We start from the raw sequence: 55,669 nt of genomic DNA on the forward strand, positions 1-55,669 counted from the left end.
ACCTTGATCGTCACGGCCGGCTGGTTGTCTTCAGCGGTCGAGAAGGTCTGCGCGAACTTGGTCGGGATGGTCGTGTTCTTGGCGATCATCTTGGTCATCACGCCGCCCAGGGTTTCGATGCCCAGCGACAGAGGCGTCACGTCCAGCAGCAGCACGTCCTTGCGGTCACCCGAGAGCACCTGGCCCTGAATGGCGGCGCCCACGGCCACGGCTTCATCGGGGTTCACGTCCTTGCGGGGTTCCTTGCCGAAGAATTCCTTGACCTTGTCCTGCACCTTGGGCATGCGCGACATGCCGCCGACGAGAATCACGTCGTTGATGTCGGACACGCTGATGCCGGCATCCTTGATCGCGGTGCGGCAAGGAGCGATGGTGCGCTCGATCAGGTCGTCGACCAGGCTTTCCAGCTTGGCGCGGGTCAGCTTGATGTTCAGGTGCTTCGGACCCGATGCGTCGGCCGTGATGTAGGGCAGGTTGATGTCGGTCTGTGCGGAGTTCGACAGCTCGATCTTCGCCTTTTCGGCAGCTTCCTTCAGGCGTTGCAGCGCGAGCACGTCCTTGGACAGGTCCACGCCCTGATCCTTCTTGAACTCGTCGATGATGTAGCCGATGATGCGCTGGTCGAAGTCTTCGCCGCCGAGGAAGGTGTCGCCGTTGGTCGACAGCACTTCGAACTGCTTTTCGCCGTCCACGTCCGCGATTTCGATGATCGACACGTCGAACGTACCGCCACCCAGGTCATACACGGCGATCTTGCGGTCGGCCTTGTCGTGCTTGTCGAGGCCGAAGGCCAGAGCGGCTGCGGTAGGCTCGTTGATGATGCGCTTGACTTCGAGGCCCGCGATGCGGCCCGCATCCTTGGTGGCCTGACGCTGTGCGTCGTTGAAGTAGGCGGGCACCGTGATCACGGCTTCGGTGACGGGCTCGCCGAGGAAGTCTTCGGCGGTCTTCTTCATCTTGCGCAGCACTTCGGCGCTGATCTGAGGAGGAGCCAGCTTCTGGTCGCGCACCTGCACCCAGGCGTCGCCGTTGTCGGCCTTGACGATCTTGAAGGGCATCAGGTCGATGTCCTTCTGCACTTCCTTCTCGTCGAACTTGCGGCCGATCAGGCGCTTGGCGGCGAAGATGGTGTTCTTGGGGTTGGTCACGGCCTGACGCTTGGCCGATGCGCCGACGAGGATCTCGCCGTCTTCCTGGTAGGCAACGATGGAAGGCGTCGTGCGTGCGCCTTCGCTGTTCTCGATCACGCGAGTGCTGTTGCCGTCCATGATGGCAACGCAGCTGTTCGTGGTGCCGAGGTCAATGCCGATGATTCTTCCCATGTTGATTTCTCCGTATTCTGAAAGGTTGGTGTGTTTGGTTTGGATGTCCAGTTACTTGTGGATAAGTTGAAAACCTTCAAGTCACTGGATGCAAATATTTTCGTGTCGCTCTTGATTTGATAGCGATCGCTTACTTGGGTGCGGCAACCGTCACGAGAGCGGGGCGCAGCACGCGGTCGGCGATCAGATAACCCTTCTGCAGCACGCTCACGACGGTGTTGGCTTCCTGATCGGCTGGCACCATGCTGATGGCCTGATGGTGGTGCGGGTCGAACTTGGTGCCCGCGGCCGGGTTGATCGCGATCACCTTGTTGCGCTCCAGCGCGGTGGTGAGCTGGCGCAGCGTGGCGTCGGAGCCTTCGCGCAGCTGCTCGGCGGTGGCGTTGTGGATCGCGAGAGCCGCATCCAGGCTGTCCGCCACGGGCAACAGGCTTTCTGCGAAGTTCTCGATGCCGAACTTGCGGGCCTTGGCCACGTCTTCCTCGGTGCGGCGGCGCATGTTTTCCACGTCGGCCTTGGCGCGCAGGTACTGGTCGGCCAGATCGGCGCTTTTGGCCTTGAGTTCAGCCAGCTCCGCCTTGAGCGTGCTCAACTCGTCTTCGGACTGAGCCGCCTGCGCCGCTTCGATCTCTTCGGGAGACATGGTCGGGTCGATGGATTCGGCGGAGGGGTTGTACTTTTGTTCGGACATGTCGTTGTATTGTGAAATGAATGACAGTCCCCGGCAGTTGGGGGTGAACCCCGTATTTTCAATAGGGTTGAAGACCTGATTGGCGCAGACGCTCCAAAGGCCTGATTTTCTGACCGAGGCTGGACACGGATCAATTTTGACATTAGAATGCTGAGTTCCCTTGCCACACCGCTTTGACTAGACGCGGCGGGTGGTTGCAACAAAGCAATCCATAAGGAGTTTGCATGCGTCACTACGAAATCATCCTGTTGATCCACCCGGATCAAAGCGAGCAGGTTCCAGCAATGCTCGAGCGCTACAAGAGCATGATCACCCAAGGCGGTGGTCAGGTTCACCGCGTGGAAGATTGGGGCCGCCGTCAACTGGCGTACCTGATCAACAAGCTGGCCAAGGCTCACTACCTGTGCCTGAACATCGAAGCCGACCAGGCTGTGATGGCTGAACTGGAACACGCGTTCAAGTTCAACGACGCCGTTCTGCGTCACCTGACTGTTCAGAAGAAGAAGGCCGACACGGGCCCATCTTCGATGATGAAGACTGTGGAACGCGAAGAAGCGCGCAAGGCCAGCCAGGCTGAAGCTGCTGCTGCGAACGAGCGTTAATCAACCACAACGTTCATCCGACAGCCAGGAGGAGTGAAAAACCAGATTGCCTTGACGGCCTGCATCGCAGAGGTACAAGCCCTGCGCTACACGCCGGCCGGACTGCCCGCCCTTGATCTGCGACTCGAGCACGAATCGCAGCAGAAGGAAGCCGGAGTCCAGCGCGAAGTCAAGGCAGCCATCAAGGCGGTGGCGTTCGGAGCGCTCGCGGAGCGGCTCGCACGTCAGGCGCTGGGAAGCAGTTGGGAATTCAGCGGCTTTCTCGCCTCACCGCGCAATGGCAAAGGTGTGGTTTTTCACATCCAGGATATTCAACAGGATTAATTTTCAAGAGGCTCACAAATGGCCACGTTCAAGAAATTCAACAAGGACAAGCGTCCTAAGCGCAACACCCAGTCGCTGCTGTTCAAGCGCAAGCGCTTCTGCCGCTTCACCGTTGCCCACGTCGAAGAAATCGACTACAAGGATGTCGACACCCTGCGTGACTTCATCGCTGAAAACGGCAAGATCATCCCTGCACGTCTGACCGGCACCCGCGCCATCTATCAGCGTCAGCTCAACACCGCCATCAAGCGCGCCCGCTTCCTGGCCATGTTGCCTTACACCGACCAGCACAAGATCTAAGGAGCACGACAATGCAAATCATTCTGCTCGAAAAGGTTGTGAACCTGGGTAACCTCGGCGAAATCGTCAAGGTCAAGGACGGCTACGCTCGCAACTTCCTGATCCCCACCGGTCAGGCACGTCGCGCCACTGCTGCAAACAAGGCCGAGTTCGAAGCCAAGCGCGCCGAACTGGAAAAGGCTGCCGCTGAAAAGCTGGCCGCCGCTCAAGCCTCCGGCGAAAAGCTGGCTGGTCAGAACGTGAAGCTGACACAGAAGTCCGGCGTTGACGGTCGTCTGTTCGGTTCCGTGACCAACCAGGACATCGCTGAAGAACTGGGCCGCATGGGCTTTGCAGTTTCCAAGGCGCAAGTGCGCATGCCCAACGGTCCTATCAAGACCGTGAGCGACAGCACCGTGAACGTTGCACTGCACACAGACGTGGTCGTGGAAGTCAACGTGTCCGTCTACGGCGAACACGCTTAATTCGATTCTTTGAATTGAGTTGGAAGGCCGCCCCTTGGGGCGGCTTTTGTTTTTCTGGGTTTGCTTTTTGTGTGAAGCCTTTGGCTTCAATGGCTGGTCGTTTTGTGGTGCCAATACAGCCCCTCATGCGTTGTTGTGAGGCCTTGCCGTACCAGAGTACTGTCTGCGGCCACACGCCTAGCCTGAGGGGCTGTCTTGGCATTGTGGTTGTGGTTCTGGGACTCGCGACGCTTCTTGGGCTCACTCCGGCTGCGGGTGAGGGTATTTCTATCTCGGGTGCCTTTTCCAGTGCTCGGGTTATCCTCATCCTGTTGGCGATGACAAGCGTCGACTGAACCACTAGCATCGCCTGTTCGATTTCTGAAAGTGTCTGATCCGATGTCTGCCGACGTGCCTGATTTCCCCATCAACGACCCTGCGCTGTCCGTGGACCGCGAGGTGGCCAAGTTGCGGATTCCGCCGCATTCGGTGGAGGCGGAGTCGAGCGTGCTGGGCGGTCTGCTGCTGGACAACAACGCCTGGGATCGCGTGGGCGATCTGCTGGTGGACGGGGATTTTTACCGCAACGAGCATCGTCTGATCTTTTCGGCGATCGCCACGCTGGTCAATGGCAGCAAGCCGGCGGACGTGATCACGGTGTATGAGCAGTTGCAGAGCCTTGGCAAGTCCGAGGAAATCGGCGGGCTGCTGTATCTGAACACGCTCGCGCAGTATGTGCCGAGCGCGAGCAACATCCGGCGCTATGCGGAGATCGTGCGTGAGCGGTCGATTCTGCGCAAGCTGGTGACGGCGAGCGACGAGATTTCGACCAACGCGTTCAACCCGCTGGGCAAGCCGGTCAAGAACATTCTGGAAGAGGCCGAGCAGAAGATCTTCGCGATTGGCGAAGAGGGCTCGAAGATGAAGCAGGGCTTCCAGGCGCTGGGCACGCTGGTGGTCGATCTGCTCGACGACATCCAGGAAAAAGCCGACAACCCGATGGATGTGACCGGCATTCCCACCGGGTTTGCCGATCTCGATCGCATGACCAGCGGACTGCAGGCGGGCGACATGATCGTGCTCGCGGCGCGTCCTTCCATGGGCAAGACCTCGTTCGCGGTGAACATCGCCGAGCATGTGGCGCTCAACGAAGGTCTGCCGGTCGCCATCTTCTCGATGGAAATGGGCGCGGCCCAACTGGCGGTGCGTATCGTCGGCTCCATCGGTCGCGTGAACCAGGGCAATCTGCGTACCGGCAAGCTGACCGACGAGGAGTGGCCACGCCTGACCGAGGCCATCGAGAAGCTGCGCACGGTGTCGCTGCACATCGATGAAACGCCGGGTCTGACGCCCATCGAGCTGCGGGCGAACGCGCGGCGTCTGGCGCGCCAGTGCGGCAAGCTGGGCCTGATCGTGGTCGACTACCTGCAGTTGATGAGCGGCTCGGGTTCGGCGAGCGCCGACAACCGCGCCACCGAACTCGGCGAAATTTCCCGGGGCCTGAAGATGCTGGCCAAGGAGCTGCAGTGCCCGGTGATCGCGCTCTCGCAGCTCAACCGCTCGGTGGAACAGCGCACCGACAAGCGCCCCATGATGTCCGACCTGCGCGAATCGGGCGCCATCGAGCAGGATGCCGACATCATCATGTTCATCTACCGCGATGACTACTACAACAAGGACTCCAAGGAGCCCAACGTCGCCGAGGTCATCATCGGCAAGCAGCGTAACGGCCCGACCGGCACGGTGAAGCTGTTCTTCCAGAAGAACCAGACGCGCTTCGAGAATCTCGCGATGGGGTCGGGCGACGAGTATTGAGTCGAGCCCGAAGGGGTGGCGACATTGCTGAGGAACGTACGGGCATGAGTTCGAGCATCGACATCGAAAGCGGCGGCGCAGACGAAGACGGGATTCCGCTGGCGCTGCGGATGCTGTCGGCGCTGCTTGAGGCGCATGGTGTGACGGGGCCATTCGTGCGCGACTGGATTCTGCCGTTCGAGCGGCAGCCGTGCATCACGGCCGACTGGCTGCGCCGCGATCCTCTGATGGGCACGCTGGCCATCGTGGTCCATCTGGAGGACGGGCGCGAAGTCGTTGAAGTCTTTCCGGGTATCGGCGCTGAAGATCGCGAAGCGATTGGATATGCGCTCGAGTCGTTTGCAAGCGGCGCGCTGCATGAAATGCTGGCGGCGATCTGGAACGTCCGTGAGGAGTACGAGGACGAAGATGCGGAAACTGAGGTCGACGACGCTGAACGCTGGCGCATCAATGGGCATGACTACGAGTTGTTCGAAGGCCCTTGGCAGGTGCGAGGCGAGCGGCTGAGAAGCGCTGAACTGTGGGATCGCCTGAAAGCCGCAGTGGAGGCGCTGCCGCTTGATGCCGACCTGCACTGGTTTCGTGTGTTCGTTGGTGGAAAGGCGGGTGATTTCTCGTTCGAGGCGCTCAAGGACAGCGAGCCTTGGCCCGAAGGTGAGGCGCTCTTGCGCTCACTCGACTGGGAACATGGCGATGCATACGGCAGCATCCGCCATTTTCTGATGCTCCGAAAGTGCGGTGCGGGTGATGCGTCGCACCAAGAAAAAAGCACTCTCCCGCATTGAGTGCGGGGAGTGCTTTGATGGCGGAGCGATTCAGCGCTGTGGCGGATTTCAGCCCCTGGAGGCGCTGATCGCCAGGTAGATCACCACACCCAAAGACACCGTGCCGAGCGCGGCGCATGCCCAGACGAGGCGCTGCGCGCCGACGCGTAGCGCGCTGACCGTGGCCACCAGCTGTGCGTTCTGTTCGGCCAGCTTTTCGATGATGTCGAGCGATTGATGCTGTGATTGCTCGAGCAGTTCGATGCGGCCCTGCAGGTGCTGGACCTGCTGCAGCGCGAGTTCACCCGAAGAGGTCGGCGGCGAGAGTCGCTCGGCGGAAGCTGCGGCCGCAGCCGCTTGCTTCCCGCGCTGTTCGTCGGCGTCCTTCTTTCGGACCAGTCCCTTGGCGGCTCTGATGACCTGAGGCGCGGCTTCGATGACCTCGCCCCAGGGCACCAGCTTGAGTGCCGCGATCCATGGAATCGCCATGCCTTACAGCACTTCGCTCGCAAAATCCGCCAGCCGCGAACGCTCGCCGCGCGCCAGCGTGATGTGGCCGCTGTGTGGCCAGCCCTTGAACTTGTCGACGGCGTAGGTCAGGCCCGAAGAGCCCTCGGTCAGGTATGGGGTGTCAATCTGTGCAAGGTTGCCCATGCAGATGATCTTGGTGCCGGGGCCCGCGCGGGTGATCAGCGTCTTCATCTGCTTGGGCGTCAGATTCTGCGCCTCGTCGATGATCACGTACTTGTTGAGGAAGGTGCGGCCACGCATGAAGTTCATGCTCTTGATCTTGATGCGGCTGCGGATCAGCTCGTTGGTGGCCTGACGGCCCCATTCTCCGGGATTGCCGCCGTCACCCTTGGCGAGGAACTCGAGGTTGTCGTCGAGCGCACCCATCCACGGGCCCATCTTTTCCTCTTCGGTGCCGGGCAGGAAGCCGATGTCCTCGCCCACGCTTACGGTGGCGCGCGTCATGATGATCTCGGTGTAGCGGCGCTCGTCGAGCACCTGCGTGAGACCGGCGGCCAGCGCCATCAGCGTCTTGCCGGTGCCGGCGGTGCCGGTGAGCGTGACGAAGTCGACTTCCGGGTCCATGAGCAGGTTCATCGCGAAGTTCTGCTCGCGGTTGCGGGTGTTCACGCCCCAGACAGCGTTCTTCTGCGAGCCGTAGTCCTTGAGCGTTTCCAGCACGGCGGTCTTGTCGCGGATTTCCGTGACGCGCGCGTACATGCTGGGCTCGCCAGGCGCTTCGAAGTACACGAACTGGTTGATCATCATCTGCGCGACCTGCGCGCTCGTTACGCGGTAGAGGGTGTGCGCGCCGCTCTGCCAGCTCTCGACGTTCTTGCCGGCCTTGGACCAGAAGTCCGCGGACAGGGCGAGCACGCCGGAGTACAGCAGGTCACCGTCTTCCAGCGTCTTGTCGTTCTGATAGTCCTCGGCATCGAGGCCCAGCGCGCGCGCCTTCACGCGCATGTTGATGTCCTTGGACACCAGCACCACCTCGCGCGGCGCGTATTGCTGGCGCAGAGCCTCGACGACGCCGAGGATCTGGTTGTCCGCCTTGCCCTGAGGCAGGCTGGACGGCAGCGAGTAGTCGAGCGGCGAGGTCTGGAAGTAAAGCTTGCCGTTGGCGGCCTTCTGGCCGGTCGCGTTGAGCTGCAGGCCGAGCGCGATGTCTTCGCCATCGGCGGCGGCAAGGGCGTCCAGCGTGCGGCTGACCTGACGCCCGTTGCGCGCGACTTCGGTCATGCCCTTCTTGTGCGCGTCGAGTTCTTCCAGCACGATCATCGGCAGGAAGATGTCGTGTTCCTCGAAGCGGAACAGCGAGGTCGGATCGTGCAGCAGCACATTGGTGTCGAGCACGAACATCTTCTTCGGGCCGACACTGCGCGCCGCGCGCGACTTGCCCTTGCTGGTGGTCGCGATGCTGGCGGAGGAGGCGGGCTTGGCGGCGACGCGCTCAGGAGCGGGTGCGGGCTGCCGCGCGGTGATGGGCTCACTCTTGGCGGGCGCCGACTTGGCGGTTGACTTCGCGGTGGTCTTGGTCGGCGTGCGCTTGGGGGGGGCGCCGGCACTGGCGCTGGCGCGCGATGAACCGGATGCGGTCTTGCGGGCCTTGGCGCTCACTGGTGCAGGTGCGGGAGCGTCAAAGGTGTCAACCATTGTCTCCGCAGTGGTTTCTGTCTCGTTTGCGCTCGCGGATGTGGCGCTTTGGCGAAAGGCTTCGGGGGAGAGCAGCGCCGCGCGCTTGGTCGGTGCAGGTGGCAGGGGCATGGTGCTTAAAGCCTCGCTAACAAAGGAACTCAGGGAACTTCAGGAAAGCAAAAAGCCGCCAGGAAACCCGGGCGGCTTTCGAATCTGGAGTGCGCGTTGCTGAAAATCAATGGCATTGATCCATTATGCACACTCGCTGTGATGCTTTGACACAAGCGTTGGATTTCACGCCGCTTTCTTGTCCTGCACCTTGATGGCCTTGACGGCCTTCAGCACTTCGTCCACGTGACCGGGCACCTTCAGACCGCGCCACTCCTGGAGCAGCAGGCCGTCGGGGCCGACGAGGAAGGTCGAGCGCTCGATGCCCTTGACCTTCTTGCCGTACATGATCTTGTTCTTGACCACGCCGAACATGTGGCACATCTTCTCTTCGGTGTCCGCGATCAGCTCGAACGGCAGTTCCAGCTTTTCCTTGAAGTCGTCGTGCGACTTCATGTTGTCGCGCGACACGCCGAACACCGCGGCACCCGCCTTGACAAAATCTTTGTACTTGTCGCGGAATTGCATGGCTTCCGTGGTACAACCGGGCGTATTGTCCTTGGGGTAGAAATACAGGATCAGAATCTGGCCCAAGTGCGAAGCGTTGGATACCTTGATTCCGCCAGTCGCGTTGGCCTCAAATTCGGGAAGGGGTTTGTTGACAACGATCGCCATGGCACTTCAATCTCTCTATGTAGTCGTTGAAAAGTCGGGAGCATTGGGTTTCTTATTGCTCTTGTGGAAAGTCCCCCGACGACAACCCATGATTTTACCCTGATTCGCTCATTTTTGCCAGCTATCAAGAATGCCGTGCGATTGGGTTGATCTATTGTTGTTTTTCCAGTATCAGAGCCGCGATCACGTGGCGGCCTTCCCCGGCCAGAATGTTGTACGTACGACAGGCGGCCTGGGTGTTCATGGACTCCACGCCGAGTCGTTTTTCCATGAGCGGCGCCAGCCATGCCGGGGGCGGAAACCGGTTCTTCTGACCGCTGCCGAAGATCACCACTTCAGGGCCAAGGTCTGCCAGCTGAGCGAAGTGTTCGGGGGTCAGGTCCTCAAAACGGTCGCAGTTCCATTCAATGCGCTCGCCGCGTGATCCCACGATCACGCTTCGGGTGAACTCCTCCTTGTCGATCGATACCCAGCCGGGGCCGTAGCCGCTGATGGTCTGGACGTCAAAGCGGTCGGCATGCAGTTTCATTGGGGACTCTCACGATCGGATATGCGCGCACGATGGGCAAATAAAGGTTTTGCGAGTCACGGCGCTGGGGGAACTGTGCTTAAATTATAGGTTTCGCCGGGGTGCGGGCGCATCCGGGTGCCATTTCAGCCTTTATTTTTTGCCATGAAACCCGTCCTCAAATCTGCCAAGTTAGCCAACGTCTGCTATGACATCCGCGGGCCGATCATGGACGCGGCGAAGAAAATGGAGGAAGACGGCCAGAAGATCATCAAGCTCAACATCGGCAATCTGGCCGTGTTCGGGTTTGATGCGCCTGAGGAAATCCAGCAGGACATGATCCGCAACCTGCCCACCTCGGCAGGCTACTCCGACAGCAAGGGCATCTTCGCCGCACGCAAGGCGGTGATGCATGAGACTCAGAAGCAAGGCATCACGGGCGTGACGCTGGATGACATTTATCTGGGCAATGGCGCGTCCGAGCTGATCAGTCTCGCAACCAATGCGCTGCTGGACGACGGCGACGAACTGCTGCTGCCCGCGCCGGACTATCCGCTGTGGACGGCGGTGACCAGCCTCTCCGGCGGCACGCCCGTGCACTACATGTGCGACGAGAGCAATGGCTGGATGCCCGACATTGAGGACATCCGCCGCAAGGTCACTCCGCGCACCAAGGGCATCGTGGTGATCAACCCGAACAACCCGACCGGCGCGCTCTACAGCACGCAGCTGCTGCAGCAGATCGTCGAGATCGCGCGCGAGAACGGCCTCGTGATCTTCGCCGACGAGGTCTATGACAAGGTGCTCTACGACGACGCCAAGCACACCCCGCTCGGCAGCCTGTCGCACGACGTGCTGACGCTGACCTTCAATTCGCTCTCGAAGGCCTACCGCAGCTGCGGCTACCGCGCGGGCTGGATGGTGGTCTCGGGCGACAAGAAGGCCGCCAAGGACTACATCGAGGGCCTGAACATGCTCTCCAACATGCGCCTGTGCGCCAACGTGCCCGGCCAGTGGGCGGTGCAGACGGCGCTCGGCGGTCACCAGAGCATCAATGAACTGATCTGCGAAGGCGGCCGCCTGCGCATCCAGCGCGATCTGGCGTGGGAGCTGATCAACGCGATTCCCGGCGTGTCGTGCGTGAAGCCTCAGGGCGCGCTCTACATGTTCCCGCGCCTCGACCCCGAGGTCTATCCGATCAAGGACGATCAGGAATTCTTCCTCGAGGTGCTGCAGGAAACCAAGGTCATGCTGGTGCAGGGCACGGGCTTCAACTGGCCGCATCCCGACCATTTCCGCATCGTCTTCCTGCCGCACGAGGCCGATCTGCGCGCGGCCATCGGCCGACTGGCGACTTTCCTCGCGAAGTACCGCCAGCGCCACGGCACCGACAAGCCGCGCAGCGTGGCTGCGGCAGCCGCCCCGGCCAAGGCCGCCAAGGGCGCCAAGGAACAGGCCGCCTGATTTTCTTTTTCCCTTACTGCGCGCGCACCCGGTTCGCGTGGCGCGCGCAGCCCTTTTGACTGACTGAAAACTCGTATATGAAACCGATCCAGGTAGGCCTGTTGGGCATTGGCACTGTGGGCAGTGGCACATTCACCGTGCTGCAGCGCAATCAAGATGAGATCCGCCGCCGCGCGGGTCGTGGCATTGAGATTTCCATGGTGGCCGATCTGGACACGGCACGCGCCAAGGCAGTCGTGGGCGACGCGGCCAAGGTGGTGGGTGATGCGCGCGAGATCATCGCCAACCCCGACATCGACGTGGTCGTCGAGCTGATCGGCGGCTACGGCATCGCCAAGGCGCTGGTGCTCGAGGCGATCGCCGCAGGCAAGCATGTGGTCACCGCCAACAAGGCGCTGCTGGCCGTGCACGGCACCGAGATCTTCAAGGCGGCTGCCGAGAAGGGCGTGATCGTGGCCTACGAAGCGGCCGTGGCCGGTGGCATTCCGATCATCAAGGCGCTGCGCGAAGGCCTGACCGCCAACCAGATCCAGTGGGTGGCCGGCATCATCAACGGCACGACCAACTTCATCCTCTCCGAGATGCGCGACAAGGGCCTCGACTTCGACGTGGTGCTCAAGGAAGCGCAGCGTCTTGGCTATGCCGAGGCCGACCCGACCTTCGACATCGAAGGCGTGGACGCCGCGCACAAGGCCACGCTGATGAGCGCGATCGCGTTCGGCATTCCGGTGCAGTTCGACAAGGCCTACGTGGAAGGCATCACCAAGCTGTCGACGGCCGACATCAAGTACGCCGAGCAACTGGGCTATCGCATCAAGCTGCTGGGCATCACCAAGCGCACGGACAAGGGCATCGAGCTGCGCGTGCACCCGTCGCTGGTTCCGGCCAAGCGCCTGATCGCCAATGTCGAAGGCGCGATGAACGCCGTCGTCGTCAACGGTGACGCCGTGGGCACGACGCTGTACTACGGCAAGGGCGCTGGCTCCGAGCCGACCGCGTCCGCCGTGGTGGCCGATCTGGTCGACATCGCGCGTCTGCACGACGCCGATCCCGCACACCGCGTGCCGCCGCTCGCGTTCCAGTCGAGCTCGCTGGCCGCCGCCGGTGGCGAACTGCCGGTGCTGCCGATGGCCGACGTGGTCACGAGCTACTACCTGCGCATCCGCGTGTCCGACGAGGCGGGCGTTCTCGCCAAGATCACCGGCATTCTGGCGAACGCGGGCATCAGCATCGACGCGGTGCTGCAGCGCGAGGCCGATGAAGTCGGCGGTGAAGGTTCGACCCAGACCGACCTGATCATCCTCACGCACGACACGCGCGAAGGCGACATGGACCGCGCGCTGGCCGAGATCCAGGGCCTGCCGACCGTGCTGGCTCCGATCAATCGCATCCGCAAGGAAGAACTGAACTGAGGCAGGAAAGACATGCTGTATCTCTCCACCCGCGGTCACTCGGAACAGAAGCGCTTCTGTGACATTCTGCTGGCAGGCCTTGCGCCTGACGGCGGCCTGTATCTGCCGGTCACGTATCCGCAGATCGACGACGCGAAGCTGAGCGAGCTGCGCAACGTGTACGCGCAGCAGGGCTACGCCGCGCTGGCGTACGAAATCCTCTCGCTCTACATCGACGACATTCCCGCCGCCGATCTGAAGGCACTGTGCGCCAAGACTTACACCAAGGACGTCTTCGGCACGGACGCCATCGTTCCGGTGCGCACGCTCGACGGCGATCTGCGCATTGAAGCCCTGTCCAACGGCCCGACGCTGGCCTTCAAGGACATGGCGATGCAGCTGCTCGGCAATCTGTTCGAGTACGAACTCGCGCGCCGTGGCGAAGAGCTGAACATTCTCGGCGCGACCAGCGGCGACACCGGCAGCGCGGCTGAATACGCGATGCGCGGCAAGAAGGGCGTGCGCGTCTTCATGACCAGCCCGCATGGCCGCATGAGTCCGTTCCAGCAGGCGCAGATGTTCAGTCTGCAGGACGAGAACATCCACAACATCGCCATCGAAGGCGTGTTTGACGACTGCCAGGACATCGTCAAGGCCGTGTCCAACGACCACGCGTTCAAGGCGCAGTACAAGATCGGCACCGTCAACTCGATCAACTGGGCGCGTCTGCTCGCGCAGGTCGTGTACTACTTCGCGGGCTATCTGCAGGCCACCCAGAGCAACGACCAGAAGGTCAGCTTCACGGTGCCCAGCGGCAACTTCGGCAACATCTGCGCGGGCCATGTGGCGCGCCAGATGGGCCTGCCGATCGACAAGCTGGTGGTGGCCACCAACGAGAACGACGTGCTTGACGAGTTCTTCCGCACGGGCGTCTATCAGGTGCGCGGCGCGGCCAACACGTATGAAACCTCGAGCCCGTCGATGGACATTTCCAAGGCCAGCAACTTCGAGCGTTTCGTGTTCGATCTGGTGGGGCGCGACGGCGCGCGTCTGAAGTCGCTGTTCGTCGACGGCGTCGGCAAGGCGGGTCAGTTCGGTCTGAGCGGTGATCCGCTGTTCAAGGACGCTGCCGGCAAGTACGGCTTTGAAAGCGGCAAGAGCACGCACGCTGACCGCCTCGCGACGATCAAGGACACCTTTGAGCGCTTCGGCGACATGATCGACACCCACACCGCCGATGGCGTGAAGGTGGCGCGTGAGCATCTGCAGGCCGGCACGCCGATGATCGTGCTGGAGACCGCACTGCCGATCAAGTTCGCCGCGACCATCGAAGAGGCGCTGGGCCGCGAGCCCGACCGTCCCGCCAAGTTCAACGGCATCGAAGCCCTGCCCAAGCGCGTGGTGGTGATGTCCTCGGACGCGCAGAAGGTCAAGGACTACATCGCTGAACACTGCAAGTAATCTGCGGTGACAATGGAACCGGCGCTGCTCTGAGATCGCAAACACGCTCTCAGCATGCGCCGGTTTGCTTTTTATGGAGCGGGTGAACGTGGAATGCGAAGAATGAAGGCCATTGGTTTTGCAGGCTATTCGGGCGCGGGAAAGACGACGGTGCTGGAGCAGATCATCCGCGTTTTGCGAGAGCGCGGGCTGCGTGTTTCGGTGGTCAAGCATGCGCATCACGACTTCGATGTCGACGTGCCGGGCAAGGACAGCTGGCGGCACCGCAAGGCGGGCGCTTTCGAGGTGCTCGTGGTGTCGGACCGACGTCTGGCGCTGATGCGCGAATTCGAGACGTCGCGTGATGATCTGTCGGCGCACGGGATGCTGGCCGAACTGGATCATTCGGTGGACTGGGCCATCGTCGAAGGCTTCAAGCGCAGCGATCTGCCCAAGATCGAAATCTGGCGCGAGCCCGCCGCCAGCGAAAAGCCACGCGTGCTGCGCTATCCGGACGACCCCGACATTCATGCCGTCGCAACCGATGACGCGAGCTGCCTGCCGGCAGATTGCGCGCTGCCCGTGCTCGATCTGAACGATCCCGTGAAGATCGTGGAATGGATGCTCGCGAACGGCGCGCGTTTCGAGTACGAGCCGCCCGCCACCAACCATCAGGAGAACCCGCTTTGAACAAGCCTCATCTCATGTCCATGGACGACGCGCTGGCCGCCGTGCTTGCGCAGGCAGCACGCGTGGACCAGGCCGACTCCGTCAACACCTTCGACGCCGATGGCCGCGTGCTCTGGGCCGATGCGGTCTCCGAACTGCAGGTGCCGCCGATGGACAACTCGGCGATGGATGGCTATGCGGTGCGCTGCGTCGACATCACCGGAGCGGGCGTGCCATTGCCCGTGAGCCAGCGCATCGCCGCCGGGCAGGTGGGCGCGCCGCTCGCTGCAGGCACGGCCGCGCGCATCTTCACCGGGGCGCCGGTGCCGGAGGGCGCCGACGCGATCGTGATGCAGGAGGACACCGAGGCGGTTGACGGTGGGGTGCGCATCAACGCCATCCCGAAGTCGGAGCAATGGATTCGCCGCGCGGGCGAGGACATCGCGCGCGGCAGCACGATTCTGCGAGCCGGCACGCGCCTCAATCCCGCAGCGCTGGGGCTGCTCGCGAGCATCGGTCTTGCCGAGGTGCAGGTGGCGCGCAGGCCGCGCGTGGCGCTGTTCTCGACGGGTGACGAGCTTGTCATGCCGGGTGCCATCGCGCCCGCCGACATGCCGCCCGGATCGATCTACAACAGCAACCGTTTCTTCCTGCGCGCGCTGCTCACCCGATTGGGCTGCGAGGTCCATGATTGCGGCATCGTGCCCGACAACCGCGAGGCCACCATCCGCGTGATGCAGGAGGCCGCTGCGGACAACGATCTGATTCTCTCGACGGCAGGCGTTTCTGTCGGCGAGGAAGACCATGTGAAGCCCGCCGTCGAGCAGCTTGGCGAACTGGATCTCTGGAAGATTTCGATGAAGCCCGGCAAGCCGTTCGCATTCGGAAGCGTGCGCCGCGCGGCGGGTGGCAGCGCGCATTTCATGGGGCTTCCGGGCAACCCGGTGTCGAGCTTCGTGACGTTTCTGATGCTGGTGCGTCCGTTTCTGCTGCGTCTTCAGGGCGTGCAGAACGTGGCTCCGCGTGCGCTGCATGTCAAAGCTGCCTTCGATCTGCCCAAGGCGGATGCGCGCCGCGAGTTTCTTCGCGTGCGGCTGAACGAAGAGGGCGCGCTCGAGCTGTTCGGCAACCAGAGTTCGGGCGTGCTCACCTCGGCCGTCTGGGGCGATGGTCTGGTCGACAACCCCGCGATGACGACGGTGAAGCAGGGCGACGTGGTGCGCTTTATCCCCATGTCGGAGTTGCTGCAATGAGCGAGGAGACGGTCATGACACGCAAGATCAACCTGCTGTATTTCGCCTCGATCCGCGAAGCCTTCGGCACCGGGTCTGAAAGCCTGCAGACCGACGCGGCCACGGTGGGAGCGCTGCGCGATGAACTCATCCGCACGAGGGGCGAGGCTGCGGCTGCGGCGCTCGCGCCGAATCGTGCCGTGCGCATGGCGCTCAACCAGGTGATGTGCAAGGCCGATGCCGCGATTCAGGATGGTGACGAGGTGGCCTTTTTCCCGCCCGTGACCGGAGGCTGACGTGAGCGATTCCGTCGATCCGACCATCAGCGCCCGTACCCGCAAGGCGCTGGCGGAAGCCAAGTCGCGCGGCGTGAAGCTGGGTGCGGCCGGCGCCGACAACATCCGCGCCACGGTTGCCAAGCGCAAGGCGGACGCCGATGCGTTCGCCGAGCAGCATCGGCAACTCTTCGCCGAACTGATCGCCGAGAAGCTCACCCACCGGCGCATGGCCGAGGTGCTCAACGAGCGCGGCGTTCCGGCGGCGCGCGGCGGTGCATGGACACATGGGCAGGTGCAGCGCATGCTGCTTCGGCTGCAGGACGAATCCCCGGAATAGCCCCTGGGGGCGTTCAGCGCAGCGTCGAGGCGCAGTCCTCAAGCTGGGTGATGGCGGCGTTCCAGCCATCAAAGAATCCCATCTGCTCGTGTTTGTCGCGCGTCGCCTCGTCGGGGTGCATCACGCGCGCCGTGTAGCGACAGTCTGCTCCCTCGTCCTCCATCGTGATCACCGCCGTGAACGGCATCCACGGCTTGTTCGGACGCCAGTCCGCGAGCAGCATCGACGTGAACACGAGACGCGTCTGCGGCACGACCTCGAGAAAGCTGCCCGGATTGTCGCTGCTGCCGCCGTCCGGCCCCTGCATGAAGGTGTGGAACGCACCGCCCGCCCGCAGCTCGAAGGCGCGCACCTCGGTGCTCCAAGGTCTGGGACACCACCACTGCTTGAGCAGCTCCGGTTCGGACCATGCGCGCCACACGGCCGCGCGCGGCGCATGCAAAGTGCGGGTGATGACGAGATCGTTCTCTTCAGCCCGCGCATCCACGCTGGGCGTGTCGTTTGCTTTCCGGGTCATGGCGTGCCTCCTTGTCTGTGACGTGGAGCTGCGAAATCGACCTGATGGCCGGATCTGGCCCTCCACGCATGCAGTTTCCGTCAAGTGGATCGGCAACTGGGTTTGGCAGGCAAGCTGCGTGTAATTTGGTGTAACATTCGCTAGATCAGAACTATTGAAATCCAAATCTGATTGTTTATGTGAGCGGTCACATTCCACTGTGGCTTCGTGTCGCATGATCTTCAGAACAAGGGCCCCACGTTGGATCAGTCGCGCTTTCATTCCTCCTTTCGCAAGTCGGTGGCGGTGGCCCTCGTGCTGGGTGGCTGGGGCGCACACGCCGGTGCGGACGAGCGCGCCCTGCCAGAAGTGCAGGTGCAGACGCCGGCCGAGCAGGTCGGTGATCTTCCTGGCCCCTATCCAGGTGGTCAGATGGCGCGTGGCGCGCATCTGGGCGTGCTCGGCAAGACCGATGTGATGGACGCGCCGTTCAGCGTCATCAGTTTCACCGGCAGCGTCATCCACAACAGTCAGTCGCGCAGCATTTCCGAGGTGATCGGCGGCCTTGATTCTTCCGTGCGTGAGGAGTATGGCGACGGCACCAGTCTCGATACGCTGATGATCCGCGGCTTCACGGTCGAGAACGATGAGATGTCGCTCAACGGCCTGCCCGGCATCCTCGGCCAGTTCCGGGTCTCGCCCGAATTCGTCGAGCGCGCCGAGGTGCTCAAGGGACCTTCGGCGCTGATCAACGGCATGTCGGCCGATGGCTCGGTGGGCGGCGCGGTGAACCTCATTTCCAAGCGCGCGGGCGATGTGCCGCTCACCTCGCTGACCATGGGTTACGCGTCGCACTCGCTGTTCGGCTTCAACGCCGACATTGCCCGGCGCTTCGGCGTGGACAACGCTTTCGGCATCCGCGTGAACGCCGGTGCGCGCCAGGGCGACATGCAGCGCGACTACATGACCGACCGGGCACGCAACCTGTCGATCGGCATGGACTTCAACAGCGAACGCCTGCGCGCATCGCTGGACCTGATCCGCCAGACGCAGCGGCTCTATGGTGCGGGCGGGGCGGTGGATTTCAGCGCGGTCGGTGGCCCCGTGCCCGCCGCGCCGGACGGACGGCGCAACTTCGCGCAGCCCTGGTATTTTCAGGACGCGGAAGACACTGCCCTCATGGGACGCGTGGAGTGGGATGTGTCGAAGCATCTCACCGTGTTCGGCGCGATCGGCCAATCACGCGATGCCTCGTCGGCGCTGGTCGCGGACGAGCCCTTCGTGGACGCATCCGGCGGCTTTGCCTATGCAGGCATGCCGATACGTTGGCGGCAGCGGACCATCTCGAGCCAGTGGGGGCTCAAGGGCCAATTCGACACGGGCTCGGTGCGTCACCACTGGTCGCTGACGGCCTCGGATCTTCGGCGCACGAGCACGGCGGACTTCCATGTGGCGGGATTGAGCGGCGGGGCGGGCCTGTCCAGCATTTACGACATGGTCCTGATTCCGCCGCCCGGCGATGCCGTCGAGCCCGCCGGCCCGCTGGCATGGAGCTCGCGCAATGCGCTGCCCGGCTATGCGATTGCAGACACGCTGTCGTTCGCCGAGGGACGACTGCGGGTGACGCTCGGCGTGCGGCATCAGCGCGTGAAGTCCGACAGCGCCACCGGCTTTGCGCTGCTCGGCATGTCGACCGCGCACTACGACGAGTCAGTCAACAGCCCGATGGCGACCATCGTGTTCAAGCCGTCGCGGCAGATCTCGCTGTATGCCAATCATGTCCAGGGGCTGAGCATGGGGGACACCGCACCTTACGGCACGAGCAATCAGGGCGTGGTGTTCGCTCCGTACCGCACGCGCCAGTTCGAGACCGGCATGAAGTTCGACGCGGGCCGCTTCGGCGGCACGCTGAGCGTCTTCCAGATCACCAAGCCCTACGCCACCATCGACCCGTCCACGCTGACCTTCGGCGTGTTCGGCAAGCAGCGCCATCGCGGGGTCGAGGTACAACTGTTCGGCGAGCTCGCGAAAGGCGTGCGGCTGATCGGCGGCGCGACGTTCATGAACGCGGAGGTGCGTGATCCGCTGAACGCCGCCGGACAAACGCTGCGTCCCGTGGGCGTCGCGCGCAGGCAGCTCGCGCTGCAGGGCGAATGGGATGTGCCTGCGGCATCGGGCCTCACGCTCACCGCGCACGCTCTGCATTCCGGCGACGTGTATGCGGACGCCACCAACTTTGCCAAGGTGCCGGGCTGGACGGTCTATGACCTCGGCGCACGCTACGTCACGAGGCTGGGGAACACGCAGCTCACGCTGCGCGCCATGGTCAAGAACGTGACCGACGAGCGCTACTGGAAACAGGGCCGCTACGCCGCCACGCTGGGCATGCCGCGCACGCTGGCCCTGTCGTCCACGTTCGAGTTCTGAGTGCTTATGCGGCTTCGCGCCACGCGGGCATTTCGATGCGCGCCATGCGTTCGACCAGCGCGACGGACGCCTCGATCATCGGCGCGCGCATCTCCGCCCGCATCCAGCCCTGATGCGCCAGCCAGCCCTTGATGGGCGCGGGATTGGGTTCTTCAAAGCTCGCATGGATGTGCGGCAGCAGCGCGAACCAGAGTGCGCGAGCGGACACCACGTCACCGGCGGCGAGCAGCCGCACCAGCGCAACGAAATGCCCGGTGTGGCCGTGCGCGCTCGCGGCAATCGCGCCCGCGCCGCCCTGCGCCATGCTGGAGAAGATCTGTACGTCCTCTCCGGCGAGCACCTGCAGTTGGCCGTCGTCGATCAGCGCCTGCGTCTTGGCCGCGTCGCCGCCGCAGTCCTTGATGGCGACGATGTTCGGATGCGCGGCCAGCGTGCGCAGCGTGGCGAGTTCGAGCGTGGCGCCGGTGCGGTAGGGGATGTCGTAGATGACGACGGGATGCGCGCTCGCGTCGGCGATGCGGGTGAACCACTGCAGCAGACCGGCCTGTGACGGGCGGATGTAGGTGGGTGGCGGCACGAGCAGCGCGGAGATCGGCTGGGCGCTCAACTGCGCCACGCGCTCGAGCATCCTGCCCATGTGGCAGTCGGCCGCGCCCATGATCACCGGCAGCCCGCCGGCCGCACTGAGGATGGTGGCGAGCACGGCGTCTTCTTCTTCATGCGAGAGCGCGGCGGCCTCGCCGGTCGAACCGCAGGCGCAGAAGCCGGTCACGCCCGCGAGCTTCATGCGCGTGGTCAGCGAGTGCAGTGCGTCGTGGTCGACGGCGCCGTCATGGAACGGGGTGACGAGCGGAATCCACAGGCCCGCGAAATCGGCGGTCGAGGACGATGGTGTGGCAGTGAGTGATGGCATGACAAGCTCTTTCAGATGGGGAAATGAAAGACCGCAAAAAATCACCACCGACCAGACGCGTGACGGTTGGGTTCGGCAGATGACGGCGTGATGCCTGTCGGGAAATGCTGGGGGAGAAAAAGAGAAGAGGCTGCCTTGCCGGTTCCGTCGCTCATCTGGATGGAACCTCAGCTCCGGTCAGACGAGCTTTGGTTTTTTGGCTTTGCTGGCGACCACGGCGGCGCACGTCACGCACGGAGTGCACGAAGTGGTGTGGGCGTTGGCAAAGTTGCAAGGCATGGGTCGAGAGTGTAGCAAGTGTCTACAGTGGTGCGCAACCACTGCGTGGAATGTGGTCAGGACGCATCGGATTCGGGTAGTTTGGGCGAGCGCCAGTTCAGCAGCTCGGCCAGACGCAGCGTGATCCAGCGCGCCTCGTTGGGTGGCACGACCGAGCCGTCGGCTGCCAGCCCGGCATGGATGCCCGAGAGCACGCCTTCTTCCGATTCGTTGCCGCTGTGGTAGAGCATCGAGGCCTGCTCCGTCAGGTGCGTGGCCAGGTCTTCGCACAGCTCGTAGCGCGCGACGAGCTCCGGCTTGCCGATGAGCAGCTTGCCGCTTCGGCTCGCGTAGATTTCCACGAAGCTCGGCGGTGGCTGGATCTGCGAGGTGTCGTCCATGTTGAGCTTTCCCCGATCAGTCCGGCCTGAACAGGCGCTCGAAACGCGCCAGATCTTCCGCGAGTTCGCAGGTCACGAACTGGCCCATCTTGTTGTCGGCGATGCGGTGCGCGGCAAACAGGCTCACGCGCCCGGCAAAGTCAAAGTCGGGCAGGTGAATGAGCGCGTAGGGATGGGGCACGAACTTCTGGTGCTCGAACACCACGCGGTGCTTGTTCTGCGGCGAAGGGTAGAGCGTGTACTCGCCGGTGCTGATGGTTTGGGTAGCCATGGATGTCAGTCGATTCAATGTTCCAATGCTAGCGCTTTGGGTCACAATTTCGCCATGAGTGCCAATATTCCCCACCAGAGTCCCCGACCACCTCGCGTTTCCGTCCAGACTGAAGACTTCGATCTCTCCTCCGAAGTTGCCGGGCTGCGCGCCGGTGATGCGCGAGTCGGCGCGGTTTGTGCCTTCGTCGGCACGGTGCGTGACCGCAACGAGGGCGATGCGGTGGCGAGCATGGAGCTGGAGCACTATCCGGGCATGACCGAGAAGTCCATCGAGGCCATCATCGATCAGGCGGTCGAGCGCTTCGGGCTGTTCGGCGTGCGGGTGATCCACCGCGTCGGACTGCTCCAGCCCATGGACCAGATCGTGCTGGTGGCGGTGACCTCCGCGCATCGCGGCATGGCGTATCAGGGGTGTGAATACATCATGGACTATCTGAAATCGCTCGCGCCGTTCTGGAAAAAAGAGCAGACGCCGCAAGGCGCGCGCTGGGTGGATGCGCGGGTGAGCGATGAAGAGGCGCTGGCCCGCTGGTCCACGCCTGCTGCCTGAATGGAATTGAATCGAATTTTGGAGAGAAACGATCGTGTTGATTGAAGAGAAAAAGGCTCTGCATTTCATCGACAGCTACCAGACGCTGCTGGGGTACGCGGCGCTGTCGGGCGGGCTGCTGGAGAAGGCGGGGCAGAACGTGGATGGCCTGGTCCTGATGCAGCAGGCGCGCAACGCGATGGCCGACGATCCCGCACTGCTGCCGAAGGCGCTGGCGGCGATGGAGAAGGCCGGGGAGACGCTGTCCGAGGACATGCAGCAGGCGCTAGCCAGTCTGCGCGTGGGGCATTGGATCTACCTGCGCGATACGACGGGCTACAGCGTGCTGATGGAGACCGGTGATCTGGAGGCGGCCTATGCCGTCAAATGCCTGACGACGCCGCTCAAGGACCTGATCGGCGACAGCGGCGCGATCATCGAGGCGGGGCTGCTGGAGTACGACGGGAAGATCATCTGTGACGGGCTGGTGTCGATGGGCGCCTGGCTGGGCCCGAACTACCGCAGCGGGTTCAACGAGAGTCTGGGGGAATATCGCGCCAATGGGCTGTTCTTTCGCGACAAGCTGCTGCCTGCGCCGGTGAAAAAGCCCAAGGCGCCGAAGAAGCGGGCAGCGTCCAAACCGAAGAAGTAAGACGAGAAATCCGCATCCAGCCCCGCGGACACCTCCCGGCAGCTGCGCTCGCGGCCGGCCGAATGGGCGCTGCTCCTACGCATCGCGCCCGGTGGTGGCGCAATACTTGAACAACGGGCTTCGGCAAACTCCATAGCACCGAACGGCGTCTGCGGGCGGCGCGGGGCATTGCGCGCGCCCAAATTCAGACAATTGCAAGCAAAGCTCTTGAAAATTCCCCTATTGGATATCAGATATCTCGCATTGACTTCCATTCGGAAACACAAAGAACACCATGCGAATTGACAAACTGACAAGCAAATTTCAGGAAGCCCTAGCAGACGCACAATCGCTCGCGCTGGGCAATGACAACCCCTACATCGACCCGCTTCACGTGCTGACCGCCATGCTGCGCCAGCAGGATGGCCCGCGTTCGCTGCTGCAGCGCGCCGGCGTGAACGTGAACGCGCTGACCACGGCGGCGGAAAACGCCGTCAAGCAACTGCCCCAGGTGCAGGGCCAGGACCAGCAGGTGCAGATCGGCCCCGATCTGAACAAGCTGCTGCAGGCCACCGAGAAGGAAGCCATCAAGCGTGGCGACCAGTTCATCGCGAGCGAGCTGTTTTTGATTGCGCTGGCCGACAGCGGCACCAAGGCCTCGGAACTGGCCAAGCAGAACGGATTGACCCGAAAGAGCATTGAAGCGGCGATTGACGCCGTGCGTGGAGGACAGACGATGGACAGTGCGGAAGGCGAAAGCCAGCGCGAAGCGTTGAAGAAATACACGCTCGATCTGACCGAGCGTGCCCGCAGCGGCAAGCTCGATCCAGTGATCGGCCGCGATGACGAGATCCGCCGCGCCATCCAGGTGCTGCAGCGCCGCAGCAAGAACAATCCCGTGCTCATCGGCGAGCCCGGCGTGGGCAAGACCGCCATTGTGGAAGGTCTGGCGCAGCGCATCGTGGCCGGCGAGGTGCCCGAGTCGCTCAAGGACAAGAGCGTGCTGGTGCTCGACATGGCGGGCCTGCTCGCCGGTGCCAAGTACCGCGGCGAATTCGAGGAACGCCTGAAGGCCGTGCTCAACGACGTGGCCAAGCAGGAAGGCCGCATCATTCTGTTCATCGACGAGATCCACACCATGGTCGGCGCAGGCAAGGCCGAAGGTGCGATGGACGCGGGCAACATGCTCAAGCCGGCACTGGCGCGCGGCGAGCTGCATTGCATCGGCGCGACCACGCTCGATGAGTACCGCAAGTACATCGAAAAGGATGCCGCACTCGAGCGTCGTTTCCAGAAGGTGCTGGTGGAAGAGCCTTCGGTGGAAGACACCATCGCGATTCTGCGCGGCCTGCAGGTGCGCTATGAAGCCCACCACGGCGTGGACATCACTGACCCGGCGATCGTTGCCGCAGCGGAGTTGAGCGCGCGTTACATCACGGACCGTTTTCTGCCCGACAAGGCCATCGACCTGATCGACGAAGCCGCTGCGAAGGTGAAGATCGAAATCGACTCCAAGCCCGAGGAAATGGACAAGCTCGAGCGCCGCATGATCCAGCTGAAGATCGAGCGCGAGGCGATGAAGAAGGAAAAGGACGAGGCCTCGCAGCGTCGTCTGACCCTGATCGAGGAAGACCTCGGCAATCTGGAGCGCGAATACGCCGATCTGGAAGAAGTGTGGAAGTCCGAGAAGGCCGCCGCACAGGGCTCCGAGCAGATCCGCAAGGAGCTGGACACGATCCGCATCCAGATCGACGAGTTCAAGCGCAAGGGCGACTTCAACAAGGTGGCTGAGTTGCAGTATGGCAAGCTGCCGGAGCTGGAGCGAGAGCTGAAGGCTGCTGAGAACAACGAGGCGCAGGCCGAAGGCGTGGCGGGCAAGAAGAACCGTCTGCTGCGCACTCAGGTCGGCGCGGAAGAAATCGCCGAAGTGGTGAGCCGCGCGACCGGCATTCCGGTCTCCAAGATGATGCAGGGCGAGAAGGACAAACTGCTCAAGATGGAGGACAAGCTGCACGAACGCGTGGTCGGCCAGGACGAGGCGATCTCCGCCGTCGCTAACGCCATCCGCCGCTCGCGCTCGGGTCTGTCCGATCCGAACCGTCCGCTGGGCAGTTTCCTGTTCCTTGGCCCCACAGGCGTGGGCAAGACCGAGCTGTGCAAGGCGCTGGCCGGATTCCTGTTCGACAGCCAGGACCACCTGATCCGCATCGACATGAGCGAGTTCATGGAGAAGCATTCGGTGGCCCGACTGATCGGTGCGCCTCCGGGTTATGTGGGCTACGAGGAGGGCGGCTATCTGACCGAGGCCGTTCGCCGCAAGCCCTACAGCGTGGTGCTGCTGGACGAAGTGGAGAAGGCGCATCCGGACGTGTTCAACGTGCTGCTGCAGGTGCTCGACGATGGTCGCCTGACCGACGGACAGGGCCGTACCGTGGACTTCAAGAACACGGTGATCGTGATGACCAGCAACATCGGCTCGCAGCTCATCCAGAGCATGGTGGGCCAGAGCTCGGAAGACATCAAGGAAGCGGTGTGGGGTGAACTCAAGAACAATTTCCGTCCGGAGTTCCTGAACCGCATCGACGAGACGGTGGTGTTCCATGCGCTTGATGCCAAGAACATCGAATCGATCGCGCGCATCCAGCTCAAGCTGCTGGAATCGCGACTCGAAAAGATGGACCTGCATCTCGACGTGTCGTCCGCCGCGATGGCCGAGTTGGCGAAGGTCGGTTTCGACCCGGTGTTCGGGGCGCGTCCGCTCAAGCGCGCGATCCAGCAACGTATCGAAAACCCGCTGTCCAAATTGCTGTTGGAGGGGAAATATCCACCCAAGAGCGTGATCCCGGTCTCCGTGGATCCTGTGAAGGACCCAGGGGTATTCGAGTTCGGCAAGGCCCGCGACGCGGCATGATGCTGAAATGACGCTGTGCACCCGTCGCCAATGAATGAGTGGCGGATGCACGGCCCAGGTTTGAAAGGAATGATTGCTTTGAACGATTTGCTGTCCGGATTGGTCCGTTTGGCTTTGCGCCTCATCGTCATCGTTGGCGCTGTGGTGGTGTTCCTGAGCGTGTTCGCGGCCGCGATGCTGCTGGCGCTGGTGTGGGGCGCGCGTGCGCTGTGGGCGAAGCTCACGGGGCGGCCCGTCATGCCGTGGGCCATGCGCATGGATCCGCGCTCCGGGTGGAGCACGGTGTACCGCAGCACGGCGCGGTGGTCGGCTGCGCCGCGTGATGCGTCGTCTTCCGATGACGCCGGCGCTCGCAGTTCGCTGCGTGGCACGGGGCTGCGTCCTTCGCCGGATGTGACGGACGTGCAGCCTCGTGAGGTGCATTGATCGGCTGACTGGTTGATCGCTGGTGGCGATCAAGGTTAACAATGGCAAAACGCCGCTGGGTTTTTCTCAGTGGCGTTTTTCCTTTTTGGGGTGTTTTGAGTTCAGAGGCCGGGAGTTCCGCCCGGCGGCGGAGTCACTTTTTGCTTGCGCGCAAAAAGTGACCCAAAACGCGCTTTCAATACCCGCGACAGAACTCGCTTTGCGCTGCGCGCGTCGCTCGGACAACCGCCGCGAGTCAGTGGGGAAGAGGGGCTTCGGCACTTCGCTGCGCTCGTGTGCATCTCGCGTTCGCGAGATGCATTTGCGCCTGTGGCGCTTCGGTATGGCCCTCTTCCTTGTCTGTTGGCGGGGGATTTTTTCTCGTCAGGCTACGAATGCTGCCAGCGCCGTCCATCCTGCCGCAAACACATGCACCGAGACGATCTCCTCGTACTTGCCTGCATCTTCCGGAGCCTCGTCGAAGTTTGCGCCCCATTCCGCGAAGGTCTCGCCGGTCGATGTGATCGGCGTGAGTTGGATCCAGGCGAGGTAGTTCGTCACCGGGAATGCGGGTTTGACGAAGTTGTAGCTGAGCCGGTGGTTGGCGTCGTCGAGCGACACCAGTTGCTCGCGCACGTGGGCGTCATCAGCCAGGTGGAACGAGCGCACGCAGCCGACGGCATCGGCTGCGCGGCCGTCCTCGATTTCGCTGCGCACGATGGCCGGGTGCCATGCGGGCAGGCTGTTGAAGTCGCGCACGAGGCTCCAGACCTTGTCGATGGGGGCTGGGATGATCGCGCTTGCGTAGGCTTTGGCCATGGGTTTGTCTCCTTGTGGTTGATGTTGACGTTGATGAACGGATGCTTGTTTATTTGGTGGCTTGCAGTGTCAGATTCTTGAAGGCCTTGGTCTGCTCCACCAGCGCGGTTTCCACGGGCAGGCGTTCCATGCTGGATGCGCCGTAGAAGCCGTTGCAGACGGGGCAGTTGGCGAGGATGAAGCGGGCGTCTTCGGGGGAGGCGATGGGGCCGCCGTGGCAGAGGACCAGCACTTCTGGATTCACCTCGCGCGCGGCTTGTGCGATGGCGTTGATTTCAGTGACGCAGTCGGCGAGGGTGAGCGCGGTGTCGGCGCCAATGCTGCCGCCGGTGGTGAGGCCCATGTGGGCGACGATGATGTCGGCGCCTGCGGCGGTCATGGCGCGGGCGTCGGAGGGGTTGAAGACGTAGGGCGTGGTCAGCATGTCCTTTTCGCGGGCCATGCGCACGAGGTCGACTTCGAGCTGGTAGCCCATGCCGGTTTCTTCGAGGTTGGCGCGGAATTTTCCGTCGATGAGACCGACGGTCGGGAAGTTCTGGATGCCCGCGAAGCCCATGGCTTTCAACTGGTCGAGAAACGGGCCGAAGCTGCAGAACGGATCGGTGCCGTTGACGCCCGCGAGCACTGGCGTGTGCTTGACGACGGGGAGCACTTCGCGCGCCATGTCGACGACGATTTCATTGGCGTTGCCGTAGGCCAGAAGCCCGGCGAGCGAGCCTCGGCCGGCCATGCGATAGCGGCCCGAGTTGTAGATGACGATGAGGTCGATGCCGCCGGCTTCTTCGCATTTGGCAGAGAGGCCTGTGCCCGCGCCGCCGCCGATGATGGGCTGGCCGTTGGCGATCTGTTGGCGGAAACGGGCGAGGATGGCGCTGCGTTCTTGTGTCATGTGGGTTTTCTCAGAGGATGTCGTTGAAGTGCTGGACCGCAATGGCGGCGAATTCCGGCGAGTTGATGGCGTGCGGCACGCGGATCACGCGGCGCAGGTCGGTCTGGCGGACGGTGTCTTCGATGGTCTTGAAGAGCGCGGCGTCGGCCTCGGGGTCGTGAAAGGGCATGCCCGGCGCGTCGAGCACCGACACGCCGCCCTCGGGCAACAGAAAGCGCACGGGGCCGATGCTGCGGTTGAGCTTTTCGCCGATGAAGCGGCCCATGGCGATGTTTTCTTCCACGGTCGTGCGCATCAGCGTGATCTGCGGGTTGTGCACGTAGAGATTGCGGGCCTTGAATGAAGCGGGCACGCTGTCTTTGGCGCCGAAGTTCACCATGTCGAGCGCGCCGCACGAGCCCACGTAGGGCAGAGGGCGCTCGGCCAGAAAGTCGAAGCGCTGAGGCGTCGCGGGCAGCACGCCGCCGAACAGCAGGTCGCAGACCTCGGTGGTGGTGATGTCGAGCACGCCCGCGAAGAAACCGCCGGCCGCGAGCTTTTCCATCGACTGGCCGCCGATGCCGGTGGCGTGGAACACCATGCATTCATATCGCGCGCCGAGCTGCTCGGTGATCTGCGTGATGCAGGGCGTGGTCACGCCGAACATGGTGAGGCCGAGCGCGGGCTTGTCGTCGCGCGTTTCATCGCGCGCGCCGCTTGCCATGCCTGCAATCGCGTTGGCGGCGTTGGAGAGCACGACGCGCGAGATGCTGTTGAGGCCCGCGATGTCGGTGATCGAGTTGACCATGTAGATGTCGTTCGGCCCGACGTAGTCGGCCACGTTGCCGGCCGCCATGGTCGAGACCATGACGCGCGGCGTGCCAACGGGCAGCGCGCGCATGCCCTGCGTGACGATGACGGTTCCCCCCGAACCGCCAAGGCCGATCACGCCACCTACGTCGGTACGCGCACGGATGAAGTGCTCGAAGGCGGTGCCCATGGCCGCCACGGCCGTGCCGCGGTCACCAGTGAACACGGCTTCCGCCCCCTGCGGGTGGCTGGCGGCGACGATTTTCGCGTTGAAGTCGGCGGTGGGCGAGGGGTGCTGGGTGGACACATCCACCAGCATCGCCTTGAGGCCCTGCATGCGGATGCGGTTGGCGACGTAGGCCAGCTCGGCCTCCTTGGTGTCGCAGCAGCCGACGACGTAGATCGTGCGGGTCGCGTGGTTCATGGCTTGGCTCCTGGTTCGTTGTGAGTGGGTGGGCCGGGCGAGGATGGCCCTTCGGCTCCGGTTGCTAAGTTGCCGGAAGTCGATGGCTCTGGCAAAGTCCAGTTGAAGGAAACTGGACCATGAAACGAATTTCTGCCGCCCGCGTGAGTCGGCTGATCACCGGCTGGCAGGCGGGTGGGCCGAGCGGCGAGAGGCGCAGCTTGGCCGAGCGCCTGTGCCTTGCGCTTGGCAAGCTGATCGCCGCGCGCGAGTTGCCGGTGGGCGCGTTGATGCCGTCCGAGCGCACGTTGGCCGAGGCGCTGGTGGTGAGCCGTGGCACGGTGGTGGCCGCCTACGTGCTGCTGCGCGATGCGCGCTTCGTGAGCAGCCAGCAGGGCAGCGGCTACCGGATCATCGCGTCGTCGAACTCTCCGGGCGAGGTGCACAACCGGCTGGTCGGCGAGGTGGTCGCGACGCCGCAGGACATCGACATGAGCAGCGGCGCGCTGCAGTCGTCGCCCACGCTGGTCGATCTGCTCTCGGGTCTGCAGGGCGCCGATCTGGCGAGCATGGTGACGGGACTGGGCTACGACGCCTACGGCCTGCCGCAGTTGCGCTCGGCCGTGGCGCGCTATTACACGGATCTGGGCCTTGCCACGGGCAGTGATCAGATCCTCATCACCAGCGGCGCGCAGCAGGCAGTGTGGCTGCTGGCGAATGCACTGGTCGATTCGTCGGATCTCGTGCTCGTGGAGGACCCGAGCTATCGTGGATCGATGGAGGCGTTTCGTCGCCGCAATGCGCGTCTCGCGGCGACGCCCGTGACAAGCGGTGGCTTTGACTGGCAGGCGCTGGAGCGGCATCTGCGCCAGCATCCAACCTTGTTCTATCTGTTCGCCGATGGGCAGAACCCGACCGGCCGCTCGCTCGACCAGGCGGCGCGCGAACGGCTCGCCGCGCTGCTGGCCAGGTATCCGACCTTCATCGTGGAGGATGGGTCGCAGTGCGAGCTGGGTCTGCAGAGCGACGTGCCGCCGCAGCCGCTCGCTGCGCTCTGCGATCCCGAACGCGTGGCCACGATCGGCACCCTGTCCAAGCTGTTCTGGGGCGGTCTGCGCGTGGGTTGGATTCGCGCGAGCACGGCGGTGACAGCGCGGCTCGCGAGCATGAAGGCGGTCAACGATCTGGGGTCGTCGCGTTTCGATCAGCGCATCGCGGTCGAGCTGTTCGAGCGCCTGCCCGAGGCCCGCGTGTGGCGGCACGGCGAGATCCGCAACGCGCTGCGCGCCGCCGAGCGGATCGTGCGCGAGCATGGCGGCGCCGACTGGCAATGGCATGCGCCCGATGGCGGCACGGCCATGTGGATCCGCATTCCCGGCGCGCACGCGGTGGCGCTGTGCCAGGCGGCGGCGCGGCAGGGGCTGTTGATTTCGTCGGGGCCCGCGTATTCGGTGACAGAAGGTTTTGGCGACTGCATCCGCCTGCCTTTCGTGCGGCCCGAATCCATGCTCGTCTACACCGTTGAATTGATTGCGGGATTGCTCGCGCGGCAGTCGGCGGTGGCGGGTGATGGCCATGCGCCGCCGGTTCCTCCGGAGGCACTGCGAGGCAAGGATTGATACAAATTCTTGGCGGCGCATCGGGGTAGTTCCCGGGCGTGCCGCATCGCGCCGATATGATGGACAGTCTATGACCAGCTACACGCATCCCGAGGCCATTCGTCAACTGTTCGAGCTGCAGCGTCAGGCCAGCCGCGCGCAGGTGGATGTGCCGCTGCTGGTTAGGCGCGAGCGGCTGCTCAGGCTGCAGAAACTCATCGAAGAAAACATGCCGGTGCTCTGCGCTGCCGTGCAGGCCGACTTCGGCATGCGCTCGCCGCGCCTCACCGAGGTGGCCGACTTCTTCGTGCTGCGCGCGCAGCTCTCGCATGTGCTCAAGAAGCTCTCCAAATGGATGAAGCCGCGCCGCGCGCGCACGCCGCTGTATCTGATGCCGGCGAGCGCCCACGTGCAGACGCAGCCGCTAGGAGTGGTGGGCGTGATCGCGCCATGGAACTACCCGGTGCAGCTCGCGCTTGGCCCGGCCATTGATGCGCTGGCCGCGGGCAACCGCGTGATCATCAAGCCGAGCGAGCTCACGCCGCATACCTCGGCGCAGCTGGCTGCGCTGGTCTCCCAGTTTTTCGCGCCTGACGAGATGTGCGTGGTGCAGGGCGATGCGGCAATCGCCGCGCTCGTGGCCTCGCTGCCGTTCGATCACCTGGTGTTCACCGGCTCGACGCAGATCGGCCGCAAGGTAGCGCAGGCGGCGGCCGCCAATCTCACGCCGACCACGCTTGAGCTCGGCGGCAAGTCGCCGTGCATCATCGATGCCGATTGCGACCTGGATGACGCGGCGCTCAAGATCGCGCACGGCAAGCTGCTCAACGGCGGCCAGACCTGCATCGCGCCCGACTATCTGCTGCTGCCGCGCGGCAAGGAGGGGGCGTTCACCGAGGCGTATCGCGCGGCGGTCGCCAGGCTGTTTCCGTATTTCGAGGGCAATCCGGACTACGCCTCGATCATCGATTCGCGTCACCTCGCGCGTCTGCGCAACATGCTGCAGCAGGCCCAGACCCAGGGAGCGGACGTGCAGGTGATGGCGCAGCAGCCGGGAACGCCACCGCCGCCGCCCACCAGCATCGGCGATGGCGTGGCGCGGCAGATGCCGCCCACGCTGGTGTTCGGCGCGACGCAGGACATGCAGCTCATGCAGGAGGAAATCTTCGGCCCGATTCTGCCGGTGGTGGTCTACGACCGGCTCGACGACGCCATCACGCTGATCAACAACGGCCCGAGGCCGCTCGCGCTCTACTGGTTCGGCAAGAGCGACTCGGTGCGCGATTCGGTGCTCCAGCGCACCGTGAGCGGCGGCGTGAGCGTGAACGACACGCTCATGCACATCACGCACGATGGGTTGTCGTTCGGCGGAGTGGGAGACAGTGGCTGGGGCGGCTACCACGGAGAGGCGGGCTACCTGCGTTTCAGCCATCAAAAATCGGTGCTGGTGCAATCGCGATTTTCAATGGGCGCCATGCTTTATCCGCCTTATGGCCCCCAATTTGACCGTATCATGTCGCTGCTGCACAAACTGTTCTGATCAGGATTCGAGAGCACTGTGTGCGGTGAGGCCAGGCACCTTCTGGGTGCTGCCACCTGATCCCGGTTCGCGCCTTATTGGTGTGATAGAGCTGCTATGAACCATGTTGGCCATTTAGGCAAGCAGAACATGGAAAAAGCAGCTTGGGCGCTATGGAAAAAAACGAGCGCGTGAGTCCAACCCACATTTTTGCGAGAATGTTGGGTTTTTCGTTGTTTCACACGTTTTCGTTTAGTCCATGTCCAGTATTCAGGTTCGTCCCGCGACACTTCGCGATGCCAAAGCCATTGCCCAGGTTCACACTGCTTCCGCGCTGGAGGCATACCGAGGTCTGGTTCCCGACGACCAACTGAAATCCATGTCTTCGGTGGAAAAGCGTCAGGCGTACTGGCGCGAGGCCATCGAGTATTGCGAACCTCAGGTTCAGGTCGCCGTTGACGGCGACAAGATCGTTGGTTTTGTCGGTTTCGATCGCTCACGCGATGAAAAGAGTCGCCCCACCACAGGCGAAATTTGGGCCATCTACGCCTCCCCCACGCACTGGAACAAGGGTGTGGGTCTGGCGTTGTGGGATGCCGCGCGTGACGGCCTTCAGGAAGAAGGCTGCACTACCGTCACCTCATGGGTGCCGCTGCGCAATGAGCGTGCACTGCGCTTCCACGAAATGGCCGGTTTCAAGCGCGAAATGACCACCGCCAAGACGCACGTCATCGCTGGCGTGAAGGTCGAGGAAGTGCGCCTGAAACGCCCGGTCCACGGTTGATTGACAATGCGCCTGTGGCGGCCGACGGCATGTTGTCGGCGCCGCAGCGCCATGTGACCGGGTCTTCTGCCTAGCACCTATCTGCCATGCAACTGCTGCTGGCCCCGATGGAGGGGCTTCTGGATTTCGTTCTGCGCGATGTGCTGACCCGTGTGGGCGGCTCGGATCGCTGCGTGTCGGAATTCATTCGCGTCACCGGCAGGCTGATCCCGGACCATGTTTTCTACCGCTACATCCCCGAGTTGCACAACGGCTGCCGAACGCTGTCCGGCGTGCCCGTGCGCCCGCAGCTGCTTGGTTCCGATCCCGAGAGCCTGGCCGAGAACGCGGCGCGGCTTGCGCAGCTGGGTCCCTTCGGCGTCGATCTGAATTTCGGCTGCCCCGCCAAGGTCGTGAACCGGCATGGTGGCGGGGCCTCGCTGCTCCGCGAGCCCGATCGCATCGGCCGCGTCGTCGAAGCGGTGCGCCGCGCCGTGCCCGCGCACATGGTCGTCTCGACCAAGATGCGTCTGGGCTACGACGACGACAGTCTTTCGATCGACTGCGCGCAGGCCATGGCTGGTGGTGGCTCCGGCGAGCTGGTCGTGCATGCGCGCACCAAAGCCGATGGTTATCGCCCGCCCGCATATTGGGAGCGTATCCCGGCGATCCGCGATGCGGTGACGATCCCCGTGATCGCCAACGGCGAGATCTGGACCGTGGATGACGCGCTGCGCTGCCGCCGCGAATCCGGCTGCGACGACATCATGCTTGGCCGCGGCATCGTCGCCGATCCCGGTCTCGCGCATGCGATCCGCCATGTGGATGCAGGCCATCCGCCCGCCACCATCGTCGCGTGGCAAGACCTCGGTCCGCACATCATTCGCTTCTGGCAGATGGTCTGCGCTGACCTCGAGCCCGCGCAGCGCGCAGGTCGTCTCAAGCAGTGGCTGAACCTGATGCGCCGACGCTTTCCCGAAGCCGAGGCCGCGTTCACCCATCTCCGCACCATGCGCAATCAGCGCGACATCACCGCCTGGCTCAAGACGCAGCACGGCGATTTCGAAGTCACCGAGCCGACGCAGAAAGAAGTCGACTGGCAGCTCACACACTGAGCTGGCAGCCTAACCCGTTACAGCACCGAATCGGGCACCAACGGGGCGATGATCTGCAGCATCATCCGCAGTGGCAGGCTGGTGTCGGGATCGGTGGTTTCTTCCTTCAGATCGCTGTTCTGCGGAGGCTTCCAGAGCAGATCGCCGTTCTCCAGCACGACATGCCAGGAGCCGAGGATCAGCCCCGGTTCGATGAGGCGCACGGTCTCGGCCGACAGTCGGTCGCTGCGCACCAGCACCGCGATCTCCGTGTTCTGCAGCTTGGAGCGCTGGTCGAGGTTCATGGAGCCAATCACGGTGAGCTTGCCATCGAGCACCAGCATCTTGGAATGCAGCATCACCCGCTTGGCTTGCTGCGTGGCATTGCCCGTGCTGCCCATGCCGAACGCAGCGCGCAGATTGCTGGGATCACTGACCAGTTCGTAGAGCTCCACCCCGTTCTTGAGCAGTTGCTTGCGATAGCGCGCGTAGCCGATGTGCGCCACCGGCGCATCGTTGGAGGCCAGCGAGTTGGTCAGTATGCGCACACGCACGCCCCGGTCCACGGCCGCCTTGAACACGGCCATCATCCGCTCGCCAGGAACGAAGTAGGGCGAGACGACGAGCAGATCCTTCTGCACATAGCCGATCAGACTGATGAGTCCATCGACGACCGAGTCGTCGCTTTGTGTCGGAGAAGGCGTGGACGATGATGACGTGGGAGTTGCGCCGGGAAGCGAGTCGTTCGCCGCGGTGCCCCGCAGCGTCTTCACCGGTTGATCGCTGGTGAGCGTCGAGGGTTGAGCGGTCATCGGATCAGACTTCCCCTCGGCATCCACTGCAGGAATCTTGCCGGGCTTGTCCGCCAGCATGACCGCATTGGCCCAGATCAGCGGCGCCTTCTTCAGGTCAAGCGCCTTCATGTCCCAGACCTGCGCGCGTTGTTCCGTGCTGATGGCATCCTTGTCGCCAGGCCGGGGCTCGCCATCGGGCGGCTGCGGTCGGGCTGCGGTGGCGCGGCGAGATTCCGGCGCCGGAGAGGCCATGCCCTGCGACTCGGCGTTCACCGCTCTCCCGCCGTCGCTCGCATCGGACTGCGCATCGCGCTTCGCAATCTCCGCGCGCATCCGGTCCAGCTCTTTCTTTTCAATCAGCGACTGCACCGGATATGCCCGCTCGTTGTTCCAGTACTCATCAAAGCTGCGCGACAGATCCTGCACCAGCGGCCCAGCGATCAGCACATCGGCATCAATGAAGTTGGACTCCGCATTCCCAAAATACGAGTCCCCGAGATTGCGTCCACCCATCACGCCCATCACGTTGTCCGCGAGAAAAAGCTTGTTGTGCATGCGCTGCTGCGCCCGCTGAAAATCGGTCGCCGCATGCCACATCCGGCTCACCGGATTCTCCCGATCGCCGGGCAGCGGATTGAACATCCGCATCTGCACATTCGGCACGAACGCCATCCGCATCACCAGCGCATTGCGCCCCGTGCCATGAAAGTCGTCCAACAGAATCCGCACCCGCACCCCCCGCCGGGCAGCGTCCGCGATCGCCCGCATCAACCGCTCGGTACTCGCATCCGCATGGATGGCGTAGTACTGCAGATCAAGCGACTGCCGCGCATTCTCGATCAACGCGAGACGGCTGCCATAGGCCATCTGAGGCCCGGACAGAAGCATGAACCCGGAGGCGTTGGCACCGGCTTTGTTTTCCTTTTGCTTGCGGGATTGGGTGAGTTGGGGAAGCGGTGCGTTGGGGGCCGGTTTGGAGGCGTGGGTGACGGGGCGGTCTACGTTGGAGGGGAGGGTGGGGGTGGAGCAGGCGGTGAGGAGTGCAACCAACGCAAGTCCGCCAACGATGCTGAAAATCTCGCGACCCAAAGGAATCAAAGCAATCAATTGCTCCAAACCGATTTGGAAGCTTTTTGATTTGAATTCATCATCAAGAGTGACTGGATGTTTGTTCATTGTTCCTAGCACCTCATGCTGTGCCCGGACGAACGCACGCAGACTCGCGCGCAATCGTGAGTTCGTTCCATTGTCGATGCAAGTTTTGCCAATTTGCGCGGCAAGCGGACGTCGCCTGCAGAAAAGGAACTTCTCCTACTTTTGGGATGCGTGCCCGCGCACATGCCCAATGGGCTCAATCAGCGCGTCTCTATCAGGATCAACGGCAAAGCCGGACTGACACGCGGTTTCTTAAAGTCTCATTTTGTAACCATAATCACCATTATGGATACACCATGCCCAGATCCTTTCGTCCGGCGTGCCAGAGGGCTCACCTTGATAGAGTTGCTCGTCACGCTCGCCATCGCTGCCATTTTGAGCACCTTGGCTGCGCCCTCGCTCAAGGAGTTCATCGTGCGCAGTCGGATGAACAATGTGACGAGCGAGTTCTCGGGCGCGGTGCTGAAAGCACGCAATGAGGCTGTCAATCGCAATGTGTGTGCTTCCATGTGCTTGAGCACGACGGCAATGAGCGATGAGCCGAGCTGTGCGGACTCGGGAACGGATTGGCAAACCGGCTGGATTGTGTTTCTCAATCCGACTTGCGACAGCGCCAAAATCGATCCATCGCTCAGTGATGTGATCGTTGCGAGGGGATCTACGGACGAACGGATTCATCTCGAAAACAGCGACGCTGCCTATCTTCATTTCAATGCACGTGGAAATCCGAAGCTGAGCGCAACTCGCATTTTCAAATTGACCTATGGCACCGGTGAAGATGACGCCATGACACAGCGATTCGGATTGAATGTCTGCCTGGACAGCATGGGCCGAACCAGAACCATACCGAGGGACAAGGCATGCGCCGCTTACAACTGATCCCACGGAGGCGCTCTGCGCTCGCGCGTGGTGTGACTTTGGTGGAAATGATGGTGGCCATTCTTGTGCTGGCCATCGGGCTGCTGGGCGTGGCGGGGCTTCAGGCTGCGACGTCGAAATACAAGATCAATACTTGGGCCAGAGCCGCCACAGCTACGCTGCTTTCTGATCTGTCCGAACGAATTCGTGTGAATCCGTTGGCGGCAGGGCCAGGTTTCACTGATCCACTCCTCGAGAACCAGCCGTCGACAGAATCCAAGTTCGTGATATCGGGAACCTGGGCGTCTCAACAGGAGGATGATCTGGCAATCACTCAGGACTGCTCGAGTGCAACTTGCACCGACGCAGAGCGGGCGCAGTATGACCTGAAGAAATGGCGCCAGAACGTGCGCGCGACACTTCCTCAAGGTGCCGCCTTGATTGATGGGGACAAGGCAGAAGGCATCAGTCTGACTTTGATGTGGTTCGACAAGGAGCAGGCCAAAGCGGAGGCGGAGACGGATCCGTTGAAGCGCACCTTGGAGAAGGCGCCTGTTTGCTCTTCCAATACGACCGTAGGCATGGCGCAGCAATCGTGTTGTCCCTCTGAGGCTGCTGCTCCGGCCGGTGTCAAATGCGCTCGCTTCCGCTTCGTGCCATGAGAATCATGCAAAAACCATTTTTTTCTCGTCAACGAGGCTTGTCTCTCATCGAGCTCATGGTCGCAATGGCCATCAGTCTGGTGATCATCGCAGCGGCGGGATACATCTATCTGGCATCGCGCGAAGGGCAGCGTACGCTGGATCGCACCAGCAGCAGCCGTGAGGCAGGTGCGTTTGTACTTCAGGCCATAGGCCGTGATCTCATGAACGCGGGCTTTTATCCCGCAACGATTTCGCCCATCACGTCTGATCTGACGCAGACCGGCATGTACGACAGCTACTACCCGTTTGAAAGCTCACCGCGACAAAGCACGGACTGGGCGGACAGTGCCAACAATTGGCCACCAGTTGCATTTCAGTCAGGAGTATTCGGCTGTGATGCCGGACAGTTTGATACCAGTTCCAGTACCTGCGCGAGCGCTTCTACAGGGGGCGCGGATACCTTGGTGATCAACTACTTCACCAACGACGCGGTGGACGCCCCCGGGACTCGTCTCGATTGCTCTGGAGACAACGTGGACGCAGATCCGAGCAATGCCACGCGAAAGGCGAATACGACCAACGATCCCAAATTGCCGCCCAAGCAACCGCTGTTCGTGTCGAACAGATATTCCCTCGTGAACACGAAGATGTATGTGGACAACGGGGATATCACCACCAAGAGCTTTGCATGCAGTGGCAATGGCTCGAACTGGCATGGCGAGGCAGCGGATTACAAGCCGATGGTTGCAGGCATTGAAGATCTGCAGATTCTCTACGGGATCTATACGGCATATGACCCTCAGTCCAAAAACAACTCATTGGCTCCGTCGAAGTTCGTGACCGCTACCGGCATGGCATCTGAGTCAAGTCTGACAGTCAACGGGGTTGCCTTCACGCCCTGGCAACGGATCACCGCCGTTCGCGTGTGCCTGCTGACTCGAACGATGGGGCTGAACACTCGGCTGTCCGACAGTGGTGAGAACAAGGCAAAGTATGTGGATTGCGCAGGTGCCGAAAAGAATCAGCCCACAGGATATGCCATCACCAGATTCGAGCAGACATTTGGTGTTCGAAATGCTCTGCGGATGAGCTATTAGGCAAGGAGTGGGAATGTTGAAGAAAGGCATCGAAATGAGCAGGCCCGCTGCCGTCGCTGGTAGTGGTTCAAATCCTCGACCTGCTCAGCAGGGCGTGGCATTGGTGGTGGTCATGATGTTTCTGATCGCCATTACCGGCATAGGTTTGTGGACCGCGCGGCAGTCTGTTCTGTCCGAGGGCATGGCAAGAAATCAGACCGATCAGGCGGTCGCTTGGCAGGCTGCGGAAGCAGCGCTGAGAGATGCGGAACGCGATTTCATGACCGCGTTCAGTTCGGTCGCCACCAACGCGTCGTGCAGCCGAGGCAAGGTGGCCTTGAACCCCAATGATTTTTCGACGGACTGCAAGCGTGGCCTCTGCGCAATTCCTGAAGCTGCGTATGCCACGGCGAGCTGGGTCGCTGCCAGCGGAACGACGGCTGAGCCTTGGTGGCCCGGTGGCAAGAGCGGACTTTGGAGCGACGACCTGACAAAAAAACCGGGACGTGTTCCGGTTGACCACAACAACTGCGATTCCTTTGCAGGCGGCGTGCCGCTCGGCACTTATACAGGAACGGCTGCGCTTATTGGCGTGGCGCGGCAGCCGGAGTACATGATCGAATATTTCAAACGCAAGAACGTGCGCATCAATCAGGTCGAAACCCAGGTGAGTGGACAGGGGAGCAATCCCAACGAATGGAGCGCCATGTATCGAATCACGGCGCGAGGTTTTGGATATTCAGAGCGCACACAAGTGGTCCTCCAGACCATTTTCATGCCGTGATGTATTGCACCGCAGAGAGCCTGCAAGCTGCTGCGAAGAAGTGAGGGGAATCCTATGAAAATCAGTCAATGGGCAAGAAGGGGCGGTGTGGTGATGGCAGTTGCGGTCACACTGACCGCCGCCCATGCTACGCCCGTCGAGGTGTCCACGCCTCGTGCCACGATCCCACCGAATATCGTGAGCTCAGCCAACAAGCCGATGCTGATGTTGGCGACCTCCAAGGATCACACGCTGTTTGGCCCGATTTATACCGACTTTGAAGATCTGGATGGCGACGGTGTTATCGACACCACGTTCAAACCGGATTTCAAGTACTACGGGTATTTTGATTCGACCAAATGCTACACCTATGCAAACAGCCGTTTTGAACCCAACGCCAATGCAACAGTATCTGGCGATGGTCGATATGTCTGTGGTGGCTCAAATCAATGGGGTGGCAATTTTCTGAACTGGGCCACGATGACGCGTCTGGATGTGATCCGGAAGATGCTCTATGGAGGGAAACGCAGCACAGACACTGCCACTGCCACAAAAAATTCCAGCGGTGTCATCACCGCCGTGACAAATTCATTGACGGTTCTCGAGCGCACCAACCTCTCGAAGGATTCTCACTCGTTCGTCAAATACTACCGTGGAACGGACATTCGTGACTACACCCCATACACAACGGCCAATTTGACAAAATCAACCGGCAGCAACAAGAACGTGTATGCCGGGATAAGCATTTGCAACCGCTCCACGGATATGGGTGAGGGTGGGACTCCGACCATTCGCGTGGCCAAGGGGAACTACCGCCTCTGGGCCACTGTTGAAGGGACGGTGTGTGAATGGGGCACTGGTGTTCTGGGGAAGAAGCTGGCGCGTTACTATCTTGATGCCGACAAAGGCAACGGCGGAATTTCCCATGAGGTGGACCCACCAGACGGTACGAAGGACAGTATCACTGGTAGTGCGTCAAGCTCTGAATTGAATGTCCGTGTTCTCGTTTGCAATCCATCGTGGCTGGGCGAAGAGCGTTGCATGGCTTCGCCCGCTAATTTGACGACAAACTATAAGCCGTACGGCATTTTTCAAGAGTTTGGGTTGTCAGCGAGTGCATCTGTTTCCGCGCGCGCTGAGTTCGGTGTGCTGACGGGGAGCTATGACAAGAATACCAACGCCGGTGCGCTGCGCAAGAACATGGGAGATTTCTCTGACGAAATCAACACGGATACAGGTGTTTTTTGCCACTCCAGCAGCAATGTTTGTACTGGGAATACATCAGATGGACGCACCAAAGGGAACGGAGCCATCAAGTCCATTGACAGCTTTGTTCTGTATGGGCGAGGTTCATCCGACTATGGAAGCAGTAAGCCGCTTCCCAAGGATTTGAATGACGGAACACTTCCTGCTTGGGGCAATCCTATTGGAGAAATGATCGTACAAGCGTTGCAGTATTACGCGGGGAAGACACAAACCAACGCACCGGGGTCAACCAATGACACCACTAAAGGGCTTGTCGTAAAAACTTGGGAAGATCCGCTTGCGAATACGAATACGGTAAGGCGTGGACTTTTTGGAAACTCGGTATGCCGGCCGATGTACACAATGGCGCTGTCGAGCAGCGCGTTGAGTTTTGATGGCGCTACCAAAACCAGTGGCGCTGATTCGCAGGCCAGTACGGCATTCAATACACTGATCAACAAATCGGGAGATATTGCGTCCTATACGGACAAAATTGGTGTGGCGGAGGGAATCAATGGAACGGTCCGATCGATCGGCACGATCGACGGGACGTTTGGCCAATCATGCTCAAGTAAGACTCTCGCCAAACTCTCTTTGGCGTCAGGGGTGTGTCCGGATGCGCCTGGGATGGGCGGCACCTATCAGGTTGCAGGCGCTGCCTTGTATGCGAATACTTCCAAAATCAGAAATCTGACAAGCCCCCCTCCAGATATTGGATCCGTTCAGGATGCATTGAAAGTGAAGACGCTTGCGGCCTCTCTTTCGGGTGGTGCGGCTCGCATAGAGGTTCCGATTCCTGGCACCTCGCCAGTCAAATATGTTTACATCACACCGGAAAGCCTTTGGAATGGCGGAGGCGACAAACAGATGCCGGGCGCTTTGCTCACGTTCGCATCGATCAATTCGGGAACTCATCCTACGACCAATATGCCTTACGGCAGTTTTGTGGTCACGTGGAACGACGCGCAGTTGGGTGGTGACTACGATATGGACATTGCAGGGTTCATTCGCTATGACGTTGAGAGAGCAACAACTGCAAACCCAAGCCCGACGGGGTACATCATCAAGATCACGACGGATATCCTGAACGTCGGTGCGGGTGATACTGGAACGCATGGTTTCAGCGTGATGGGGACGAATCGCGACAAGCGCTATCTCACGCACAGGCACATGACTAGTGACAATAGTATGACGGGCGCTGAGGGCGAGCTTCAATGTCTTGGGAAAAACAATGACGCTGGACGCTGCAGTGTGAGTTCCGCTTGGAATGCGATTCGAGATGCTGACTATCCGTACAGCGAGAGATTCCAGATGCTTGGTGTTGATAACGTCCTCATTCAGGATCCATTGTGGTATGCCGCGAAGTATGGTTACTTCACGTCAAGCAGTCGCAACTCCAACGGTACCTATACGGATATTTCCATGCCTCCTACCGTCGAGTCCTGGGATCGACTCAAGGCTGACGGAACCTCGGGCAGCGATGGCGTACCAGACGGGTACTTTCTTGCACGCCGTCCGGACATTCTTGAATCGCAATTGCGCAAGGCGCTGGACGCGTTGGTGAAGTCGTCCAATGCCGCGCCAGCCATTTCCTCCGCCCAGTTCATTACCGACGAGTTTAAGTACGTTGCCAAGTTTGATGCCGCGTCTGTATCCGGAACGCTCGAAGCCTACAAAATCGACTCTGAAGGCTATTTCGATCCTCTCTATACGTGGGAGGCTGGAAAGCTGCTGTTTGATACGCACTCGGGTAGTCAGGGAGGTGGCCGCGAAATCATCACGAACGCCGCAGGGTCTGGCGTAGCGTTTCGATGGGGACAAGTCGGTAGCGCCTATCAGACGCAAATGACGACCGCGAGCACCAACGTTGTTTCGGCTGCAAACGCTCAGAATGTGCTTGACTACGTTCGAGGAAATCAAACCCTTGAAGGACCAAATGGCTTGCGCTCGCGAGAGAGCAACTTGCTTGGCCCGCTGGTGAACGGTACGCCTTGGTTGCAGACTGCACCCAGCGCCGCTTTCTATGGCACTGGATACGATGGCTATACCAAGTTCTATGCGGATCACAAGGATCGCAAGCAATTGCTTTGGGTTCCCGCCAATGACGGCATGTTGCATGCCTTCAATTCCAAGACCGGCGCCGAGGTGTTCGCTTATGTGCCTGGTGTACTGGCCAACCGGCTTGCGGAGATTCCTTTGCAGCGTGGAACCACGGCTCGTACGCGCATCAACGGCGCCGATTTCACTACCAATGACATTGAAAGCAAACCCGATGGCTTGGTCTGGGCATATGTGGACGGCAGCCCCTTTGTGGCCGATGTGAATATTGGCACCGACGCAGATCCAGACGCCAACAAGGACAAGTGGCGCTCCTATCTCTTCGGTGCATTGGGGCGTGGTGGAAAGGCGATCTATGCGCTGGATGTGACGGATGTTGATTCGCTCACGGAGTCCAATGCGTCGAACGTATTCAAGTGGCAATTCACTTCGGATGACGATGTTGATCTGGGTTACATCATCAGCGATGCCAGTCTGCACACTGTGTCCAATCAAGCGTTGCCGGTGGTGAAGCTCAACAATGGCAAGTATGGCGTGCTGTTCGGCAATGGACAGAAATCCACGAACGGCAAAGCGGTTCTGTACATTCTCTATGTGCAGGGCCCAAACAATGGCAATTGGACGGGGCAATACAAGAAGATCGTTGCCGATGCGACTTTGGGAAGCAATGGCCTGTCCACTCCGCGCTGGGAGGACTATGACGGTGACGGCATCGCTGACGTCGTCTATGCAGGTGACCTTCAGGGAAACATGTGGAAGTTCAACATTCGTGGTTCCGATGACACCGCGTGGGACGTGGCGTACAAGGGAAACAACAACGTCAACAAGCCACTGTACCGCGCCACTACAACGGTGAGCGGGCAGACCAAGGGCCTCCCGATCACGACGGCTCCTATCTTGCTCTACATGGGCAAGGGTGGACTGATGGTGAACTTTGCCACCGGAAATGCATTCGAGACACCGGACTTCGCTACGGGCATGACGTATCGCGTCTACGGCATCTGGGATCGCACAGGGCTGAACGTGTCGCGCGATCTGCCCAGCGGCATCTCGACTCTGGTGGCCCGTACCGCCACTCGCGGTTCGGGCGGAGCGGTGACGTTGAGCGGTGACGTCATTGACTGGACGACGAAGGATGGCTGGTACTGGAATTTGCCCGTGGTTCAGGAATCGGTGCTTTCCAATCCTTCTCTGAATGCGGGCGTGATGTCCTTTGTGACGGTGCGCCCGATCACTGCGGATGAAGCCGCGGTGGCCTGCAATGCGACGCCCAATGCATCTCTGTATACGATCGATCCGATTTCGGGGCAGGCAGAGCGAAACAGTCAGGGCGTGGTGACGGTCGGCGGTGAGAAGGAATTGGTTTCCGGAGCCAACTTCCAGGACCAGAAGGTGTCCTATGCATCGAACAACCCAGCAAGAGGCCGAACCAAAGTGACGGTGAATTGCACGCGTGGCACCGAAGGCTGCACCTGCGATGGCGAAGGGGCCGATGCGAACTGCACCAAGAAGGAGGCCATCTGCGGCCCTGGCCAACGTTCGTTCATTACGCTGGGTGGTACATCGGATGCCGTGATTTGCTACAGCTCTACGCCGCGCATGCATTGGCGCGAAATTCCGGGCATCCGCACATTGACACCAGAGTGAAGAGGCTCTTATGAATCACCGATATTTGCAGAAGGGCTTCACGCTCATTGAATTGATGATTGTGGTTGCTGTCGTCGCGATTCTGGCCTCGGTTGCCTATCCTTCGTACAAGGAATTCGTCGCCAAGGGGCGACGTGCGGAAGCCAAGTCAGTGCTGATGACCGCTCAACAGTGGATGGAGCGCAATTACACCGAGAGTTATCGTTACGACAAAACAAGTGCTGGAACGTCCATTACCGCCTTGCCGGAACACCTGAAACAGGGAGCGAAGGGATATGAAGTGGAGTTTCCCAGCAACGTGGAGATCACCAGAAATCCCGAGCGCGACAGCTTCGTTCTGGAGGCCAAACGCGCTAACTTGATGGTTGGAGATAAATGTGGCAACTTCCGAGTAGATCAGTTTGGTCGAAAGACCTTGGATAGCTATTCTGGGTTTGCCAACGAAAAGGCAGCTTTGGAATACTGCTGGAAATAAACTTCGTCAGTAGCTATCCGTTGTTTGACGTTTTCTCGCGTAGACGACTTGTTTGCGCCTTCATTCTTTCCTCGCTTGCGCATGCGTGCTTGTTGATGGCGCTTGCAAGGCCGCATCAGGGAACGCGTCTGGCATTGCCCTTCGCGTCGTCAAGAGTGTTGACTGTGGAGTTGTTGACGAATGATTTGCCCAACATCGCTTCAAAAAAGTCGACAGTTGGCACGTCTGAAGTGCGGCCAATGCCTCCACGTTCACTGGTCGAATCTCCAAAGAAACGTGACACCCGTCGTTCCATGTCTGCTCCGACTGCATCTTCATTGGAGAGTGTGGGGCCTGCCGACGTTGCCGACGACAGCCAAATCGATGGGTCCTATTTTGAAGCGGGAGATTTGGATCAATCTGCTGCGCCAGTGGGCGATTGGTATGTACTCGCAGAGCTATTGCCTGCGGACATCTCCCGGATCGAGTTGAGGGTCTGGATCTCTGCCACTGGTGCGTTGGAGCGCTGGATTGTGCTTCATCCGGAGAATGAGCGAATCGATGCGTCATTGGAGTATCTGAATCGGACCATTCTCAATCCAGCACGTCGCGCTGGACAGTCTGTCGCCAGTGTCATGGATGTCGAGATACTCTGGGGAGAGCAACAGCCAGACGCAGGGACCGCTGGGCCGTGACGAATCACGTGTTGCCGAGCGTGTGATGAACCCACGCGTGCTCCAAGCCATGGCGGACCATTGGGCGGCATGGGCAGAACAGAAACGAGGAAGAGCAATCCGGCCAACACTTGCGGCAGTCGCTCGCAATGTCGGCTCAAGCGCTGGAAGTGATCCAGCCGCTGAAGCTGCCCTCTACCACGCAGCGGCGAGGCTCAAACGCAAAGCCCTTGTTGACCGCTGTGACATCCACGACCAGCAAGTGTCTCAGCGTATGGCCTGAAGTTATGCCGATCGTGGGACCGTCCTCGTGTCCCTGCATATACGTTTTGCGAGGCGGATCGCATGCAGGTGTCGTCAGGAGTGATCGGACAAGAGTTGTCGTGCTCGTTGGGAGAGTGGCGTGAAGTGAGCTGTATGCCCCGAAGCGGGCATGAAAAAAGCGCCTGCAATGGGCGCTTTCTGCATTTCTGGCGGAGGCTGTGAGTTCCGTAATTCGTTGATGCAGGCCGTTTTAACGGGTTTTTTCATTTATACCGGCCAACGTACAGGCCTATCAAATTGAGGCGCTCCACGGGCCGATTTGAGGGCTTGCTGGCGATTTCTGGAAAGAGGCGGCGGCGGATTGCTCGCCATATGTCAAAACCCGACGAATTCCGACGTGAGAGCGTACCCGAAAACCGTGCGCGGGGCGTTGCTGGGCTTGGCTGGCGGGGTGTCCGACAGTGCCGACAAAAGCGACCTATTTAGCGTGCGGGCGCGGCGGGGTCTCGACCGCGCGCTTTCGGTCTTGATGGGGGTCGGGGCGGCCGGGCCGGGCCGGGGTGGGGTGCGCGCGTGGGGCGTGGGCCTGCCACGCGGGCTGTGGCGGGCCTGCTGCGGGGTGGGTGAGGGCGTGGGGTGGGCGAAAGAAAGCCCGCTCTAGGCGGGCTTGTGGGTGGCTTGCGGTGGTTGTCAGTTCGCGGCGGGGGCGTCGGTCAGCTGGTAGGGCTTGAACGTGCAGACCGTGCGCCCTGCCTGCGTGTTGATGGCGTGCGCCATGGTGGCCTGCAGCGGCGCTATCTCGTTGCGTGCGAACACCATGGCGGCTTTCTCCACATCACCGAATCCGCCCGTGCTGTTGGGCAGCATGCCCATGAGCTGGGGCGGCACGCGGTGTGCGGCCAGTATGTCGTCGCGGCTGGAATTCTTGATGTTCAAGAAATCATCTTTCGCCGCCACTTCGCTGATGGGGATGAGCTGCACGCCTTTGTCCTTTCCGCCGGGCGCGTAGTAGAAGACGTTCCGAAAATTGCCGTTGCCCTTTGTGTTGGTCAACTGCTTGCGCAGCTTGTCGATGTCGTCCTGATTCTGCGCCTCGTCGGTCACATACAAGATGAAGCCCGCGTGTGCGCCGTTGGCGTAGTAGCGGCGGCGGAACAGGGTGGCACTCTCGTTCAGGATGGCTGACTGCAGCGCGCCCAGGTAGTAGGGGAGGCCGTAGATTTCCTGATGCAGGTCCGGCTCGCGCAGGTGAATGATGGAGTCGCGCGCAAACTCGTGCGGACTCTCCAGATCGTTCACCCAAAAATTGCGCGCCGGGTCAATGCCGCGGCGCATGTATTTGCCGAGACACGGGTGCAATTCAAGCAGGCCGCCTAGACGGTTGAATCGCTTTTCCAGATAGCCATTGCCCAGCACCAGATAGTCGAGCGCGAGAGCGCGGAAGGTGTCGGCGCTCAACCATTGAGACGGTACGAATGTGCTGGTCAACACGTTGACCTTGAAGCGCAGCGCGCTTTCATGGTGCGCGCCGATGCGCAGCAGGCGGGCCAGCGATGCTAGGCTAACCGGCGGCTCGTAGTAGTCGCCGTTCTCCATGCACTCCGCATATTCGAGCAAGGCAGAGCGACCGCCGATGACGGGCTCCGGCTCACCGAGTTGAAATGTGAAAGATTCGGCACGGCCGCCGCGAGTGGCCGGGCTGTCGGCATTCGGTGCTGTGGCGGTCGATGTGTGATCGAGCTTGCGGAAATGGCGTGTGCGTTTTGGCATGGGGTCAATCTGAAACGGTGATGAAAGAGCGGCCGGTGCTGGTGGCCATGTCGGTGCCTGCGTCCAATGCCTCATTGCTCAGTGCATTGAGCAGTGACCACCCGAGATCCGCGTGGCCGGTGGTCTTGCTGCGGCCTGCGGAGTAGGTGACGCTTCGGCCGCTGGGGGTCAGCTCGCGCTTGATGGACATGAGGTGATTCATCAGCTCGCGCTTGTCTGCGTCGAATTCCAAGCGGCCGGACCGGATCACCTGCTGGCCCTTGAGCACCAGCATGGTCTTGCTGTCAACGCTGTAGTTGATGCCGCGTGCGCGTGGGTAGAACTTGCGCACCAGCTCATGTACGGCAGCGCCGATGCCCGTGGTGTCGATGGTGATGTGCTCGACGTTGTAGCGCTGGGTTACCTTCTTGATGGCGTCCGCTTGAGCCTCGAAATCAGCGCCTTTGAACTGCACTGTCTCAAGCACGCGAAACGGGCCGCCAGATTTCGCTGGCGGTGCGACGACGACAAGACCGGCGCTGTCACCGGATTGGCTGGGGTCGTAGCCAATCCAGACTGGTGCATAGCCGAGCGGGCGCTGCGCGAACTGCTTGAAGTCTTTCCAGATTTCCCAGCTGTCAACCATGCAGGGCTGCAGGTCGGCCATGGGGAATACAGAGAACGAATCATCGACAAACCCGCACATGAGCAGGTTCGCGAATTCCTCGTCTGAATATTCGAGCTGTAGCTCGGCCAGATCGAAGAGATCGCAACCGCCATTGAGCGCGTCAACGATGGTGACGATGTTGCGCCACACTCGATCCTCGCCGGTGAATCCGGTGGCGAGCTTCGCGTGTGTGATGTCCACCTCGATTTTTGATTTCTTCTTGAGGCGTTCGCCGCTCCAGAACGCATAGGCGGCATGCTGAATGCTGGATGGCGTCGAGAAATACGTCTTGCGCCATTTCTTGTGCATGGCCATGCCGCTGGCCACTTTGTTGAGGCGTTCGAAATCGGTAGTCCAAAAGAACTCATCGAAATAGAAATTGCCGTGGTAGCCCTGCGCGGTGCGCGCGTTGCTGCCGAGGAAATACAGTGTTGCGCCGTTGGCCAACACGATGGGGTCGCCCTTGAGTTCAACGCCGCACACCTCGTAGACAAAAGCCGTGATGTACTGCTTGAAAATGTGCGCTTGCGACTTGCTGGCAGAGAGGAAAATCTGATTGCGGCCTGTCTCCAGCGCATCGATAAGCGCCTCACGCGCGAAGTACCATGTTGCGCCGATCTGCCGCGATTTCAGAATGGCGCGAGTGCGCGCGTCGCTATCACGCCACCAAAGAAGTTGGTACTTGAAAAGGCTGTCAAGAAAAGCGCTCTTGAGCTTTTCAATGTGTTCCTTGCTGAGGAAATTCTTTGCGGGTTGGCTTTTTGGCGCTGCGTTCCGGCGCTCGATGTTCGGATTCAAATCGACTTCGCGCCCGCTCTTCTCGTACTTGCCAATCCGCGCAAGCCGCTCGAGTTGACGCCCGAGCAGGTCGATTTCCTTGATGTCGCCGCCGGTCTTCTGCTCTTTCAGGATCAGGCAGACCATGCGCGCCTCAAGCGTGCATTCAACGCGGTGCGTTGGCGTTGCATCGTTCCATTTCTCGGCCTTGAGCCACCCATGCAGCGTGCCGCGCGGGATACCCAAGTGCTCGGAAATGTGCGACAGTTTCCACCCTTGCCAATACAGCCCGCGTGCATCGCGCCGCTTGCCTGCGCCGCCATCATTCACCGGGCTGGTGTCGCCCTTCGGTAGGCCGTTGTACTGGCTCACCACCTGGTCATGCAATGCGGCGGCCTGCCGGGCCATCGTTGTTTTTGATGGCTTGGCCTTGATGCGTTGAGCGGTGGGCGCGGCGGTGTCCTGCGCGACTTGCTTTGTCATGCTTGCCAGTGTCTGCCGCGCGCGCGCGGAAATCGACAACGAAAAAATGTGATGTGCGCAGCCACAGTGCGCGCCAATTGCAGCGCGCGGGCCATCTGCGGAACATAGGCGGTGTCAACTTTCAACACACACCGAGCCGCATATGCCTACTAAATTTTTCCGCGTTGCAACCGAAGGCGCGACCACCGATGGCCGCGAGATTCAGCGCGCATGGATCGAGCAGATGGCCAAGAACTACAAGCCCGACACATACGGCGCTCGTGTGTGGCTGGAGCACATCCGAGGCACTACGCCGGATAGCTCTTTCGCTGCGCTGGGCGACGTGCTCGCGTTGGAGGCCCGCACGGTCGAAGACGGCAAGATTGCTTTGTTCGCGCAAATCGAAGCACTGCCCAGCCTCGTGGCCATGAACAAGGCCAAGCAGAAGATCTATTCCAGCATCGAAATCGATCCGAATTTCGCAAAGACCGGCGAGGCCTACATGGTTGGTCTGGCGGTGACTGATTCGCCCGCGAGCATCGGCACGGAAGTGCTCAAGTTCGCAGCGCAGAACCCGGCAGCTAGCCCGTTCGCATCCAAGAAAACAAAGCCTGAATCGCTCTTCTCTGTCGGCGTTGAGTCCGATCTGGGAATGAGCGATGACGCGGATGGCATTGCGCATGTGCTTCTGAGCAAGTTCGGCGCACTGCTTGAATCTTTCCGCTCCACGGCGCAGACCAAGGAAAAGATCGAAGCGCCAAATGCGCTCGCGGTCAAGACGCTGGAACTCATGGGCGCGGCAGATGCAGCGTTGAAGCATCAGGCTGGCGAAGTCGTCGCGTTGAACAAAAAGTGCGCAGATCAAGACGCCGAGCTGCAGAAGCTGCGCGGCGATTTCAAGGCGCTGACCGAAAAGCTCAGCACGCAAGACGGCAACCCGAGCAAGCGCCCTGCAGCTACCGGCAATGAAGGCGCAGCGAAAGCTGACTGCTGAAAGAGCCGCTGTTTAGCGACCAACGAAAACCATTCTCAAGAGGATAGAGGACATGAAGAACGAAACCCGAAAGCTGTTCAATCAGTATCTGGATGATCAGGCCAAGCTGAACGGAATTGCTGATGCGACAGTGAAATTCGCCATCGAGCCATCGGTGCAGCAGCGTCTTGAAAAGCGCATTCAGGACACGAGCGAGTTCTTGAAGGCTATTACCATCGCGCCAGTCGATGAACTCATGGGTGAAAAGCTCGGCATTGGTGTGACAGGGCCGATTGCCAGTCGCACCAATACGTCGGGGGACCTGCGGCGCAAGACGCGGGACATGAAGGACATGGATAGCCGTGGCTATCTGTGCGCGCAGACCAACTACGACACACATATCCGCTATCAGGCGCTGGATATGTGGGCGAAGTTCGGAAACCAATTTCAACTGCTGCTGTCGCAGGCCATTCAGGAACGGTGCGCGCTGGATCGCATCATGATCGGATTCAACGGGGTGAGCGTTGCCGAGACGACTAACCCGGCAGCTAATCCGCTGCTGGAAGATGTGAACAAGGGCTGGTTCCAGTACGCGCGAGAAGTGGCGCCAGAGCGGGTTTTGGACGGATCGACCGGCACGAAAACGGCGGGTAAGGTCATCGTCGGCGCAGGTGCTGGTGCAGATTACAAAAATCTGGATGCGCTGGTGTATGACGCCATCAATAACCAGATTGCGCCATGGCATCGCGGTGCAAAGGATATGGTGGTGGTTGTCGGTCGTGGACTGTTGCACGCAAAGATGTTCCCGTTGGTCAACGAAATTTCCACGCCTTCGGAAATTCTGGCCGCCGATGTCATCCGCAGTCAGACGCGCATGGGCACTCTGCCGGCCGTGGCGGTTCCGTTTGTTCCGGACGGCAAGTTGGGTATCACTAGTTTGAAGAATCTGGCCGTCTACTGGCAAGACGGTTCGCGCCGCCGTCATGTCAAGGAAGCACCAGAGGCTGACCGCATCGAGACATACGAGAGCAGCAATGACGCTTTCGTGATCGAAGACCTGAGTAAGTTCTGCCTGATCGAAAACATCGAGCTGCAGGAATAAGCCAGACGACAGGCGGATAGCGGCCTAAAAAATGGGCCGCTATTTGCCGGTCATGCATCAAACAAGCGGGGAACTTCAACATGCCACAAACACCGGCGCAGCGCAGCTATTTGCACAAGCTCGCGGCCAAGCAACAGGCGCAGGCCGACGCCGCCAACGTCCACGGCGAGACGGTGGGCGAGGCCTTTGAGCTGATGATGATGCAGCTCCATCAGCATCGCCGCGACCTCAAGGAAATCAAATCGATTGAGGCCAAGGTGGAAGCCAAGCGCACGCTGCTTCCGCTGTATGACGCTTATGTCGATGGCGTGCTGCAGGCGCGGCCGGGCACTCAGGATCAGGTGGTGGCTTATGCCATGGTCTGGAGTCTGGATGCGGGTCTGTACACGCGCGGCATCGACATTGCCGAGTACATGCTGGCCACCGGCGTGAATCCGCCTGACGACTACAGGCGCAACGTGGCCACGATCTTGCAAGACGAAATTTCCACCGCCGTGTGCGACGGAAAGCTCGCGGGCGATGAGGCCATGCAGACAATCCGCCGCGTCATGGAAATGACCGCAACGGCGGACACGCCGGACCAGCCGAAGGCACGGCTGTGTAAGGCGGCGGGTTGGGCCCTGCTGGGCAAGACCAGCACCAGCGATGCCGACATCGCCAAGCTGTCTGCCGACGTGTGCGAGCAGGCGCTGCCGTACCTGCAGCGAGCCATCGAGCTGGACAAGCTCGCGGGCGTGAAAAAAGACATTGAGCGATTGGAGCGTCGGGTCAAGAAATAGCCCGAGCCAGTCGCTCGAAACCGAGCGTACCCCGCGCCGTGGCGGCCCCTGGGCAGGCAGCATTGATTTGCATATGCCGACGCCCAGGGCCACCGCCACACCTACACCGTTCTGGAAGAAGGCCCCATGTCATTCGTTGCACCGCATGTGAATCCACCGCTCAAGCAGGACGAGGGCGTGGTGGGGAATGACGGATTTTTCCCGGACATCGATTGCGAACGTCTGCGAGACGACTCGCGCATTGAAACCACGGTGACACCGCCGCGCCTGCGCGAGGCAATCGAGGCCGCCATGTGGGCCATCAACGCCGAGTTGCGGGACTGGCGCGAGCTGCAGGAGTCGCAGGGCTATGCGACGTTGGGCGACGTGCCCGCCACCATCATCGGCACGGGCTCGGAGCTGGAAAGCACGCGCGTCAAACAGTACCGGCACGCCATCAAGTGGCATGTGCTGGCGGAAACCGCCGAGGTGGCGCGCGACATGGCCACGTTGCCGCAGGGCGCGGGGAAAGAGGCGCGCGTGACAAGTGGCGTCGAGGTTCGCGTGTCTGGATTCTTGAAACGGCTGCGCTGGGCCATAGCCGACGTGCAAAGCCGCTCGCGCGTGATCGCGGAATTGATATGAGCGAGGTCACCAGCACCGGGAGCGCCACCGTCCGCGCGCATCAGCACGAGGTGCTTGATGCGCTGCTGCTGCGCACGCTGGGCAAGACGGCGGGGAATTTGGAGGCCACGCTCGAAGCCAATCCGGGTTTGGCCAAGCTCGCGGCCGATCTGCCAGAGGGGCACCCTGTGCGGGTGGTGGAGTCGGCAGAGCCGGTGCAAGAGCGCGTTTATCTGTGGGACTGAAAGCATGAGCAAAGAAATGATCAGGGATATTGCAGTGGAAAGCGCCAAAGCCTCGCCGCCGGTTGCCGTGGTCACCACATCGGTGGCTCAAGGCTGGTCGATAAATGCAACGGTCGGAACGCTGACCATCGTTTATCTACTGCTGCAGATCGGGTGGTTGCTGTACCGCTGGCGCAAGGCCGCGCAGGGCACGCCGGTGAAGGGCGAGTAATGGACCAGATGCGGCAATCAGTTGTTCGCGTAGCTGTCGCGGCGCTCACGTTGTCGGCGGCCGGGTTTGGTGCTTGGAAGGTCAACGAAGGTTTCAGCGAAGTCCCATACGTGCCGACCAAGGGCGATGTGCCGACGATTGGCCACGGCTCCACCCGCTACGAAGACGGCACGCCGGTGCGCATGACCGATCCGCCGATCACGCGTGCGCGTGCTTCGCAGCTCGCGCGCGGGCTGGCCGCAGAGGACGAAAAACGCCTCATCAAGTCGCTGCCGGGCGTCATGATGCTGCCGGGCGAATTCGATCTGTACATGGATTTTCTCGGCCAGTTTGGTTATGGAAACTGGACCAAGCCGCAGAGCCCGCGCACGTGGCTGCTGCGTGGTGACTACGTGGGCGCGTGCCAGGCGCTGGAGGCGTGGCGCTTTCAGGCGGGCCGTGATTGCCGCTTGCCGGTGAACTGGGGGCCGCAAGGCTGCAAAGGGGTGTGGCTGCGGCAGGAGCGACGCATCGCCGCATGCATGGAGATGCAGAAATGAAGCATCAGATTGTGCGAATCGCGATCATTGCCGCGCTGGTTGGTTTGACAGGATGCGTTGTGGTGCCCGCAAAAACGGCGGCCAATACGTGCCGCATGCTGGACATTGCGCTCGATGAGGCGGACATGGCCGCCGCCTGGTACGTCAACGCGGGCGAGGTGCTGGAGAAATGCGGCGCTCGTGATGCGCGCGAGCGTGCCGAGTTTCGTGCATGCATGAAAGAGCGGCGGGACGATGACACGAGTATTTGCCATGACATGTAAACCACGGCAGCGCGGCGCGCTCGATGTGACCATCATCCTTTGCGCTTGCCTTGCGCTCGCGGCGTGGGTGTTCTACGCGTGGGCCGAAGGGCAGGGCTATGACCGCGCCATGGTGGCGGTGGGCAAGAGGGAGAAGGCTCAGGGCGAGGCCAATGAAACGGAACGCCAGCGCCAGATCCGCGAGGCCGAAGACAGCAAGAAACGGCAGCGCGCTGAAACAGACCTATTGACCAAGCAACTGAAAGAGGCAAAAGACCATGCGAAAACTCTGCAGGCCGAGCGTGATCGCGCTTTGCGCGCTGGCACTCGGCGCGTGTCAATCAGGGCCGCCGCTTGCGTGCCCGCCGTCGTACCAACTGGCGACGCCGCCAAGTCTGGAGCCGCTGGGCCTCAAGAAGCGCGCGCCGAACTTGTCGGATCGGATGCAGCGGATATTTACGCCGTCACCGACGACGGAGACGATGCAATTCGAGAGCTCAATATCTGCATCGACCGATACAACGGCGCTGCCGCAGAAATCGAGCGCTACAAAGCCAGATTGAAGGGGGATCAGCATGTGGAAGCTGCAGAGTCTGCGGGCGCTCATTGAGTCGGCAAACCCCGACCTGAAACGCGACCCGCAAAACCTCATCGTGCTGGCACATGAAGGGCGCGCGGTGTCCACGCTGGCGGGTGGCCTCTCGTTTGAGTACGAATACGCCATCGAGATCTCGGTGTTGAACTACGTTGGCCACACCGATGCGCTGTTCGTGCCTCTGCTCGCTTGGGTGCGGGTGCATCAATCCGAGCTGCTGGACAACCCGAAGACGCAGGCCAAGGGTCTGGAGTTCAACGTGGAGTTGCTGGACTCCGCGAGCTGCGACATCGCCATTCGCGTGCCGGTGACTGAGCGGGTGGTGGTTGCAGTGGACGAGGATCACCCAACGCGCTTGATTGCCGAGCATCCGCCAGAGCCGGGCGTGCCGGGCATGGCAGGCATTGCCGAGCGCTGGGAGCTGTACCTCAAGGACAAGCTGCTGGCGCAATGGGACATGGAGATCCCGCCCGAGCGCGAGCGATTCGAGTCGCTGCGCTTCGCGTGATCGCGCGCAATGGCTGATTTCAAGGCGCTGGAAACGTGGGCCGAGGGTATGCTGCAAAAGCTGCAGCCGAGCCAGCGCAGGCGCATCACCGTTGACGTGGCTCGCAAGCTGCGCGCCGCCAATGCCGCGCGCATGGCAGCGCAAACCGAACCGGACGGCAACCGCTGGGAGCCGCGCAAGACGCCAGCCACCACCATGCGCAGCAAGGCCGGGCGCATCCGGCAGGCGGCCAAGCAGAAGCTGCCGCTGTTCGCGAAGATGAAGGCGGCCAAGAATTTGAAGGCGCGCGGCTCGCCTGGGTCCGCGCTGGTCGAGATCGTGAGCCGCGCCCAGCGCATCGCGCGTGTCCACCATTTCGGTGAAACCGACAACGTCAATCCGCACGGCCCAGCGTATCGATACCCGGCGCGCGAGCTGGTGGGCATCAGCGATGCCGACACCGATCTGATCCGCGACGTGCTGCTGCGGCATCTGTCCAGCTAGTGCGCAATATGTGATGTGCGCAGCCACAGCCCGCCGCGCTGGCCTTCGCGCGCGCGCGGCGGCAAAGTGGGCGCATGTCGCAAACACCGCAGCAAAACACACCGCAGGAACAGGCTCGCAAGCTGGAAAACATTGCGAGCCTCGGCGTCGTGCATGCCGTGAATCTCAAGGCCGCGCGCTGCCGTGTGCAGATGGGCGACAACACCACTGACTGGTTGCCGTGGTTCACCGGCCGCGCTGCGGGCAAAGACGGTTCGCACTGGTGGCCGCCGGTGGTCGGTGAGCAATGTCTGGTGCTTGCGCCGGGAGGTGACCTGCTGCAGGGCGTTGCGCTGCTCGGCTTCTATTCCGACGCCAACGCCGCGCCAAGTAATAGGAAGGCGGTGGAGTACACGCGCTGGTCTGAAAAAGACTATTCCGAATACTCACCCGAGGCGCACACCACGCACCACGAGAAGAAGCTGCGCACCGAA

57 protein-coding genes (2 of these 57 cut by a window edge) are annotated in these 55,669 nt (G+C 61.4%); 41 read left to right on the forward strand and 16 right to left on the reverse strand.

What is annotated here, in order from left to right:
- A protein-coding gene (gene dnaK, locus ISG32_RS03490; RefSeq protein ID WP_194769597.1) for a molecular chaperone DnaK crosses the window boundary here: on the reverse strand, nt 1-1,322 show its 5' portion. It extends 616 nt beyond the left edge of the window; only the first 1,322 of its 1,938 coding nucleotides appear in the window; the start codon lies at nt 1,320-1,322; the stop codon falls past the left edge of the window.
- Between the two features lie 130 nt (nt 1,323-1,452).
- The gene (grpE, locus tag ISG32_RS03495; protein ID WP_194769598.1) at nt 1,453-2,013 is read right to left on the reverse strand and encodes a nucleotide exchange factor GrpE; all 561 of its coding nucleotides are present in this window, start codon (nt 2,011-2,013) and stop codon (nt 1,453-1,455) included.
- Between the two features lie 224 nt (nt 2,014-2,237).
- Between grpE and rpsF the strand changes: the two genes are divergently transcribed.
- The 6 genes from rpsF (at nt 2,238) to ISG32_RS03525 (ending at nt 6,282) form a co-directional block, all read left to right on the forward strand.
- Nucleotides 2,238-2,615: a 30S ribosomal protein S6 gene (gene rpsF / locus ISG32_RS03500; protein WP_194769599.1), complete on the forward strand. Its 378-nt coding sequence runs from the start codon at nt 2,238-2,240 to the stop codon at nt 2,613-2,615.
- 33 nt (nt 2,616-2,648) lie between these two features.
- Nucleotides 2,649-2,939 (forward strand): primosomal replication protein N, encoded by a 291-nt coding sequence (gene priB / locus ISG32_RS03505; RefSeq protein ID WP_194769600.1) that lies wholly within the window; start codon nt 2,649-2,651, stop codon nt 2,937-2,939.
- Between the two features lie 18 nt (nt 2,940-2,957).
- On the forward strand, nt 2,958-3,239 hold the full coding sequence (gene rpsR / locus ISG32_RS03510; protein ID WP_166300042.1) for a 30S ribosomal protein S18: 282 nt from the start codon (nt 2,958-2,960) through the stop codon (nt 3,237-3,239).
- 11 nt (nt 3,240-3,250) lie between these two features.
- A complete protein-coding gene (gene rplI, locus ISG32_RS03515) occupies nt 3,251-3,703 on the forward strand; it encodes a 50S ribosomal protein L9 (RefSeq protein ID WP_194769601.1) in 453 nt (150 codons plus the stop codon).
- Between the two features lie 378 nt (nt 3,704-4,081).
- Entirely contained in the window at nt 4,082-5,497 is a 1,416-nt protein-coding gene (gene dnaB / locus ISG32_RS03520) for a replicative DNA helicase (protein WP_194769735.1), read from the forward strand.
- Nucleotides 5,498-5,541: 44 nt separating this feature from the next.
- Nucleotides 5,542-6,282, forward strand: coding sequence for a DUF6348 family protein (locus ISG32_RS03525; protein ID WP_194769602.1), 741 nt, complete (start codon nt 5,542-5,544; stop codon nt 6,280-6,282).
- Between the two features lie 48 nt (nt 6,283-6,330).
- Here ISG32_RS03525 and ISG32_RS03530 read toward each other — a convergent pair whose 3' ends face one another.
- The 4 genes from ISG32_RS03530 to ISG32_RS03545 all read right to left on the reverse strand — a co-directional run bounded on the left by ISG32_RS03530 (nt 6,331) and on the right by ISG32_RS03545 (nt 9,721).
- The gene (locus ISG32_RS03530; protein ID WP_194769603.1) at nt 6,331-6,750 is read right to left on the reverse strand and encodes a hypothetical protein; all 420 of its coding nucleotides are present in this window, start codon (nt 6,748-6,750) and stop codon (nt 6,331-6,333) included.
- Between the two features lie 3 nt (nt 6,751-6,753).
- The gene (locus ISG32_RS03535) at nt 6,754-8,538 is read right to left on the reverse strand and encodes a PhoH family protein (protein ID WP_194769604.1); all 1,785 of its coding nucleotides are present in this window, start codon (nt 8,536-8,538) and stop codon (nt 6,754-6,756) included.
- Between the two features lie 165 nt (nt 8,539-8,703).
- Entirely contained in the window at nt 8,704-9,192 is a 489-nt protein-coding gene (locus tag ISG32_RS03540) for a peroxiredoxin (protein ID WP_194769605.1), read from the reverse strand.
- Nucleotides 9,193-9,343: 151 nt separating this feature from the next.
- Nucleotides 9,344-9,721: an Mth938-like domain-containing protein gene (locus tag ISG32_RS03545; RefSeq protein WP_194769606.1), complete on the reverse strand. Its 378-nt coding sequence runs from the start codon at nt 9,719-9,721 to the stop codon at nt 9,344-9,346.
- 144 nt (nt 9,722-9,865) lie between these two features.
- Here ISG32_RS03545 and ISG32_RS03550 point away from each other — a divergent pair, with 144 nt between their 5' ends.
- The 7 genes from ISG32_RS03550 (at nt 9,866) to ISG32_RS03580 (ending at nt 16,511) form a co-directional block, all read left to right on the forward strand.
- Nucleotides 9,866-11,164 (forward strand): pyridoxal phosphate-dependent aminotransferase, encoded by a 1,299-nt coding sequence (locus ISG32_RS03550; protein WP_194769607.1) that lies wholly within the window; start codon nt 9,866-9,868, stop codon nt 11,162-11,164.
- Nucleotides 11,165-11,241: 77 nt separating this feature from the next.
- On the forward strand, nt 11,242-12,576 hold the full coding sequence (locus tag ISG32_RS03555; RefSeq protein WP_194769608.1) for a homoserine dehydrogenase: 1,335 nt from the start codon (nt 11,242-11,244) through the stop codon (nt 12,574-12,576).
- A 12-nt stretch (nt 12,577-12,588) separates the two neighbouring features.
- The gene (thrC, locus tag ISG32_RS03560; RefSeq protein WP_194769609.1) at nt 12,589-14,016 is read left to right on the forward strand and encodes a threonine synthase; all 1,428 of its coding nucleotides are present in this window, start codon (nt 12,589-12,591) and stop codon (nt 14,014-14,016) included.
- A gap of 102 nt (nt 14,017-14,118) precedes the next feature.
- Nucleotides 14,119-14,685: a molybdopterin-guanine dinucleotide biosynthesis protein B gene (mobB, locus tag ISG32_RS03565; RefSeq protein WP_194769610.1), complete on the forward strand. Its 567-nt coding sequence runs from the start codon at nt 14,119-14,121 to the stop codon at nt 14,683-14,685.
- A gap of 14 nt (nt 14,686-14,699) precedes the next feature.
- On the forward strand, nt 14,700-15,917 hold the full coding sequence (locus ISG32_RS03570) for a molybdopterin molybdotransferase MoeA (RefSeq protein ID WP_194769736.1): 1,218 nt from the start codon (nt 14,700-14,702) through the stop codon (nt 15,915-15,917).
- A gap of 14 nt (nt 15,918-15,931) precedes the next feature.
- Nucleotides 15,932-16,192, forward strand: coding sequence for a molybdopterin converting factor subunit 1 (gene moaD, locus ISG32_RS03575; protein ID WP_194769611.1), 261 nt, complete (start codon nt 15,932-15,934; stop codon nt 16,190-16,192).
- Between the two features lies 1 nt (nt 16,193).
- Complete coding sequence (locus ISG32_RS03580; RefSeq protein ID WP_194769612.1) at nt 16,194-16,511, forward strand: recombinase family protein; 318 nt, start codon at nt 16,194-16,196, stop codon at nt 16,509-16,511.
- A gap of 13 nt (nt 16,512-16,524) precedes the next feature.
- On the opposite strand, the gene ISG32_RS03585 is transcribed toward ISG32_RS03580, so the two are convergent.
- Complete coding sequence (locus tag ISG32_RS03585) at nt 16,525-17,028, reverse strand: SRPBCC family protein (protein WP_194769613.1); 504 nt, start codon at nt 17,026-17,028, stop codon at nt 16,525-16,527.
- Nucleotides 17,029-17,235: 207 nt separating this feature from the next.
- Here ISG32_RS03585 and ISG32_RS03590 point away from each other — a divergent pair, with 207 nt between their 5' ends.
- The gene (locus tag ISG32_RS03590; protein WP_194769614.1) at nt 17,236-19,434 is read left to right on the forward strand and encodes a TonB-dependent receptor; all 2,199 of its coding nucleotides are present in this window, start codon (nt 17,236-17,238) and stop codon (nt 19,432-19,434) included.
- Nucleotides 19,435-19,438: 4 nt separating this feature from the next.
- Here the strand turns inward: ISG32_RS03590 and ISG32_RS03595 are convergent, their stop codons facing one another.
- From ISG32_RS03595 to ISG32_RS03605, 3 genes are all read right to left on the reverse strand, one after another.
- Nucleotides 19,439-20,347 (reverse strand): dihydrodipicolinate synthase family protein, encoded by a 909-nt coding sequence (locus ISG32_RS03595; RefSeq protein ID WP_194769615.1) that lies wholly within the window; start codon nt 20,345-20,347, stop codon nt 19,439-19,441.
- A 335-nt stretch (nt 20,348-20,682) separates the two neighbouring features.
- Nucleotides 20,683-21,006, reverse strand: a complete 324-nt coding sequence (locus tag ISG32_RS03600; protein WP_194769616.1) for a hypothetical protein — start codon at nt 21,004-21,006, stop codon at nt 20,683-20,685.
- Between the two features lie 16 nt (nt 21,007-21,022).
- Nucleotides 21,023-21,277 (reverse strand): hypothetical protein, encoded by a 255-nt coding sequence (locus ISG32_RS03605; RefSeq protein ID WP_194769617.1) that lies wholly within the window; start codon nt 21,275-21,277, stop codon nt 21,023-21,025.
- 54 nt (nt 21,278-21,331) lie between these two features.
- Between ISG32_RS03605 and ISG32_RS03610 the strand changes: the two genes are divergently transcribed.
- The 4 genes from ISG32_RS03610 to ISG32_RS03625 all read left to right on the forward strand — a co-directional run bounded on the left by ISG32_RS03610 (nt 21,332) and on the right by ISG32_RS03625 (nt 25,776).
- A complete protein-coding gene (locus ISG32_RS03610; protein ID WP_194769618.1) occupies nt 21,332-21,829 on the forward strand; it encodes a molybdenum cofactor biosynthesis protein MoaE in 498 nt (165 codons plus the stop codon).
- 34 nt (nt 21,830-21,863) lie between these two features.
- Entirely contained in the window at nt 21,864-22,460 is a 597-nt protein-coding gene (locus ISG32_RS03615) for a hypothetical protein (RefSeq protein WP_194769619.1), read from the forward strand.
- Between the two features lie 274 nt (nt 22,461-22,734).
- On the forward strand, nt 22,735-25,350 hold the full coding sequence (clpB, locus tag ISG32_RS03620) for an ATP-dependent chaperone ClpB (RefSeq protein WP_194769620.1): 2,616 nt from the start codon (nt 22,735-22,737) through the stop codon (nt 25,348-25,350).
- A gap of 78 nt (nt 25,351-25,428) precedes the next feature.
- A complete protein-coding gene (locus tag ISG32_RS03625; protein WP_194769621.1) occupies nt 25,429-25,776 on the forward strand; it encodes a hypothetical protein in 348 nt (115 codons plus the stop codon).
- Nucleotides 25,777-26,139: 363 nt separating this feature from the next.
- On the opposite strand, the gene ISG32_RS03630 is transcribed toward ISG32_RS03625, so the two are convergent.
- From ISG32_RS03630 to ISG32_RS03640, 3 genes are read right to left on the reverse strand one after another with little or no spacing between them, the layout of a single operon-like run.
- Nucleotides 26,140-26,574 carry an SRPBCC family protein gene (locus ISG32_RS03630; RefSeq protein WP_194769622.1) on the reverse strand — a complete coding sequence of 145 codons (435 nt, stop codon included), beginning with the start codon at nt 26,572-26,574 and terminating at the stop codon, nt 26,140-26,142.
- 49 nt (nt 26,575-26,623) lie between these two features.
- The gene (locus ISG32_RS03635; RefSeq protein WP_194769623.1) at nt 26,624-27,463 is read right to left on the reverse strand and encodes a phosphoenolpyruvate hydrolase family protein; all 840 of its coding nucleotides are present in this window, start codon (nt 27,461-27,463) and stop codon (nt 26,624-26,626) included.
- A gap of 10 nt (nt 27,464-27,473) precedes the next feature.
- Complete coding sequence (locus tag ISG32_RS03640; protein ID WP_194769624.1) at nt 27,474-28,676, reverse strand: Tm-1-like ATP-binding domain-containing protein; 1,203 nt, start codon at nt 28,674-28,676, stop codon at nt 27,474-27,476.
- A 119-nt stretch (nt 28,677-28,795) separates the two neighbouring features.
- On the opposite strand from ISG32_RS03640, the gene ISG32_RS03645 reads away from it, so the two are divergent.
- The 4 genes from ISG32_RS03645 to ISG32_RS03660 all read left to right on the forward strand — a co-directional run bounded on the left by ISG32_RS03645 (nt 28,796) and on the right by ISG32_RS03660 (nt 33,650).
- Nucleotides 28,796-30,274 (forward strand): aminotransferase-like domain-containing protein, encoded by a 1,479-nt coding sequence (locus tag ISG32_RS03645; RefSeq protein ID WP_194769625.1) that lies wholly within the window; start codon nt 28,796-28,798, stop codon nt 30,272-30,274.
- 70 nt (nt 30,275-30,344) lie between these two features.
- Entirely contained in the window at nt 30,345-31,793 is a 1,449-nt protein-coding gene (locus tag ISG32_RS03650) for an aldehyde dehydrogenase family protein (protein ID WP_194769626.1), read from the forward strand.
- A 238-nt stretch (nt 31,794-32,031) separates the two neighbouring features.
- Entirely contained in the window at nt 32,032-32,556 is a 525-nt protein-coding gene (locus ISG32_RS03655; protein WP_194769627.1) for a GNAT family N-acetyltransferase, read from the forward strand.
- An 86-nt stretch (nt 32,557-32,642) separates the two neighbouring features.
- A complete protein-coding gene (locus ISG32_RS03660; RefSeq protein ID WP_194769628.1) occupies nt 32,643-33,650 on the forward strand; it encodes a tRNA dihydrouridine synthase in 1,008 nt (335 codons plus the stop codon).
- 17 nt (nt 33,651-33,667) lie between these two features.
- Here ISG32_RS03660 and ISG32_RS03665 read toward each other — a convergent pair whose 3' ends face one another.
- Nucleotides 33,668-35,473 (reverse strand): phospholipase D family protein, encoded by a 1,806-nt coding sequence (locus ISG32_RS03665; protein ID WP_228529546.1) that lies wholly within the window; start codon nt 35,471-35,473, stop codon nt 33,668-33,670.
- A 288-nt stretch (nt 35,474-35,761) separates the two neighbouring features.
- Between ISG32_RS03665 and ISG32_RS03670 the strand changes: the two genes are divergently transcribed.
- The 7 genes from ISG32_RS03670 (at nt 35,762) to ISG32_RS03700 (ending at nt 45,018) form a co-directional block, all read left to right on the forward strand.
- Nucleotides 35,762-36,457, forward strand: a complete 696-nt coding sequence (locus tag ISG32_RS03670; RefSeq protein WP_194769630.1) for a GspH/FimT family pseudopilin — start codon at nt 35,762-35,764, stop codon at nt 36,455-36,457.
- Nucleotides 36,439-37,098 carry a type IV pilus modification protein PilV gene (gene pilV / locus ISG32_RS03675; protein ID WP_194769631.1) on the forward strand — a complete coding sequence of 220 codons (660 nt, stop codon included), beginning with the start codon at nt 36,439-36,441 and terminating at the stop codon, nt 37,096-37,098. The genes ISG32_RS03670 and pilV overlap by 19 nt, the downstream gene beginning before the upstream one ends.
- 5 nt (nt 37,099-37,103) lie before the next feature.
- Entirely contained in the window at nt 37,104-38,177 is a 1,074-nt protein-coding gene (locus tag ISG32_RS03680) for a PilW family protein (RefSeq protein WP_194769632.1), read from the forward strand.
- 13 nt (nt 38,178-38,190) lie between these two features.
- The gene (locus ISG32_RS03685; protein WP_228529547.1) at nt 38,191-38,940 is read left to right on the forward strand and encodes a pilus assembly PilX family protein; all 750 of its coding nucleotides are present in this window, start codon (nt 38,191-38,193) and stop codon (nt 38,938-38,940) included.
- A 54-nt stretch (nt 38,941-38,994) separates the two neighbouring features.
- Nucleotides 38,995-43,869 (forward strand): pilus assembly protein, encoded by a 4,875-nt coding sequence (locus ISG32_RS03690; RefSeq protein WP_194769633.1) that lies wholly within the window; start codon nt 38,995-38,997, stop codon nt 43,867-43,869.
- A 10-nt stretch (nt 43,870-43,879) separates the two neighbouring features.
- On the forward strand, nt 43,880-44,344 hold the full coding sequence (locus ISG32_RS03695) for a type IV pilin protein (RefSeq protein ID WP_194769634.1): 465 nt from the start codon (nt 43,880-43,882) through the stop codon (nt 44,342-44,344).
- Between the two features lie 173 nt (nt 44,345-44,517).
- Nucleotides 44,518-45,018 carry a hypothetical protein gene (locus tag ISG32_RS03700; protein ID WP_194769635.1) on the forward strand — a complete coding sequence of 167 codons (501 nt, stop codon included), beginning with the start codon at nt 44,518-44,520 and terminating at the stop codon, nt 45,016-45,018.
- A gap of 933 nt (nt 45,019-45,951) precedes the next feature.
- On the opposite strand, the gene ISG32_RS03705 is transcribed toward ISG32_RS03700, so the two are convergent.
- Together ISG32_RS03705 and ISG32_RS03710 are read right to left on the reverse strand one after the other, a co-directional pair.
- On the reverse strand, nt 45,952-47,031 hold the full coding sequence (locus ISG32_RS03705; RefSeq protein ID WP_194769636.1) for a phage portal protein: 1,080 nt from the start codon (nt 47,029-47,031) through the stop codon (nt 45,952-45,954).
- 4 nt (nt 47,032-47,035) lie between these two features.
- On the reverse strand, nt 47,036-48,937 hold the full coding sequence (locus ISG32_RS03710; RefSeq protein ID WP_194769637.1) for a terminase large subunit domain-containing protein: 1,902 nt from the start codon (nt 48,935-48,937) through the stop codon (nt 47,036-47,038).
- Nucleotides 48,938-49,079: 142 nt separating this feature from the next.
- Between ISG32_RS03710 and ISG32_RS03715 the strand changes: the two genes are divergently transcribed.
- From ISG32_RS03715 to ISG32_RS03770, 12 genes are all read left to right on the forward strand, one after another.
- Nucleotides 49,080-49,910 carry a GPO family capsid scaffolding protein gene (locus ISG32_RS03715; protein WP_194769638.1) on the forward strand — a complete coding sequence of 277 codons (831 nt, stop codon included), beginning with the start codon at nt 49,080-49,082 and terminating at the stop codon, nt 49,908-49,910.
- 52 nt (nt 49,911-49,962) lie between these two features.
- A complete protein-coding gene (locus tag ISG32_RS03720) occupies nt 49,963-50,991 on the forward strand; it encodes a phage major capsid protein, P2 family (RefSeq protein WP_194769639.1) in 1,029 nt (342 codons plus the stop codon).
- A gap of 80 nt (nt 50,992-51,071) precedes the next feature.
- Complete coding sequence (gene gpM, locus ISG32_RS03725; protein ID WP_194769640.1) at nt 51,072-51,770, forward strand: phage terminase small subunit; 699 nt, start codon at nt 51,072-51,074, stop codon at nt 51,768-51,770.
- Between the two features lie 126 nt (nt 51,771-51,896).
- Entirely contained in the window at nt 51,897-52,394 is a 498-nt protein-coding gene (locus ISG32_RS03730; protein WP_194769641.1) for a head completion/stabilization protein, read from the forward strand.
- Nucleotides 52,391-52,618, forward strand: coding sequence for a tail protein X (locus ISG32_RS03735; protein ID WP_194769642.1), 228 nt, complete (start codon nt 52,391-52,393; stop codon nt 52,616-52,618). The genes ISG32_RS03730 and ISG32_RS03735 overlap by 4 nt, the downstream gene beginning before the upstream one ends.
- Before the next feature lie 4 nt (nt 52,619-52,622).
- Nucleotides 52,623-52,829, forward strand: a complete 207-nt coding sequence (locus ISG32_RS03740) for a hypothetical protein (RefSeq protein WP_166306242.1) — start codon at nt 52,623-52,625, stop codon at nt 52,827-52,829.
- 8 nt (nt 52,830-52,837) lie between these two features.
- Nucleotides 52,838-53,368 (forward strand): glycoside hydrolase family protein, encoded by a 531-nt coding sequence (locus tag ISG32_RS03745; protein WP_228529548.1) that lies wholly within the window; start codon nt 52,838-52,840, stop codon nt 53,366-53,368.
- Nucleotides 53,365-53,631 carry a hypothetical protein gene (locus ISG32_RS03750; protein ID WP_194769644.1) on the forward strand — a complete coding sequence of 89 codons (267 nt, stop codon included), beginning with the start codon at nt 53,365-53,367 and terminating at the stop codon, nt 53,629-53,631. The genes ISG32_RS03745 and ISG32_RS03750 overlap by 4 nt, the downstream gene beginning before the upstream one ends.
- Nucleotides 53,621-54,220, forward strand: a complete 600-nt coding sequence (locus ISG32_RS03755) for a lysis system i-spanin subunit Rz (RefSeq protein ID WP_194769645.1) — start codon at nt 53,621-53,623, stop codon at nt 54,218-54,220. The genes ISG32_RS03750 and ISG32_RS03755 overlap by 11 nt, the downstream gene beginning before the upstream one ends.
- Nucleotides 54,186-54,713 carry a phage tail protein gene (locus ISG32_RS03760; protein WP_194769646.1) on the forward strand — a complete coding sequence of 176 codons (528 nt, stop codon included), beginning with the start codon at nt 54,186-54,188 and terminating at the stop codon, nt 54,711-54,713. Before ISG32_RS03755 ends, ISG32_RS03760 begins: the two co-directional genes overlap by 35 nt.
- A 9-nt stretch (nt 54,714-54,722) precedes the next feature.
- Complete coding sequence (locus tag ISG32_RS03765) at nt 54,723-55,196, forward strand: phage virion morphogenesis protein (RefSeq protein ID WP_194769647.1); 474 nt, start codon at nt 54,723-54,725, stop codon at nt 55,194-55,196.
- Between the two features lie 74 nt (nt 55,197-55,270).
- Nucleotides 55,271-55,669, forward strand: the 5' portion of a protein-coding gene (locus tag ISG32_RS03770; RefSeq protein ID WP_194769648.1) for a phage baseplate assembly protein V. It continues 273 nt past the right edge of the window; the window shows 399 of its 672 coding nt (coding positions 1-399); the start codon lies at nt 55,271-55,273; its stop codon lies beyond the right edge, outside the window.

This window comes from Diaphorobacter caeni, assembly GCF_015354245.1.
GTDB classification, from domain to species: Bacteria; Pseudomonadota; Gammaproteobacteria; order Burkholderiales; family Burkholderiaceae_C; genus Diaphorobacter_A; species Diaphorobacter_A caeni.

Coding starts and splice junctions, on each gene's coding strand:
- grpE (WP_194769598.1), bottom strand. CDS start 2,013: ATGTCCGAACAAAAGTACAACCCCTCCGCCGAATCCATCGACCCGACC.
- rpsF (WP_194769599.1), top strand. CDS start 2,238: ATGCGTCACTACGAAATCATCCTGTTGATCCACCCGGATCAAAGCGAG.
- rpsR (WP_166300042.1), top strand. CDS start 2,958: ATGGCCACGTTCAAGAAATTCAACAAGGACAAGCGTCCTAAGCGCAAC.
- rplI (WP_194769601.1), top strand. CDS start 3,251: ATGCAAATCATTCTGCTCGAAAAGGTTGTGAACCTGGGTAACCTCGGC.
- dnaB (WP_194769735.1), top strand. CDS start 4,082: ATGTCTGCCGACGTGCCTGATTTCCCCATCAACGACCCTGCGCTGTCC.
- ISG32_RS03525 (WP_194769602.1), top strand. CDS start 5,542: ATGAGTTCGAGCATCGACATCGAAAGCGGCGGCGCAGACGAAGACGGG.
- ISG32_RS03530 (WP_194769603.1), bottom strand. CDS start 6,750: ATGGCGATTCCATGGATCGCGGCACTCAAGCTGGTGCCCTGGGGCGAG.
- ISG32_RS03535 (WP_194769604.1), bottom strand. CDS start 8,538: ATGCCCCTGCCACCTGCACCGACCAAGCGCGCGGCGCTGCTCTCCCCC.
- ISG32_RS03540 (WP_194769605.1), bottom strand. CDS start 9,192: ATGGCGATCGTTGTCAACAAACCCCTTCCCGAATTTGAGGCCAACGCG.
- ISG32_RS03545 (WP_194769606.1), bottom strand. CDS start 9,721: ATGAAACTGCATGCCGACCGCTTTGACGTCCAGACCATCAGCGGCTAC.
- ISG32_RS03550 (WP_194769607.1), top strand. CDS start 9,866: ATGAAACCCGTCCTCAAATCTGCCAAGTTAGCCAACGTCTGCTATGAC.
- ISG32_RS03555 (WP_194769608.1), top strand. CDS start 11,242: ATGAAACCGATCCAGGTAGGCCTGTTGGGCATTGGCACTGTGGGCAGT.
- thrC (WP_194769609.1), top strand. CDS start 12,589: ATGCTGTATCTCTCCACCCGCGGTCACTCGGAACAGAAGCGCTTCTGT.
- mobB (WP_194769610.1), top strand. CDS start 14,119: ATGAAGGCCATTGGTTTTGCAGGCTATTCGGGCGCGGGAAAGACGACG.
- ISG32_RS03570 (WP_194769736.1), top strand. CDS start 14,700: ATGTCCATGGACGACGCGCTGGCCGCCGTGCTTGCGCAGGCAGCACGC.
- moaD (WP_194769611.1), top strand. CDS start 15,932: ATGACACGCAAGATCAACCTGCTGTATTTCGCCTCGATCCGCGAAGCC.
- ISG32_RS03585 (WP_194769613.1), bottom strand. CDS start 17,028: ATGACCCGGAAAGCAAACGACACGCCCAGCGTGGATGCGCGGGCTGAA.
- ISG32_RS03595 (WP_194769615.1), bottom strand. CDS start 20,347: ATGCCATCACTCACTGCCACACCATCGTCCTCGACCGCCGATTTCGCG.
- ISG32_RS03600 (WP_194769616.1), bottom strand. CDS start 21,006: ATGGACGACACCTCGCAGATCCAGCCACCGCCGAGCTTCGTGGAAATC.
- ISG32_RS03605 (WP_194769617.1), bottom strand. CDS start 21,277: ATGGCTACCCAAACCATCAGCACCGGCGAGTACACGCTCTACCCTTCG.
- ISG32_RS03610 (WP_194769618.1), top strand. CDS start 21,332: ATGAGTGCCAATATTCCCCACCAGAGTCCCCGACCACCTCGCGTTTCC.
- clpB (WP_194769620.1), top strand. CDS start 22,735: ATGCGAATTGACAAACTGACAAGCAAATTTCAGGAAGCCCTAGCAGAC.
- ISG32_RS03630 (WP_194769622.1), bottom strand. CDS start 26,574: ATGGCCAAAGCCTACGCAAGCGCGATCATCCCAGCCCCCATCGACAAG.
- ISG32_RS03635 (WP_194769623.1), bottom strand. CDS start 27,463: ATGACACAAGAACGCAGCGCCATCCTCGCCCGTTTCCGCCAACAGATC.
- ISG32_RS03640 (WP_194769624.1), bottom strand. CDS start 28,676: ATGAACCACGCGACCCGCACGATCTACGTCGTCGGCTGCTGCGACACC.
- ISG32_RS03645 (WP_194769625.1), top strand. CDS start 28,796: ATGAAACGAATTTCTGCCGCCCGCGTGAGTCGGCTGATCACCGGCTGG.
- ISG32_RS03650 (WP_194769626.1), top strand. CDS start 30,345: ATGACCAGCTACACGCATCCCGAGGCCATTCGTCAACTGTTCGAGCTG.
- ISG32_RS03655 (WP_194769627.1), top strand. CDS start 32,032: ATGTCCAGTATTCAGGTTCGTCCCGCGACACTTCGCGATGCCAAAGCC.
- ISG32_RS03660 (WP_194769628.1), top strand. CDS start 32,643: ATGCAACTGCTGCTGGCCCCGATGGAGGGGCTTCTGGATTTCGTTCTG.
- ISG32_RS03670 (WP_194769630.1), top strand. CDS start 35,762: ATGCCCAATGGGCTCAATCAGCGCGTCTCTATCAGGATCAACGGCAAA.
- pilV (WP_194769631.1), top strand. CDS start 36,439: ATGCGCCGCTTACAACTGATCCCACGGAGGCGCTCTGCGCTCGCGCGT.
- ISG32_RS03680 (WP_194769632.1), top strand. CDS start 37,104: ATGCAAAAACCATTTTTTTCTCGTCAACGAGGCTTGTCTCTCATCGAG.
- ISG32_RS03685 (WP_228529547.1), top strand. CDS start 38,191: ATGTTGAAGAAAGGCATCGAAATGAGCAGGCCCGCTGCCGTCGCTGGT.
- ISG32_RS03690 (WP_194769633.1), top strand. CDS start 38,995: ATGAAAATCAGTCAATGGGCAAGAAGGGGCGGTGTGGTGATGGCAGTT.
- ISG32_RS03695 (WP_194769634.1), top strand. CDS start 43,880: ATGAATCACCGATATTTGCAGAAGGGCTTCACGCTCATTGAATTGATG.
- ISG32_RS03705 (WP_194769636.1), bottom strand. CDS start 47,031: ATGCCAAAACGCACACGCCATTTCCGCAAGCTCGATCACACATCGACC.
- ISG32_RS03710 (WP_194769637.1), bottom strand. CDS start 48,937: ATGACAAAGCAAGTCGCGCAGGACACCGCCGCGCCCACCGCTCAACGC.
- ISG32_RS03715 (WP_194769638.1), top strand. CDS start 49,080: ATGCCTACTAAATTTTTCCGCGTTGCAACCGAAGGCGCGACCACCGAT.
- ISG32_RS03720 (WP_194769639.1), top strand. CDS start 49,963: ATGAAGAACGAAACCCGAAAGCTGTTCAATCAGTATCTGGATGATCAG.
- gpM (WP_194769640.1), top strand. CDS start 51,072: ATGCCACAAACACCGGCGCAGCGCAGCTATTTGCACAAGCTCGCGGCC.
- ISG32_RS03730 (WP_194769641.1), top strand. CDS start 51,897: ATGTCATTCGTTGCACCGCATGTGAATCCACCGCTCAAGCAGGACGAG.
- ISG32_RS03735 (WP_194769642.1), top strand. CDS start 52,391: ATGAGCGAGGTCACCAGCACCGGGAGCGCCACCGTCCGCGCGCATCAG.
- ISG32_RS03740 (WP_166306242.1), top strand. CDS start 52,623: ATGAGCAAAGAAATGATCAGGGATATTGCAGTGGAAAGCGCCAAAGCC.
- ISG32_RS03745 (WP_228529548.1), top strand. CDS start 52,838: ATGCGGCAATCAGTTGTTCGCGTAGCTGTCGCGGCGCTCACGTTGTCG.
- ISG32_RS03750 (WP_194769644.1), top strand. CDS start 53,365: ATGAAGCATCAGATTGTGCGAATCGCGATCATTGCCGCGCTGGTTGGT.
- ISG32_RS03755 (WP_194769645.1), top strand. CDS start 53,621: ATGACATGTAAACCACGGCAGCGCGGCGCGCTCGATGTGACCATCATC.
- ISG32_RS03760 (WP_194769646.1), top strand. CDS start 54,186: ATGTGGAAGCTGCAGAGTCTGCGGGCGCTCATTGAGTCGGCAAACCCC.
- ISG32_RS03765 (WP_194769647.1), top strand. CDS start 54,723: ATGGCTGATTTCAAGGCGCTGGAAACGTGGGCCGAGGGTATGCTGCAA.